Source organism: Demequina gelatinilytica, from assembly GCF_000971115.1.
Classification (GTDB): Bacteria; Actinomycetota; Actinomycetes; order Actinomycetales; family Demequinaceae; genus Demequina; species Demequina gelatinilytica.
Map to the genome: position 1 here is coordinate 1 of NZ_BBLV01000003.1, position 55376 is coordinate 55376.

Consider the following 55376-nt stretch of genomic DNA (forward strand, 5'->3'; position numbering starts at 1 on the left):
CCCCCCACCCCCACCCCCGTGGGGTGCAAGCGTGTACACCGACGAAAGGTGCCCGTTCTCGTGTGAGAACGGGCACCTTCCGTCGGTATTGACTACGAGACGCTGCTCAGGCGCGCTCGGTCTCACCATCCGTGGCGCCCGCGACTGCCGGGACGGCAGCCTCGTCCGCGCCGGAGATCTGCTCGCCGGCAGCTGCCACCGCGGCCTCGGCGGCGTGCGCCCCTCCGGCCATGGGCCGCGACTGCACCAGGAGGGCGGCGGCGAGCGCCGCGAGCAGGACCGCGCCCACCGAGATCCACATCGCGGTCGAGAATCCCTGGACCGTGGCCTCCGCCATCTCGGCGGGGGTGGTCGCGCCGTGGTCGGCGATCCAGTTGCTCGTCGCGGTCGCGGCGACCGTGTTGAGCAGCGCGATGCCGATCGACCCGCCCACCTGCTGCGTGGTGTTGAGCGTCGCGGAGACGACGCCGGCATCGGTGCCCCGCACCCCGCCGGTGGCCGTGGCCATCGACGGCATGAAGGTCATGCCCATGCCGAGGCCCAGGAAGAGCAGGCCGGGGAACACGTGGAGCCAGTACGTCGAGTCGACGTCGATCTGCGTGAGGAACGCCAGCGCCGATGCGGCGATGAGCATGCCCGGGAGCATGAGGCGACGCGGGCCGACGCGGGGAAGGAACCGGGCCGAGATGCCGACCGCGCCGGTCATCATGCCGAGCACCATGGGAAGGAAGGAGACGCCGGTCTTGAGCGGCGAGTAGCCCTGGATCCCCTGCATGTAGTACGTGAGGAACAGGAAGACGCCGAACATGCCGATCTGCGTGAGGCCCACCGCGCTCAGAGCACCGACGCGGTTGCGGTCGCGCAGCAGGTGCAGCGGCAGCAGCGCGTGCGGGGTGCGGCGCTCGACGAGCACGAACACCACGAGCAGCGCCGCGCCCACAGCGAGCATCGACAGCACCAGGGTGGACGTCCAGCCGTGCTGCTCCGCCTCGCTCAGCGCGTAGACGATCGCGAGCACGCCGCCGGTCGCGAGCAGCGCACCGGGGATGTCGAGCCGGGTGCGGATGCCCTCGGTGCCGTGGTTGTGCAGGAAGAGCACCGCGCCGATCACGGCGACCACCGCGATGGGCACGTTGACCATGAGCGTCCAGCGCCAGTCGAGGTACTGCGTGAGCGTGCCGCCCAGGATCAGGCCCAGGGCCGCGCCACCACCGGCGATCGCGCCGTAGACGCCGAGCGCGCGGGCGCGCTCCTTCGGGTCCGTGAACGTCACGTTGAGCATGGACAGGGCCGCCGGCGCGAGGAGAGCGGCGAAGACGCCCTGAAGAGCACGGGCGATGATGAGCATCGCGAAGGTCTGCGAGACCCCGCCGAACGCCGAGGCGACGGCGAAGCCGATGAGGCCGGTGATGAGGACCTGCTTGCGGCCGAAGACGTCGCCGAGGCGACCACCGAGCAGGAGGAGCCCGCCGAACGCGAGCGTGTACGCGGTGATGACCCACTGGCGGTCGGCGTCGGAGATGCCGAGGTCCGCCTGCGCGGTGGGCAGCGCGATGTTGACGATGGTCATGTCGAGCACGACCATCAGCTGAGCAAGGCCGATCGCGGCCAGGCCCCACCAGCGGCGGGGATCGGGGGTGGTGTCCATGGGAGCCTTTCAGGTGAACGCGCAGTGGCGCGCGTCAGATCCGGGGAGGGCGGCATCGCCGGGGAGCCCGTACGGGCGAGGCCGGGGCTCGGGTGGGAGCCGGGACCGTGGGCGGTTCGGAAGCGGGACGATGTGCCCTTGAGGAACTTCCTAGCCGCCCGGTAAGTTACAGACAGGACGCTATGCTGGAACTAGCCGGTCGTCAAGTCGATTCCCGATTTCCCGCGGAATCACGTTGGCACCGGCGTCATGAGAGGAAGCGATGACCGAGACCCCCACCCGACGCCGCGGCGACACCCGCGCGCGCATCCAGGAGGTCGCGCTCGAGCGCTTCACCGAGAACGGCTACGACCAGACCTCGTTGCGCGAGATCGCCGAGGACCTGGGTGTCACCAAGGCCGCGCTCTACTACCACTTCAAGACCAAGGACGACATCCTCGAGTCGCTCCTCGCCCAGGCGTCCCACGCGCTCGACGAGCTGGTCGTGTGGATGCGCGCCGAGCCCTCGACCCGCGAACGTCGCCTCGAGATGATCCGCCGCCTGACCGACATCACGCAGGGCGTGCCCGGCGACGTGATGCGTTGCGTCCAGCAGAACGAGGTCGCGCTCCAGAACCTGGGAGGCACCACCACGCTGGTGCACGATCTGAAGGTGCGCCTGTGGGAGGCCGCGATGCCGGACGGGGCCTCGCTCCAGGACCGCCTTCGCATCCGGATGGCGATCATGACCGTGCTCATCGCCAACAAGCCGGGCAACGACCTGGGCGGCACGGCCGCCGAGCGCACCGCCGCCGCGCTGGAGATCGCCGAGGACCTGGTCCCCTAGGACGCCTCGACCGCGCTCACGCCGGCCAGACGCGTGCGGAACCACGCGACGTCCGCGCCCGCGAGCGCGATCTCGATCACCGCCTCGGCCGTCCGCACCGTGACCACGTTCATGGACGTGCCGATCACCTGCTCCTCGACTGCAGCCGGGACCCGCTCACCCTCGTCGACGGACATCACGGTGATGACGCGGTCGCGACGCCACAGCTCGCCGGGAGCCACGCGCCAGCGCGGCTTCGACTCCCAGAAGGGCTTCAGCCCGTCCGCGTTGCCGGAGACGACCCGCGCATGCGCGGCGATGAGGCCCTTCGCACGCAGCTTCGCGATCCGCTTGGGGCTAGGGCCACCCCTGCCGTCGGGTATCAGGATCTCGAGAAGGACCCCCACGACGAGCTCCCACATCCCGGTCCCCTTCCGCGTGCCGCAGACCCATGGTGACACGGCCGCGGCACGCCGAGCCCTCTGCCGGGGCTCAGCGCGGCGAGCCGGCGCTGACCGCTCCCATGAGCCGCTCCCTGAACCACCGCTCGTCGGCAGGGTCGAGCGCGATCTCGATCACCGCATCGACCGTGCGGACCGTGACGATCCTGAGGGGCGGGCCCGCTCCGAGGACCTCGTCCGCGAACGGGACCCGCAGCCGGTGCGCGCTCGCCGCGGTGCCGAGGACCTGCTCCTCGACGGCGCTCGGCACGCGCCCGGTGACATCCACGGAGCGGACCTCGATCACCTGGTCCCGGCGCCAGAGCCTGGCCTCCTCCGCGCGCCAGCGCGTCTTGGACTCCCAGAAGGGCTTGAGCCCGGGCACCTTGCCGGATGCGACGCGCGTGTGCGCCGAGACGATCCCGCGGGACCTCAGCTTCGCGAGGCGCCTACGCGTCGGCTGGAATCCCCAGAGCTCGAGCAGCTCGAAGATCAGCCAGAACGCCCTGCCGAACAGGTAGCCCTCCACCGCGCCTCCTCAGTTGTCGCCGAGCATAGCGGCGGCGCGCATCCGCGCGCGCTCGCCGGCTTGGAGCGTCTCCAGCCCCGACCCCAGGCTCGGGGCAGTCAGGACTGGCGGCCGATGGCGCCAGCGGGACATGGGTGCTCGATCCGCCGCGGATCCTGCACTCATGTCCCGCCGGGGCGCACCGAGGCGGGACTCCGAGGTCAGCCGGCCATCTCCTCCTGGCGGGTCGCGGCCGCCACGGAGCCCTCCGACGCCACATACCCGGCGATGTGCCTCTCCCCCGGCCCGTCGTACAGGGACAACGGCCGGATGAGCGCGTTGCTCGCCAGCTGCTCCTGGATGTGGGCGGTCCAGCCCGCGATCCGCGACATCACGAAGATCGGGGTGAACAGCTCCGTATCGAAGCCCATGAGGTGGTACGCCGGCCCCGACGGGTAGTCGAGGTTGGGGTAGATCCCCTTGCGCGCGACGAACTCCGCCTCGAGCGTGTCGTAGAGCTCGGCGATGTCGGGGCGGTCGTAGTGCGCGACGAGGGTGTCGAGCGCGGCCTTCATGGTCGGCACCCGCGAGTCGCCGCGCTTGTAGACGCGGTGCCCGAAGCCCATGATCTTGCGCTTGTCCGCGAGCGCCGCGTCCAGCCAGCCGCTCACGTTCGCCGCCGAGCCGATCTCGTCGAACGTCCTCATCACCGCCTCGTTCGCTCCCCCGTGCAGCGGTCCCTTGAGCGCGCCGATCGCGGCGACGATCGCGCTGTAGTAGTCCGAGAGCGTCGAGGTCACCACGCGCGCGGTGAAGGTCGAGGCGTTGAAGCTGTGCTCGGCATAGAGCGTCATGGAGACGTCGAAGGCCTTCCTGACGGTCTCTGGCGGCTCCTCGCCGAAGGTCATCCAGAGGAAGTTCGCCGCGTACCCGAGGTCCTCGCGCGGCGGGACGATGCCGAGCCCGCGGCGATGGCGCTGGATGTACGCCACCACGGCGGGCACCTTCGCGATGAGCACCAGCGCCTTGTCGCGGATCTCCTCCGGATCGGACGACCAGGCCGTCGGGTCCTCCCCGCCGAGCACGCTCACCGCCGTGCGGACCACGTCCATGGGATGCGTCGAGTCGGGGAGCCTCTGGATCACGCCCATGAGCCGGTCGCCGAGCTCGCGGTGCGACCTCTCGCGCTCGATGGACCGCGCGAGCTCCTCCGGGGTCGCGAGGTTCCCGCGCCACAGGAGGTTCACCACCTCCTCGAACGAGCACATCGCCGCGAGCTCCTGGACGGGATAGCCGCGGTACAGGAGCGAGTTGGTCTCCACGTTGACCTTCGACACGGCGGTGGTGTCCGCCACGACGCCGACCAGGCCCTTCCTGATCTCGGTGCTGTCGCTCATGATCACTCCTTTGTGATGGGGGCTGCGATGGTCGAGCGGGTGTCGCGCGGTCAGTCCTTGACCACGGAGAAGGTGAAGATGTCCGAGTCGAACCGGCTGTAGCCCTCGTAGTCGAGGAGGTCGTAGAGCTCGGCCCGATGTTGCATCTCGCCCACGCGGGCCGTGAGGGCACCCGTGTCCTCGAGCGTGTCGAGGGCACGCATGGCGGCACCCATGGCAAGCCGGAGCAGCGACACGGGCCAGATCACCATGTTCACCCCCACGTCGCGCAACGCGTCCACCGTGAAGAGCTCCGACTTGCCGAACTCCGTCATGTTGGCGAGCATCGGCACGTCGACGGCGGCGCGCATGGCCTCGAACTCCGCGAGCGTCGCCATCGCCTCCGGGAAGATCGCATCGGCGCCGGCGTCCACCAGCGCCCGCGCGCGGTCGGCGGCCGCGGAGAGCCCCTCGACGCCCCGGATGTCGGTGCGCGCCATGACCACCAGGTCCGGGTCGCGCCGGCCGTCCACGGCGGCGCGGATCCGTGCGAGCGCCGTGGGCTCGTCGACCACGTCCTTGCCGTCGAGATGGCCGCACCGCTTGGGGTTGACCTGGTCCTCGATGTGGAGCGCCGCGACGCCGGCGTCCTCGAGCTCCTGCACGGTCCGTGCGACGTTCATGGGCTCACCGAAGCCCGTGTCCGCGTCGACCAGCACGGGAAGGTCGGTCATGCGCGCGATCTGACGCGTCCGGGTCGCCACCTCGGTGAGCGTGGTGAGCCCGATGTCGGGCAGCCCCAGGTCCGCCGAGAGCACCGCGCCAGAGACGTAGACGCCCTCGAAGCCGCGCTGCTCGATCAGGCGCGCGGACAGCGGGTTGAAGGCGCCCGGCATGCGGAGCAGCTCGCCGGAGGACAGACGCTCACGGAAGGCCGCGCGCTTGGCCGCGGGAGTGGTGGTCGAGTACAGCATCGCGGCTCCTAGAGCAGCCCGCGCGGTGCAGGCGCCGCCGCGCGCACGGCATCGGGGACGGTGAAGGTCAGCTCGCCGAGCTCCTCGGGCGTGAGCGAGGGCAGGCGCTGGGCGACATCGAGGAAGCGCTCGACCTCCGCGTCCTCGAGGACACCCGCGGCGAGCGTGCGCAGCTTGCGCACGTAGTCGGCACGCGCGAACGGCCGCGCACCCAGGGGGTGGGCGTCGGCGACGGCGATCGAGCCGCGGAACACGCCGCCGTCCGCGAAGGTCACCTCGATCGACCCGCCGAACGCCTTCTCCCCCGGATCGTTCGAGTGGTAGCGCCGGGTCCATTCCGGATCCTCGGTGGTGACGATGCGCCGCCACAGCGCGACGGTGTCCGGCCGGGCCGCGCGCTCGGGCGCGTACGACGACTCGTGATCGAAGCATCCGTCCTGCAGCGCCACGGTGAAGATGTACGGAAGGGAGTGGTCGAGCGTCTCGCGCGAGGCCGTGGGCGAGTACTTCTCCGGGTCGCCCGAGCCGGAGCCGATCACGTGGTGCGTGTGGTGCGAGGTCGCGAGGACGATGCGCTCGACGCGGTCCGGGTCCGCGATCTCGGGGTGCTCGTGATGCAGGCGTCGCGCAAGGTCGATCCACGCCTGCGACTGGTACTCGGCGGAGTGCTCCTTGGTGTACGAGTCGAGGATGGCGCGGCGCGGCTCTCCCGGCTCGGGCAGCGCGACCTGGTACTCGGTGTCGAAGCCCCCCAGGAGCCACGCGATCACCCCGTCCTCGCCCTCGTAGATCGGGGTCGGGGACGTCTGGCCGCGCATCGCGCGGTCCACGGCCTCGACGGCGAGCTTGCCGGCGAGCGCGGGCGCATGCGCCTTCCACGACGAGATCTCGCCCTTGCGGGACTGCCGCGTCGCGGTGGTGGTGTGGAGCGCCTGGCCGACGGCCTGGAAGATCGTCTGGGCGTCCAGCCCGAGCATCGTCCCGATGCCCGCGGCGGCGGAGGGGCCCAGGTGCGCGACATGGTCGATCTTGTGCCGGTGGAGGCTGATGCCCTTGACCAGGTCGATCTGGACCTCGTAGGCCGTGACGAGGCCGCGCAGGAGCTCCGCGCCCGTGACGCCGCGCCCGGAGGCGTGCTGGGCGACAGCGACGAGCGGCGGGATGTTGTCACCGGGGTGCGAGTACTCCTCCGCGAGGAAGGTGTCGTGATAGTCGAGCTCGCGGACCGCGACGCCGTTGGCCCATGCCGCCCACTCCGCACTCACCCTGGTCGCGCGAGGCTCACCGAAGACCGTGGCGCCGCGACCGCCGGACGATGCGCCGTGGGCGAGCGCCTGCGCGCGAGCGGCGGACGGGGCCGGCCTCGAGTACGACGCGATCGCGACCGCGGCGTTGTCGATCACGCGGTTGACGACCATGTCCTCGACATCGGGCGTCACGGGCGCGGGATCCACGGCGACCTCGGCGATCCTCCAGGCGAGCTGCTCCTGGCGAGGCAGCGCCTCGGCGGACGTGTGGGCGCGCACGGCGTAGGTCTTCACGCGGGGATCTCCTCAGGGTCGGCGGCGTTGACGGATCGCAGGATGCTCGCAAGGCTGCGGTGAAGGTGGAGCTCGGTCGCGTGCGCGGCCATGGTGGGCGAGCCGTCGATGATCGCGTCCACGATGAGGAGGTGCTCCTGCGTCGCCTCGCGCAGGCGGGACTCGTCGTCGCTGGACAGGCGCCGCAGCCGCGCGACATGGGCGCGCACGCTGCGCAGGGCGGCAAGGAGGTACGGGTTCGCGGCCGCCTGATCGATCTCCGCGTCCATGCGCGCGGTGAGGGCGTAGAAGCCGTCGCGGGAGGCCTCGGAGGCGAGCCGCTCCCCCGCGTCGCGCAGCTCGTCCCGGAGGCCCTCGAACACCGCCGGGTCCCGCCGCTGCGCCGCGAGGCTCGCGGCCTTCACCTCGAGCGCCTCGCGGATCTCGAACAGGTGGCGGACGTCCTCGAGCGACAGGCCGGCGACCACGAGCCCGCGCCCCCCGCGCGCCGCGACCAGGCCGTCGGCTTGGAGCCGCGAGAGCGCCTCGCGGAGCGGCGTGCGCGATACGCCGAGGCGCTCGGACTGCTCGATCTCGCCGAGCGGCGCCCCGGGCGCGAGGATCCCCTCGAGGATCTCCTCGCGGAGGGCGCTGTAGACCCGCTCGCTCGTGCGCACTCCGCCTCCTTGCGATTCTGCATACAGAACATAGCCCTACAGGGCGAACATAGCACCGCTATCGCATCTGTGTATACAGAGAACGGATCAGCGACCGCTCACCGCTCCGAAACGTCCCGCGACGGGCGCGATCAGCAGCGGCCTCAGAGCCGCTGCCGCGCCCGCGATGACCACGACCGACACGACGAAGAGCACCACGCCCAGCCAGCCCGCGGCGTCGCTGGCCGCATACATGTGGCCCAGGTTGCGCCGCGCCCCCGTCGCGAGGACGAGCGCGACATGCCCGACCACGAAGGCCACGAAGTAGACCATCACAGGGAAGTGGAGCGCCCGCGCGATGCTCTTGGGGTAGATGCGGTCCCATCGCGCGCCGCCGCGCCAGTAGAGGCTCATGCGCACGCCGGTCGCGATCGCGAGCGGCGCCGCGACGAACACCGTGACGAAGTACGTGAGCTGCTGAAGCGAGTTGTAGTACGCCCAGCCGTCCTCCGCGGGCCAGTCGAGCGAGGCGTACTGCAACGTGGTCGACACCGCGTTGGGGACCACGCTCCAGCTGGTCGGCACGATCCGCATCCACTGCCCCGTCGCCAGCAGCAGGACGATGTAGACCGCCCCGTTCGCGACCCACAGGACATCGAGCGCCTGATGGGTCCACGCGCTCAGGCTGATGCGGTTGCGCGGGTCCGCGCGGCGCGCCCAATGGGCCTCGGGCCGCTGCTGGAGGCGCACCTCGACCCCCGTGCGCACGATCAGCACCATGAGGAACACGTTGAAGAAGTGCTGCCACGCGAGCCACGCCGGGATACCCACCGGAGCACCCTCGGGCAGCGCGTACGTGCCCGGATAGTCCTCGAGGAAGCGCTCGACGGGCGCGAGCCCCACCAGCCAGCGCGCGATCAGCACCACCAGCCCGGAGAGCACGAGCAACGCGGCGAGCCCGATCAGCACGCGAGCGCCGCGGCCCATGCGGCGCGGCGTGGGGACCGGCGTCGGCGCGGGCGAGGGCGCCTCGGGCGCGACCTCCGACACGGCATGCGGCACAGCATCGACGGGTGCGGCGGCCGACGCGGGCGCGTACCCGGCGGGAGGCCAAGGCTCGCCTCCCGGCGTCCTCGGCAGGCCTCGACGGAGCGCCACCCCGCCTGGCGCCTCGACGGCCGCCGTACGCGACGCCTCGACCGGCGCCGTGGGCGGCGCGGAAGCAGGCGGGGCCGCGGCCGCCGCCAGCACCTCGGTGGCGGCGTGCACCGCGGCGGGCGCGGCGCCGGCGGGCGGCCACGGCTCACCCCCGGGCACGCGGGGCAGCCCCCGCCGCACGGCGGGCGTCACGAGCCCTTCCTCGCCTCGAGCGCCTCGATCAGCTGGGGCACCACGGAGAAGAGGTCCCCCACCACGCCGAAGTCGGCGATCTCGAACAGCGGCGCCTCGGCGTCGGTGTTGATCACCACGATGGTCTTGGACGTCTGCATGCCGGCGCGGTGCTGGATCGCCCCGGAGATCCCGAGCGCGATGTAGAGGTCGGGCGACACCGAGACCCCGGTCTGCCCCACCTGATGCGAGGACGGCACGAAGCCCTCGTCGACCGCGACGCGCGAGGCGCCCACCGCGGCGCCGAGCGCATCGGCGAGCCGCTCCACCAGCGCGAACTGCTCCGCCGATCCGATCCCGCGCCCACCGGAGACCACCTTCGCGGCGCCGCGGAGATCCGGACGCGAGGAGGACTCGACGATGGGCTCGACCGCCGTCACCGTGGCCGCGGGAAGATCGGACGCCTCCACGGCCAGCGCCTCGACCACGGGGTCCGCGACCGCCTCGGCGCGAGCCTCGACGGCCCCCTGGCGCATCGTCACCACCGGCGAGCCGAACGTGGGTGCCGAGTCGACCAGGAACCCTCCGCCGTACACGCTGTGGTGCGCGACGATGCCCTCGCTGTCGCGGGAGACCCCGACCGCGTCGACCGCCAGGGTCGCGCGCGTCCGTGCCGCGTAGCGCGCGGCGACCTCCCTGCCCTCGACGGAGTGGGAGGCCAGCACGGCCGCGGGGGCGACCAGGGCGGCCGCGGCCGCGAGCGCATCGACCGCGCCGACGACGAACCGGCCCGCGGGCGCGGTCAGCACCCGCGCCGCCCCCAGGGCGCCGGCGGCGGCCGCCTGCCCCTCGGCATCGTCCCCCACCACGAGCGCGACGGGTGACCCGAGCGCGGCGGCGGCGCCGAGCAGCCCGGCCGATGACGCCGCGAGGCCACCGGCGGCGTCGCGATCGAGGAGCACCAGGATGGATGCGGTCATGGCCTGCCCCCTCACGCGAGCCGGTTCTCGACGAGGAAGTCGGCGAGCCGCTCCCCCGCATCCCCGGAGTCGACGATCTTCACCCCGGCCGCACGCGGTGGCCGCTCGCGCGCCGCGATCATGATCGAGCGCGGGACCTCGGGATCCTCGGCGTCCACGCCCAGGTCCGCGAGCGACAGCACCGCGATCTCCTTCTTCTTCGCGGCCATGATCCCCTTGAAGTTGGGCAGGCGCGGATCGGGCAGCGCCTCCGTGATCGAGACGAGGGCCGGCAGCGCCGCGGTCAGGGTCACGGCCGCGCCGTCCGAGGCACGGACGCCCGTCACGGCGCCCTCCCCGATCTCGATCGACGACAGGAAGGTCGCGCTCGGCACCGCAAGCAGCTCGGCCATCGCGGCCGGGACCGCGCCTCCCATCCCGTCGGTCGAGGCGTTGCCCGCGACGATGAGGTCGAAGCCCTGGTGCCGGGCGGCAGCGGCGAGCACCTCCGCCGTGAGCATGACGTCGGCTCCGACGAGCGCCTCGTCGACCACCTGGACGGCGTCGTCCGCTCCCATCGCGAGACCCTTGCGCAGGCTCGACTGCGCGAGCCCGGGGGCCATCGCGAGGAGCACCACCTCGGTCCCCTCGTGCGAGGCCGCGTAGGAGAGCGCCACCTCGAGGGCGCGCTCGTCGATCTCGTCGAGCACCGACGCATCCGCGGACCGGTCCGCGAGCCCGGTCTCGAGCGACAGCGTGCGCTCGCCGTACGTGTCCGGCACCACCTTCATGAGCACGAGGATCTTCACAGGCCTCCCTCTCCCCTTCGTCCGAGCGCCGCATGCGCGGCCTCCGCGAGCGCGGGCACGCCTTCTGCGAGCCCTTCCGCGAAGGCGTCGCCGGGCCGCTGCCCGTCGAGCCATCGCGTGTACATGGCCTCGCAGAAGATCGCGGACTTCCACAATGCGAGGGCCTCGTACCAGCACAGTTCATCAAGGTCGGCGCCCGTGCGCCAGGCATATCCTTCCGCGATCTGCGCGCGCGAGGGGAATCCGGGCTCCGCCGTCACGCGGCCGTGCCCGCCTGAGGCGCGAGGCGAGGCCGCCGGACCTAGGGTGAGGCTATGGTCGGGGCGCTGCTCGTGGGCATCGCGACGCAGTCGTCGCTGCTGCTCGCATGCCTGGTGGTGTACCGCTTCACGTTCTCTGATCGCACGGTCGGGTGGCTCGCCGGGCTCGGCTCCGGCGCGCTCCTGGGCGCCGCGTCCTTCCAGCTGGTCCCTCAGGCCCTCGCCGCGCTCGGGAACCTCGAGATCGGCGCATGGCTGCTGCTGGGCGGGGCCGTGTACGCGCTCGCCGACCGCATCGTCGAGAGCCGCTTCGGCGAGTCAGGCGCCATGGGCATCGTGGTCGGCAACATCATCGACGCCCTCCCCGAGTCGCTGATCTTCGGCATCCAGCTGGCCGCCGGCCTCACCGTGAGCCCCGCGCTCGCGACATCGGTCTGGGTGTCCAACATCCCGCAGGCGCTCGCCCCGGCCGCGGAGATGCGTGCGACCGGCTGGAAGGCATCGCGCCAGGTGGCGCTGTGGGGCTCGGTCGTGGTGGTCGCGGGCGCATGCTCGGCGCTCGGGTTCGGCGTCGCCACCGCGCTCAGCGAGGTGACCGGTGCTCGGCTCGCGGCGTTCACCACGGGCGCGCTCATCACCATGCTCACCACGTCGATGATCCCGTTCGCGTACCGCAAGGGTCGGGTGGCGGCCGGGCTGTGGGCGGTGGTCGGCTTCGGGCTCACGCTCGCCGGGTCCTGACACACGGGCGGCGCGGCCCCGAAGGACCGTGCCGCCCGTCATCACGGACCGGGTCGCGCGCTCAGGACGCGTCGACGAGCCCCTTCGGCTTGAAGTTGCCCTTGCCCGAGACCCCGTTGACCGCCTGGGTGTTCATGGCGAACTGCAGGGTCGCGAACGCGATCGCATCCGCGTTGATGTCGAGGGCCTCCATGCTGATGTTGTCGAGGGTGTCGCACGCCTGGTGGTAGCACGGGTCGTACCACTCGCCGGCGACGCCGCCGTAGAGCGCGGCCTCCTCCGCGGTCTTCACGCCCTCGGCGCCGGTGAACAGGCCGCCGGCCGGGATGCCGACGTCGATGAACCCCGCGTAGTCCGACCGCCCCGAGAAGTCGGTCGCCTGGAACGGCAGCCCGGCATCGGCGTAGAAGTCCTCGAACGTCGCCTCGATGACATCCGAACCGGCAGGTCCCTCCTGGCCGAACGACGAGCCGTCGCCGTCGTAGATCCCGAGCATGTAGTTGGGCGAGGCCACCATGTCGAAGTTGAGGTAGAGCGCGATGTCTCCGATCTCCTCATCGGTGAGCGAGTAGGCGTACTCGTACGAGCCGATCAGCCCGGACTCCTCCGCGCCCCACCAGGCGAACCGCAGCTGGTTCTTGGTCTTGACCTTGGCCAGCCCCTCGGCAACCTCGAGGATCGCCGCCGAGCCTGATCCGTTGTCGTTGATCCCGGGGCCCTCGGGCACGGAGTCGAGGTGGGCGCCCGCCATGACCACGTTGCCGGGGTCGCCCCAACGGGACTCCGCGATCACGTTCGCGGTCTCGCGTGTCTCCGTCAGCGCATCGACCGTCAGCGTGACCTCGGCGCCGCTGTCGACAAGCGCCCTGCCGACGTCGTAGGAGGCCCCGACCACGGGGATGGTCACGCCGAGACCACCCAAGGTGCCCGCGAAGTTGACCTCGCGGCCCGGCTGGCCCTCGTTGTAGATCACCACACCCACGGCGCCCGCGAGCTCGGCGTTGTACGCCTTGAGGAAGAAGCTGCACGAGCCGCGCTGGAGCACCGCGATCGCCCCGTCGGGGAACCCGTTGAAGTCCTCGGCCTCGCATCCCGAGGTCGAGGAGTTCGCCTCGACGCCGGGCGGCACCATGAGGTCGACTCCCACCGGCAGGCCCGTGGCCGTGCCCGACCCCGAGTACTCCATCGTCGCGAATCCGGGCTCGCCGAAGTACTCGTAGTCGACGCCGTCCTGCGCGAGCGTCGCCGGTGACAGCTCCTCGAAGTAGTCGAACGTGAAGGGCTCGATGGAGACGTCGTAGCCTGCGTCCTCCATGACGCCGACAACGTAGGCTGCCGACGCGTCGAATCCGGGCGTGCTCGAGGCGCGGGTGCCGCCGTTGGCGTCCGCGATCTCCTGCAATGCCGCCAGGTGCGCGTACGCGCCCTCGCCCGAGACGCATTCCAGCAGCTTCTTGGTCGTGTTGTTGACGCGGGTGTCGCAGGACTCCGACCCCGCAGACGCGGCAGGCGCGACCATGAGGGTCGCGCCGCATGCCAGGACTCCCATCCCGACCAGTCTCTTCTTCTGCATTTCCTCCCCTTTCGTGTCCTCAGCCGTGCCTGCACCGTAGGCAGGTCACCTGGCACGATGCAGGGCGAACGCCGCAATGCGCACGAATCCTGCAAGGTCGCACCGCGGACGGACGAGGAGAACGGCCCGCCGGGCGCATCGTCCCTGCGCTTGTTAGGTTTCGAAGGGACGATGCGGCGTGGGAGGAGGGCCGATGGCGGGATCGCCCGAGCGCGCGCCGGTGAAGCTCTCGCTGCTCACCATGACCACGATGGTGGTCGGCACGATGGTGGGCGCCGGCGTCTTCACGCTCCCCCAGCGGTTCGCCGCGGCGACGGGCGTGAGCGGCGCCCTCATCGCCTGGGCCGTCGCGGGCTTCGGGACGCTCATGCTCGCGCTCATGTTCCAGGCGCTGGGCAACCGCAAGCCGCATCTGGACGCAGGCATCTACGCCTATGCGAAGGCGGGCTTCGGCGAGTACCTCGGGTTCTTCTCAGCCTTCGGGTACTGGGCGACCACGTGCGTGGGCAACGTGTCCTTCTGGGTGCTCATCATGTCGACCATGGGCGGGATGTTCCCCGCGCTCGGCGAGGGCGACACGGTGCTCGCGGTGGTGCTCTCGAGCGCGGGGCTCTGGGGCTTCTACCTGCTGGTCCGCCAGGGCGTGAAGGAGGCGGCGGCCATCAACCGCATCGTCACGCTCGCCAAGCTGGTACCGATCATCGTGTTCATCGTGATCGTGCTGTTCTACGTGGACCCGCAGGTGTTCATGGACAACATGGCGGGCGCGTCCGGGCTGCCGCTGTTCGACCAGGTCAAGGAGACGATGCTCGTCATGGTCTTCGTCTTCCTGGGAGTCGAGGGGGCGAGCATGTACTCGCGGCACGCCCGGCGGCGCGAGGACGTGGGCCGCGCGACGGTGCTGGGCTACCTCAGCGTCTTCGCGATCTTCGCCTCGGTCACGATGGTCTCCTACGGCGTCATGCCCGCTGCCGAGATGGCCGAGCTGCGCCAGCCGTCGATGGCCGGCGTGCTCGAGTCCGTGGTGGGCGGCTGGGGATCGGTGTTCATCAGCGTCGGGCTCATCGTGTCGATCCTGGGCGCCTACCTCGCGTGGACGCTCATCGCGGCGGAGCTGCTCTTCGTGGCCGCGCAGGACCACGACATGCCGCGCTTCCTCGGCCGCCAGTCCGATCGCGACGTCCCCACGACGGCGCTCATCACCACCTCGGTGCTCACGCAGGCGATGCTGCTGGTGGTGCTGATCTCCGCCGACGCCGTCAACTTCATGGTCGACCTCACGAGCGCGCTGTCGCTGATCCCGTTCCTCTTCGCCGCGGGCTACCTGCTCAAGATCGCGGCGCTCCGCGACGGCTACGCCGGGTCGCGCGAGCGGGGGCGCGAGCTCGCGCTGGGCGTGCTGGCGACCGCGTACGTGGTCTTCCTGCTGTTCGCGGCGGGGCTGACGTTCGTGCTGGTGTCCTCGATCATCTACGCGCCCGCGTCGATCCTGTTCATCATGGTGAGGCGCGAGCAGGGACGGCGCTGGTTCAGCCCACCCGAGACGGTGATCCTCGCGGTGTCGCTCCTCGCGGCCACGGTGGGAGCGGTGGGGCTCGCGACGGGGTGGCTCAGCATCTGATCGACCCGCGCGGGCGGACGCGCGCTCACACCTCCGTGACGCGGTGCGGGCCGGCGAGCGCGTCGATGAGGTTCTGCGGGTGGTCGGTGGGCTGCGCCGCGTGACGTGCGACGGCGGTCGAGGAGAGCGACTCGTTCCCGTGCTCCGCCTCACCGATGGGCCGGATAAGCGGCTTCCACAGCTTGAAGATCCCGGAGCGCGAGCTGCTGATCGGGCCCATCTGGTCGGGCGCGAACGGGACCGGCTCGGCGTCGCCGGCGCGGACCGTGCCGCCCTCGACGAACGCATCGTCCACGAACGCCAGCCCCTGCGCCGCGGCACGATGCGCGATCCACCGCATCGTGATGTCGGACAGCGCGGTGCCGCCCCCGCCACCGCCGCCGACGTTCGAGTGGCATCCGGCGAACCACACCTGCTCGAGGATCTGACCCGGCGCGGGCTCGGGCAGGTTCCACAGCGTCGGCGCGAAGGTGGTGCGCTGCTCGTCGATCGCGACGGCGTGGTGCGCAGCCTTCACCGACCGGGACAGCTGGGTGTCATGGAACGACCACCGGCGGTTGAACCACTCGATCACCGGGAGCGTGGTGCCGGGGATCCCCAGCGAGCCGACGGTGTCGAACACGCCCACGAACTGGATCTGGGCGTCGTCATGCGAGTAGCTGCGTCGGAACAGCTCGGCCTTGCGGGCCCCGGGCGCGGTGGCCTTGGACCGCGATCGGTACAGCGCGTACGCCTCGCCGAGCCTGCCGAGGTGCTCGGGCTTGAGGATCCCGGCGTTGCGCAGGAAGCCCGCGATCGAGCGGGCGGTGTACGCGCCGCGGCTGTACCCGATCAGGTAGATCTGGTCGCCGGGCTCGTACTCCTCGGCGATGCGCAGGTAGCCCTGGCGCACGTTCTCCGACAGGCCCCAGCCGAAGGCTCCGCCCAGCAGCTTGGGCCCCGAGGTGCCGACGCCGGTGACGTAGTGGACGTGCTGCTCCACGCCCTCCGCGTCCTGCGGCGCGACCGCGAGCGCGAGCTTCACCACGTTCGTCGGGTTGCCCTGGTCCGCCTTGCTCCATGTGCCGTCGCAGCACACCACGATGCGCTTCATCGCGCCCCTCCCCCGGTCACGCTCAACCTCTCAATGAAACGCCTGGTCCGGGGCCACGTCAACCGGGGGTGCGGTCAGAGCAGCCCGGGCAGCGCGAGCGTGTGACCGGTGTGCTCGACCTTGGTCGCGAGGTAGCGCGCGTTCGCGTCGCTCAGGTGCACGCCGGTGGCGACGCGCTCCTCGACCGAGACCCCGAGCAGCTCGAGCTGGGCGGCCTTGTCGGGGTTGTTGCTCAGCAGCCGGATCCGGTCCGCGCCGAGCGCGCGCAGCATCTGCGCGGCGGGCGCATAGTCGCGCTCGTCCTCACCGTGGCCCAGCGCGACGTTGGCCTCGTAGGTGTCGAGGCCCGCGTCCTGGAGCGCATAGGCGTCGAGCTTCGCGTACAGGCCGATGCCGCGCCCCTCCTGCCGCAGGTAGAGCAGGAAGCCGCCGGTCGCGGCGATCCGCTCCGCCGCCTCCCGCAGCTGCGGGCCGCAGTCGCAGCGTTCCGAGCCCAGGACGTCGCCCGTGAGGCACTCCGAGTGCGGGCGCACCAGCGGCGGCTCCTCGCCGGCGGCCGCGCGGGCGAGCGCGCCCTCCCAGTCGCCCAGCCCGATCGCGAGATGCTCCTTGCCGTCCACGAGCCCGTCGAAGGTCATCACCCGACCGGTGGTCGCGAAGCCGTCCGCGAAGCGCAGCGGCACGGTGACGGCGGTGCGGACCGCCGCCGCAGGCGGGTCGAGCGGCGCCGCCTGCACGGCATCGTCACGGGTGCGGCGGCTGGGGCAGATCGCGGTCATGGCGGCTCCTCGGGGCGGGCGCCCCTGCGCGGGCGCGATGCGTGCCGCAACAACCATCCGCGCGCCGGGATTCCCGCCGCGACCGCGCCGGTTTGCACCCGCTCGATGTAACCGCTTACATTGGTCGGCATCGTCGCCGCGGAGCACCGCGCGGCAACCGACCCTCCGAGAGGACACCGTGGCCCACACCGTCGCAGCCCAGGACATCGCCACCGCGGACGCCGCCGCCCACGACTGGTGGCGCTCATCCGTGATCTACCAGATCTACCCCCGCTCGTTCGCCGACTCGTCCGGCACCGGGGTAGGCGACCTCCGGGGCATCACCGCGCGCCTCGAGTCGCTCGCGGACCTGGGCGTCGACGCGATCTGGCTGTCGCCCTTCTACCGCTCCCCGCAGAAGGACGCCGGCTACGACGTGTCCGACTTCCGCGACGTGGACCCGCTGTTCGGCACGCTCGACGACTTCGACGCGATGGTGGCGCGCGCCCACGAGCTGGGCCTGCGCGTCATCGCCGACATCGTGCCCAACCACTCGAGCGACCAGCACCCGTGGTTCCAGGCCGCGCTCGCGGCGGGCCCGGGCTCCAAGGAGCGCGAGCGCTACATCTTCCGCGACGGGAAGGGCGAGCACGGCGAGCTCCCGCCGAACAACTGGGAGTCCGTGTTCGGCGGCCCCATGTGGACCCGCGTGACCGAGCCCGACGGCACACCCGGCCAGTGGTACCTGCACATCTTCGACACGTCGCAGCCCGACTTCGACTGGGAGCTCGAGGAGGTCCGCGAGGAGTTCGACGGCGTGCTGCGCTTCTGGCTCGACCGCGGCGTCGACGGCTTCCGCGTGGACGTGGCGCACGGGCTCATCAAGGCCGACGGCCTGCCCGACTTCGTGCAGGACGACGAGGAGGCGTCGATGGGTGGCGGCGCCGCCACGCAGTCGCCGTACTGGGCGCAGGACCGGGTCCACGAGATCTGGCGCCGGTGGCGCAAGGTCACCGACGAGTACGAGGGCCAGCGCATCCTCGCGGCCGAGGCCTGGGTGTACCCGCTCGAGTTCATGGCCAACTGGGTGCGTCCCGACGAGATGCACCAGACCTTCAACTTCGGCTACATGGAGACCCACTGGGACGCCGCGGACCTCCGTGCCGTGATCGACGACTCGATCACGACCTTCGGCGCCGTAGGCGCTCCGAGCACCTGGGTGCTCTCCAACCACGACATGATCCGCCATGCCACGCGCCTCGCGCTGGGCAAGGACACCCCGCAGGGACACGGCGTCGGCCCCGCGAGCCCGGGCCTCCCCGATGTCGAGGAGGGCATCCGCCGCGCCCGCGCCGCCTCGCTGTTCATGCTCTCCCTCCCCGGTGGCGCGTACCTCTACCAGGGCGAGGAGCTCGGGCTTCCCGAGGCGATCGACATCCCGGACGAGGCGCGCCAGGACCCCACGTGGCACCGCACCGAGGGCGAGCGCTACGGTCGCGACGGCTGCCGCGTGCCGCTCCCCTGGGAGGCCGATGCGCCGGCCTACGGCTTCTCCCCCACGGGCGACGCCTGGCTCCCCCAGCCCGCGGTCTACGGCACGCTCGCGCGGGACGCGCAGTCCGGCGTGGAGGGCTCGACGCTCGAGATGTACCGCGCCGCGCTGCGCCTGCGCCGCGAGCACCGCATCGGTGTCGGCTCCGGTGACGTCGCCTGGGAGGACTCGCCCGAGGGCGTGCTCATCCATCGGGTGGGCGACATCCGCGTGATCGCGAACGTCAGCGGCGCGCCTGTCCCGGTGGAAGGCGACGTGCTCGTGACGTCCCACGCGCTCGAGGACGGCGCGCTGCCGGCCGACGCGACGGTCTGGGTGCGCGTGCGCGGGTAGGATTCCCGCAGGTACGGACCGCCGTCCCAGCAAGGGGCGCCGGTCCGCGACGGAAGGAGCCGACGGTGGCGACGATCCAGGGTGTCGCCGAGCGCGCCGGCGTGTCCACCGCGACCGTCTCCCGCGCGCTCGCCGGCAAGTCGACCGTCTCGGAGTCCACGCGCAAGAAGGTCGAGGCCGCCGCCCGCGAGCTCGGCTACGTGGCCTCCGCCACCGCATCGTCCCTCGCCTCGGGCCGCACGCGGAACGTCGGCTTCGTGCTGCCCGTCCTGGGCAGCTGGTACTACGGCAGCGTGCTCAAGGGAGCGAACCGCGCGCTCGCGGACGCGGGCTACGACATCACGCTCTACCACCTCGAGGACACGGACCGTCATCCGGAGCGGCGCAAGCGACTGTTCGCGGAGTTCCTCCAGCGCAAGCGCGTCGACGCCTTCATCGCGGTCTCCGTCGAGCTCACCGGTGACGAGCTCGCCCGCATCCACGACCTCCGCAAGCCGATGGTCGGCGTCGGCGGACCGCTCGCGGGCGTCACCACGCTCAGCCTGGACGACCGCGCGGTCGCGCACCTCGCGACCTCCCACCTCACCTCCCTAGGCCACCGTCGCATCGGCTTCATCGGCGGCGAGGAGCGCACCAACCTCGACTTCGCCCTCCCGCTCCACCGTCGCGAGGGCTACGAGGCGGCGTTGACCGACGCAGGGATCGCGCTCGACGCGCACCTGCGCTCGGTGGGCGACTTCACCATCCAAGGCGGGTACGAGGCCGCCAAGCAGCTGCTGGGGGACCCGCGCGTGCGCCCCTCCGCGCTCTTCGCCGCCTCCGATGAGATGGCCATCGGCGCCATCCTCGCCGCACGCGACCTCGGGCTGCGCGTGCCCGAGGAGCTGTCCGTCATCGGGATCGACGGGCACGAGCTCGGGGAGTTCTTCGAGCTCACCACCGTGGACCAGCACCCCGTCGAGCAGGGCCGCCTGGCCGCCGAGGCGCTGCTCGCGGAGCTCCGGCCCGATGCCGCGACGGCCACGCACGTCGCCGTCTCGCTCCCCTACGAGCTCAAGGTGCGGCGCTCGACCGCCGTGCCGCAGGCAGGCGCGCGTGACTGAGCCCGAGGTGCTCGTCGTGGGACCCACGAGCGAGAACCTCATCGTCGCGCTCGACAGGCTTCCGCGCCCCGAGCCGCACACCGTGTTCGCGCAGGCATCGACCACGGCGCTCGGCGGGACCTCCGCGGGCAAGGCGCTCCACCTGGTCGACCAGGGCGTGGCGGCCCGTCTGCTCACCACGCAGGGGGACGACGCGACGGGAGAGTCGCTCATCGCGGCGCTTCGGACCTCCGGGGTCGAGGTGAGCGCCGTGCGCACCACCGGTCCCAGCGAGCGCCACCTCAACCTCATGTCCGCGCGCGGCGAGCGGGTCTCGATCTACCTGCAGGCCGCCGCCGAGATCGAGGAGGAGGAGCTGCGCCGCGCACGGGCGACCGCGCGTGAGGCCCTGGTCCACGCGCGCGCCGTCTTCCTGGACCTGGCCGAGCTGTCCCGCGCGCTCATCCCCGAGGTGACCGCGCTCGCACGCGAGGTCTGGGTGGATGTCCACGACTACGACGGAGCCGAGGCCTTCCACAGGCCGTTCATCGAGGCCGCGGACGTGATCCTCATGAACGGCGACCGCATGGACAGCCCGTCGGTGTACCTCCGCTCGCTCGTCGAGGACGGCAAGCGCCTCGCGGTGTGCACGCTCGGCGCGCGAGGCGCCATCGCCGTCGGCTCCGACGGATCCTTCGCACGCGTCGAGGCACCCACGGTCGACGTGGTGGACCCCAACGGTGCGGGCGACGCCTTCGCGGCGGGCGTGATGTCCCACGCGCTGCGCGTGGGCGGTGCCGGCTACCTCACGGGCGACGCCCTGTGGGAGGCCCTCGAGGCGGGGTCCGCGCAGGCCGCACGGGCGCTCTCGACGCGCCGGCTGTCGCCCCTGCTGGACTGATCGCGCCGGCGCGACGAGCGTCGACGCCGCCGTTCAGGCCCGACGGCGCCCCAGGACGAGCGCTCCCGCAAGCGCGGCGACGCCGACGGCGAGGCCGATGAGCGCCACCACGCCGAGCCGCGACGCGAGCGCGTCCACGCCCTCCTCGGTGACGATGCGCAGCAGGGCCTCCCCCGCCGCGCCGTCCTGACCGCCGGGCAGCGCTCGCGCGATCCCCTCGACACCGCACCACGTGAGCACCAGCCAGAGCCCGCCCGCGACGGCGCCGACCGCGAGGCCCGCCTTCGCGAGGAACCACCGTGTCCGGTGCGTCGCCACCAGCCCGAGCACGATGCACGCGATGCCGGCCCACAGCCCCCACCGCTGCGCGAGCTCCGCGTAGCCGTAGCCGGTACGCACGCGCTCGAACGCGTCCGCGCCCAGCACGCGCACGGGCACGGGCTCGAGCACCAGGTCGGGCACCCGCGTGCCGACCCCGGGGACGTCGTCGATGCGCGCGTTGACGTACCCCGATGCGTCGATGTCGATGAGCAGGGGCGCGGGCGCACGATCCTCGGCTGTCACCTCCGCCGCGAACTGGGCGTGCGCCGCATCGATCTGGTCCAGCACCGCGTCACGGAAGTCCTCGGACCGCGCCGCGCCCTCGATCGCGTTCCTCACCGCCGTATCGAGGCCCAGGCGCTCGAGGTCCACGCCCGCCTCCGCGATCGCGTCGAGCGCGCCGTCCGCCATGGCGTCGGCCGCGGCGTCGACGATCGCGTCGCTCGCGAGCGCGCGCTCCGCGATGCCATGCACCGCGGTGCCGTCCTCGACCGTCCGCACCAGGACGCCGCCCACGGCCCACGATGCGATGAGCGAGGCACCGAGCAGGATGAGGATCGCCGAGGCGACGGTCCGGAGCGCCCTCACCGCGAGTCCTCGTCCCAGCCGAAGAACAGGCGCTCGGTCACCGCGCGGGCGCGTCGCGAGTTGCGCGAGTAGCGCTCGTCGAGCTCGGAGCCGGTCAGCGACGTGCCGAGGATCTCCGCGAGGAAGCCGAGCTCCTTGAGGTCGGGCGGGAGCACGTCCGTGTCGCGGGCGTTGCCGCGGAGCGCGAGCGCGCCCCGCAGGTCGGTCGCGAGCACCCAGGCGGAGCGCAGCTGCGTCGCGTCGGGGCGCGCGATGAGGTCGAGCCGCGCTGCCGCCTCGAGCGCGTCGAGCGTCACGGTGGTGCGCAGCTCGCGGTGCACATGCCCGTGGCGCAGCTGCGTGAGCTGGACCACCCACTCGACGTCGGACAGCCCGCCGGGGCCCAGCTTGAGATGACGTCGCGGGTCGATGCCGCGCGGCAGCCGCTCGGCCTCCATGCGCGCCTTGAGGAGGCGCATCTGCTTGAGCGCGCTCGACGGCAGCTCCTGCGGGTAGCGCACGCGGTCGATCATGCGCAGGAAGTCCTCCCGCAGCCCCGCATCCCCCGCGCACGGACGCGCGCGCAGGAGCGCCTGCGCCTCCCAGGGGTCCGACCACCGTCCGTAGTACTCGGTGCACGAGCCCAGCGACCGGGCGAGCGGTCCGTTGCGCCCCTCGGGGCGCAGGTCCGCATCGATCGCGAGCGGCGGCTGAGGCCCTACCTTCTGCAGCAGCGTGCGGATCTCCTGCGCGAGCTGCACCGCGATCGCCTGGCCGTCGGGGCCGTCCCCGTCCCACACGAACTGCACGTCCGCGTCGGACGCGTAGCCCATCTCGAGCCCGCCGTAGCGGCCCATCGCGATCACGGCGAAACGGATCGGGAGCTCGTCGAGCCCGCGCGCCTGCGCGACGGTGGCCCGCGCGATGCGCAGCGCCCCCTCGATGAGCATGTCCGCGCTGTGCGACACGGCGAGCGCCGCCGCGGACGAGTTGATCATGCCGAGCACGTCGGCGGCGGCCACGCGGGACAGCTCGCGTCGGCGCAGGCCTCGCAAGGCGGTGATCGCCTGATCGCGGTCGTTGGACCGCCTCAGCACCGCATCGGCCTCGCCCCACAGGCGCGCGTAGTCGCGAGGCACCAGGTCCTCGTCGCGATCGAGCCACGTCACCGCCTCGCCGCCGGACGCGAGCAGCGCGCGCGCCACGTACTGCGAGGTCGACAGGAGCCTTGCCAACCGCTCGGCCGCGGTGCCCGAGTCGCGCAGCAGCTTGAGGTACCACTGGGTGCCCGACAGCTGCTCCGAGAGCTGCCGGAACGCGAGCAGGCCCGCGTCGGGATCGGCGCCCTGCGCGAACCACCCGATGAGCGCGGGCATGAGCTGCCGCTGGATCGCCTTGGTGCGCGACACGCCCTCGGTGAGCGCCTGGATGTGGCGGTACGCCCCCGCCGGGTCGACGAAGCCGATCGCCGCGAGCCGCGCCTTGGCCGCGGCATCGTCGAGCCGCGCCTCGTCGGCGCTGAGCCGCGCGACCACCGGGAGGATGGGCCGGTAGAACATCTCGAGGTGCATGGCACGGACGTCGCGGCGGATGTCCGTCCATACCTCGTCCATGTACTCGACGGTCGCGAAGCCGCTGGCGCGCGCGAGGATCCTGCGGTCGTGCGCGTTGTCGGGCATGAGGTGCGTGCGCGTGAGCTTGCGCAGCTGGAGGCGGTGCTCCCACACCCGCAGCTGGCGGTACGAGCGGTCCATGGCCGCCGCCTGCGGACGTCCCACATAGCCGCCGGCCCGGAGCCGCGCGAGGGCGTCGAGCGTGCCGCGCACCCGGAGCGACTCGTCAGCACGGCCGTGCACCAGCTGGAGCAGCTGGATGGTGAACTCGACGTCGCGCAGTCCGCCAGGCCCCAGCTTGATCTGCCGGTCCGCCTCCGCGGCGGGCACGTGCTGCTCGACACGGCGGCGCATCGCCTGCGCGGCCTCCACGAAGCCCTCGCGCTCGACGGCGCTCCACACCATCGGGTGGAGCCTCTCGACGTACTGCTCCCCCACCTCGGGATCGCCGGCCACGGGCCGTGCCTTGAGCAGCGCCTGGAACTCCCACCCCTGGGCCCAGCGCTCGTAGTACGCGACGTGCGACGCGAGGTTGCGCACCAGCGGACCGTCGCGGCCCTCGGGCCGCAGGTTGGGGTCCACCTCCCACAGCGCGGGCTCGACCCCCATGCCGCCGCACGCCTTCGCGGTCGCGACGGCGAGCCGCGTCGCGACCTGCAGCGAGCGCGCATCCTCGACGCCCTCGGCCGGCTCCGCGACGTAGATGACGTCCACATCGGAGACGTAGTTGAGCTCGCGAGCGCCGCACTTGCCCATCGCGATGACCGCCAGCCGGGTCGCGGCGTGATCGGGCTCGTCGTGACGCGCGATCGCGAGGCCCGCCTCGAGCGCCGCGCCCGCGAGGTCGGCCAGCGCCGCCCCGACCGCGGGCATGATCGTCTGCGGCGTGCGCTCGAACAGGTCCGCCGCCGCGATGCGCATGAGCGCTCGGCGGTACGCGATGCGCATCGCCGCGTGACCCTCCCGGCCCCCGAGGGACGCGACCGGCGCCTCGTCCGTCGGATCCGCGCCCACCGCCTCGAGCAGCGCGGCTCGCGTGTCCACCTCGGTGAAGGGCTGGTCCGCGGGCCAGCGCTCGAAGTCCTCGAGGTGCTCCGGATGACGGATCAGGAAGTCCCCGAGCGCGGTCGAGCCGCCCAGCAGCACGCCCAGCTTCGCGCCCGCAAGGGACGATGCGAGACGCACCAGGGTGTCGAGATGGCCGTGATCGCGCGCCGACTCGGCCAGGCGGAGCAGCTGCAGCAGCCCGGTGTCGGGATCGGCCAGGTAGGATACGGCGGTCGCCGGATCGTCGAGCTCGATCCCGGTGACCTCGAGGATCTCGCGGACGAGCCCCTCGGCGCGTGCGGGGTCGTCGACGCCCGCACGCCGCAGCCGGGTGGTGAAGGAGACCTCGCGTGCGCTCACGGCGCTCCGTTCAGAGCACCGACAGGTAGGTGTCGAGCTCGTACGGGGTGACCTGGGCGCGGTACGACTCCCACTCCGCGCGCTTGTTGCGCAGCACGAAGTCGAACACGCGCTCGCCCAGGGTCTCCGCGACCAGCTCCGACTTCTCCATCTCCGCGATCGCCTCCGCGAGCGACGTGGGCAGCGGCTCGTAGCCGAGCGCGCGGCGCTCCGCGTTCGACAGCTCCCACACGTCGTCCTCCGCACCGTCCGGCAGCTCCAGGCCCTCCTCGATGCCCTTGAGGCCCGCGGCGAGCAGCACCGAGAACGCGAGGTACGGGTTCGCGGCGGAGTCCATCGCACGGTACTCGACACGGGCCGACTGGCTCTTGCCGGGCTTGTGCACGGGCACGCGGACCAGCGCCGAGCGGTTGTTCGATCCCCAGCACACGTACGACGGCGCCTCGGCTCCGCCCCACAGACGCTTGTACGAGTTGACGTACTGGTTGGTGATCGCGGTGATCTCGGGGGCGTGCTTGAGCAGACCCGCCATGAACTGGCGCGCGGTGAGCGACAGCCCCAGCTCGGCTCCCGCCTCGTGGAACGCGTTGCGGTCGCCCTCGAACAGGCTCATGTGGGTGTGCATGCCCGAGCCCGGCGCCTCGAACAGCGGCTTGGGCATGAAGGAGGCGAACACGCCCTGCTCGAGCGCGACCTCCTTGATGACCGTGCGGAACGTCATGATGTTGTCGGCCGTGGTGAGGGCGTCCGCATAGCGCAGGTCGATCTCGTTCTGGCCAGGGCCGGCCTCGTGGTGGCTGAACTCGACGGAGATGCCCATGTTCTCGAGCATCGTGATCGCCTCGCGGCGGAAGTTGTGAGCCGTGCCCCGCGGCACGTTGTCGAAGTACCCGGCGCGGTCCACGGGGACCGGCTGCTGCCCGCTCTCGAACTGCTTGAACAGGTAGAACTCGATCTCGGGGTGCGTGTAGAAGCTGAAGCCCTGATCCGAGGCCTTGTCGAGCGTGCGCTTGAGCACCTGGCGCGGATCGGACAGCGCGGGCTCGCCGTCGGGCGTGTAGATGTCGCAGAACATGCGCGCCGCGCCCTGGCGCTCGCCGCGCCACGGCAGGATCTGGAAGCTCGCCGGGTCCGGCTTTGCGATCATGTCCGCCTCGTACACGCGCGTGAGCCCCTCGACGGCCGAGCCGTCGAAGCCGATGCCCTCAGCGAAGGCGTTCTCGAGCTCCGCCGGCGCGATCGCGACCGACTTGAGGATCCCCAGGACATCCGTGAACCACAGACGGATGAACCGGATGTCGCGCTCCTCGACGCTGCGGAGCACATATTCCTGCTGCTTGTCCATGCCGCCTATCCTGCACCATCCATGTGTCCATCGTGTGTCCCGGCAAGGCTCGCGGCCCGCCCTACGCTTGACCCATGTCCGACCTCCGCATCGCGCTCGCCCAGATCAACACCTGCGTCGGCGACATCGCTGGTAACGCTTCCCTTGTGCTCGACCGGTGCCGCGCCGCGCACGCGCTCGGCGCGCATGTGGTGGCGTTCCCCGAGATGACCACCACCGGCTACCCGATCGAGGACCTCGCGCTGCGCGAGAGCTTCCAGCGCGCGGCGGCACGCGCGGTCGACGACATCGCCGCGGCGCTCGCATCCGAGGGCATGGGCGAGCTCATGGTGATCCTGGGCACGCTGGGCGTGTCCCAGGGCGGGCGCCCGTTCAACCAGGCGGTGGTGATCACCGGGGGTGGCATCGCTGCCCGGTACAACAAGCACCACCTGCCCAACTACGGCGTGTTCGACGAGCGCCGGATCTTCGCCGCGGGCGAGGATCCGTGCGTGGTGACCGCCGCATCGTCCCCCGTGGGGATCGCGATCTGCGAGGACATCTGGCAGGACGGCGGGACCGTCGCGCAGCTCACGGGTCGGGACCTGCGGCTGCTGGTGGTGCTCAACGGCTCGCCGTTCGAGGAGGGCAAGGGGCACACGCGGGTCGAGCTGGCGGCCCGCCGGGCCCGCGAGGTGGGCGCGCCCGTCGCGTACGTCAACCTGTGGGGCGGCCAGGACGACCTGGTGTTCGACGGCCACTCGTTCATCGTCTCCCCCACCGGCGACGTGGTCGCCTCGGCACCCGGCTTCGCCGACGCGATGATCCTGTGGGACGTCCCTGCGGCCGGGGAACCGGCGGCCGTCTCGGGGCTCGCCCCCCGCGAGGACCTCGACGAGCAGACCTACTGGGCCTGCGTCACGGGCCTGCGCGACTACGTGGTGAAGAACGGCTTCCGCAGCGTGGTCCTCGGGATGTCCGGCGGCATCGACTCGGCGCTCACCGCCGCGATCGCGGCCGATGCGATCGGCGGGGAGAACGTGGTGGGCGTGTCGATGCCGTCCGAGCACTCCTCCGACCACTCGAAGGACGATGCGGCGGACCTGGCCAAGCGCATCGGCGCCGACTACCGGGTCGAGCCGATCGCGAACCTGGTCGCCGCGTTCCAGGACCAGCTCGCGCTCACCGGCGTCGCGGAGGAGAACCTCCAGGCACGCCTGCGCGGGGTGATCCTCATGGGGCTGTCGAACCGCGAGGGCCACCTGGTGATCGCGCCCGGCAACAAGTCCGAGCTCGCCACCGGCTACGCGACCATCTACGACGCGGGCTCGATCGGCGGCTTCGCGCCGCTCAAGGACCTCGACAAGACCCGGGTGTGGCAGCTCGCGCGGTGGCGCAACGCGTATGCCGCGGCCCGGGGCGAGGTCGCGCCGATCCCCGAGAGCTCGATCACCAAGCCGCCGTCCGCCGAGCTCCGTCCTGGCCAGGTGGACCAGGACTCGCTGCCGCCGTACGAGGTGCTCGACGAGGTGCTCGACGCCTACGTCGAGCACGCGGAGGGGCGCGAGGAGCTGCTCGCGCGCGGCTTCGATCCCGCCGTGGTGGACCGCGTGCTGTCGCTGGTGGACCGTGCCGAGTGGAAGCGGCGCCAGTACCCGCCGGGCCCCAAGGTCACGGCGCTCGCGTTCGGCAGGGACCGGCGGCTCCCCATCACCAGCCGCTGGCGCGAGGTGTAGCCCCACGGAATGGGTAGGTCTTGGTCGGTATCCACAGGTTCTCGCATCGCAGTGGTAGCGGATTGTCGTAGGGACGATTACGGGCGACCATCGACCACCTGCGCCGGGGGACGCCGCGGGTTCCGCATCGTGAGAGGCTGAAGCCATGAGCCGCAAGAAGGTCCGGATCCACCACTTCAAGGAGATGAAGCAGCGAGGCGAGAAGATCGCCATGCTCACCGCCTACGACTTCCCCACCGCCCGGGCGTTCGACGCCGGCGGCGCGGACATCCTCCTGGTCGGGGACTCCCTGGGGGACAACATGCTCGGCATGGAGTCGACCGTTCCCCTCACGCTCGACGAGATGATCCCGTTCGCCCGCGCCGTGGTGCGCGGCGCCGAACACGCGTTCGTGGTCGCGGACCTCCCGTTCGGCGCCTACGAGGTCTCCCCCGAGCAGGCCGTCGAGTCCTCGATCCGCATGGTGAAGCTCTCGGGCGCGCATGCGATCAAGTTCGAGGGCGGACGCCGCATCGCGCGCCAGGTCAAGGCCGTCACCGATGCGGGCATCCCCTTCTGCGGCCACCTGGGCTTCACCCCGCAGTCGGAGACCGCGCTGGGCGGCCGCCGCATCCAGGGCCGCGGCGAGCACGGCATCGAGGAGATCGTCGCCGACGCCCTCGCGCTGCAGGAGGCCGGCGCCTTCGCGGTGGTCCTCGAGATGGTCATCGCGCCCGCAGCCAAGGCGGTCACCGAGGCGCTCGACATCCCGACCATCGGCATCGGGGCGGGCCCTGACACCGACGGTCAGGTGCTGGTGTGGCTCGACATGGCGGGCGTGGGCGACTGGCACCCGCGCTTCTCCAAGCAGTTCGGGGCCGTGGGCCAGGCGATGACCGATGCGGCCGCCGCCTACGTCGGCGAGGTCAAGGACGTCACCTTCCCCGCGGCCGAGCACACGTTCGAGAGCTGACCATGGGCGCCATCCTCGTCACCGGCTCGGAGGGCAAGCTGGGGCGGCACGTGGTCGCCCGCCTGCGCGAGGATGGCCGGAGCGTGCACCGGGTGGACGTCAAGCCGCTCGCCCCTGCGCACGACTACACCCGCATCGACCTCACCGATGCGGGCCAGACCATGGACGTGATGTTCGGCGTGCAGGATCGGTTCGACGGCGTGGACGCGGTGGTGCACCTGGCCGCGGTGCCGGCCCCCGGCCAGATGACCGACGTCGCGACCTTCCACCACAACATGGCGGCCACGTTCAACGTGTTCCAGGGCGCGCGGCGCGCAGGCGTCGACGACATCGTGTACGCGTCCTCCGAGACCGTGCTCGGGCTGCCCTTCGAGACGCCTCCGCCGTACATCCCCGTCGACGAGGAGTACGACGCCCGGCCGGAGTCCCACTACTCGCTGGTGAAGCACCTCGAGGAGCAGATGGCGATCCAGCTGTGCCGCTGGGACCCCGCGCTCAAGATCATCGCGCTGCGCTTCTCCAACGTCATGGACGTCGAGGACTACGCGGCGTTCCCCGCGTTCGACGCGGACCCGAAGGCAAGGCGCTGGAACCTCTGGGGCTACATCGACGGCCGGGACGGCGCTCAGGCGGTGTCACGCGCGCTGGACCACCGGGCGCGCGGCTTCGACCGCTTCATCGTCGCGAATGCGGACACCGTGATGTCACGGCCATCCGCCGAGCTGGCGGCGGCGGAGTTCCCCGCGGTCCCCGTGACCAAGGAGCTCGCCGAGCACGAGACGCTGCTGTCGATCGACAAGGCGCGCCGCGTGCTCGGCTACGAGCCGCAGCACTCGTGGCGCCACCACGCCTGACTGGACCTCGATACCAGCGGGCAGCGGGAACCCGGCTCGGCGCGGCCGGTCACCCGTCCTTGCCGCGCCAGACGTCATCGTCGTCGTCCCAGGACTCGTTGCGATGCTTCGCGATCTCGAGCGCCCCCGCGGCCTCCTCGGCCGTCGGGTACGGGCCCATGAGGTGCTCCCATGAGCTCTGCTGCCCCTTCTCCACCTTGCCCGTCCGGGTGTTGAACCAGTACTGCACGGGGTCGCCCGCTCCGTTCGACATCGACATCGCCTCCATGAATAGACTGCCAGGCATGAGCCCTGTACGCGAGAAGGTCACCAAGGGCGTCGTCTCCCCTTGGCGCGAGGTTCCCCAGTCCATCGCCCGCCCGGAGTACGTCGGCAAGAAGAGGGCGGCGATGTGGCAGGGCGGAGACGTCCACAGCGCCGAGACCATCGAGAGGATCCGCATCAGCGCGAGGATCGCCGCCCAGGCGCTCGCCGAGGTCGGGCGCCACGTCGCGCCCGGCGTCACCACCGAGGAGCTCGACCGCATCGGGCATGAGTTCGTGCTCGACCACGGCGCCTACCCGTCGACCCTCGGGTATCCCGGCGCCGCGGGACGTCCCCCGTTCCCCAAGGCGCTGTGCACCTCCGTGAACGAGGTCATCTGCCACGGCATCCCCGACTCGACCGTGATCGAGGAGGGTGACATCGTCAAGGTCGACATCACGGCCTTCAAGGATGGCGTGCACGGCGACAACTGCGGCTCGTTCATCGCGGGCGAGGGATCGCAGGAGGCCCGGAAGCTGGTCGAGGTCACGCATGAGGCGATGATGCGCGGCATCAAGGCCGCGCAGCCGGGCCGCCAGGTCAACATCATCGGCCGCGTCATCGAGAAGTACGCCGCACGGTTCGGCTACGAGTCCGTGCGCAGCTACACCGGCCACGGCGTGGGGCCCGCGTTCCACACCGGGCTGATCATCCCCCACTACGACGCCGCCCCCCACCACGACGACGTCATCGAGGTGGGCATGACGTTCACCGTCGAGCCGATGCTGTGCATGGGCTCCGAGGAGAGCCACGAATGGGACGACGGCTGGACCGTGGTCACCGACGACGGCTCGTGGGTCGCGCAGTTCGAGCACACCATCGTCATCACGGAGACCGGACCGGAGGTTCTGACGCTGCCATGAGCAAGAACATCGCGATCGGGGTGGACATCGGCGGCACAGGGATCAAGGCCGCCCCCGTCAACCTCAAGAACGGCAAGTTCACCGACGAGCGCTACCGGATCCCGACCCCCCAGCCCTCGACGCCCGACGCGATCGCGCGCACGGTCGCCAGGGTGATCGCGAAGTTCAACCCGTCGAAGAAGGTCCCCATCGGGGTGGCCTTCCCGGGCGTGGTCCAGCACGGCATCGTCAAGACCGCCGCCAACGTCGACGACTCGTGGATCGGCACGGACCTTCGCGCGATCATCCGCGACTACGCGGGGCACGACGTCCACGTCCTGAACGATGCGGACGCCGCCGGCTACGGCGAGTACAAGTTCGGAGCGGCGCACGGGCGCAACGGCTCGATCCTCATGACCACGCTGGGCACGGGGATCGGCACCGCGATGATCGTCGACGGCACGCTGGTGCCCAACCTCGAGCTGGGCCACATCATGATCGACGGGCACGATGCGGAGGACCGCGCGGCCGAGTCCGCGCGCGACCGCTACGGCTACGACTGGGACCAGTGGATCGAGCAGCTCCAGAAGTACTACTCGGAGCTCGAACGGCTGCTGTGGCCCGACCTCATCATCGTGGGCGGCGGCGTGTCGAAGTCGCACCACATGTTCCTGCCCAAGCTGCGGCTGCGCGCGCCGATCATCCCGGCGGACCTGCTCAACGGCGCCGGGATCGTCGGAGCGGCCGCCGCCGCGGCCGCCGAGGCCAAGCGGGAGCACGAGGAGGCCAAGGCCGCCGAGAAGGCGGAGAAGAGGGCCGAGAAGCGCTCCGCCAAGGAGGCGTCCGCCTCCGCGTGACGATGCGCGGGAGGCTCTAGGCTCCCGGCATGACCTTCCACGAGTCGCCCCTGCTCACGCATCCGCTGGTGCGCCTCGAGCCTCTGGCGCCCTCCCACGCGGATGATCTCGCGCGGGCCGTGGCCCCCGGGGAGCTGTGGCGCACCTGGTACACGCGGATCCCGTCGCCGGAGGACATGGCGAGCGAGATCGAGACGCGGCTCGCCTCGCATGCCGCGGGACGCATCGCGGCGTGGGCGGTGGTCGATGCGGCACGCGACGCCGCGGTGGGCATGACCGCCTACCTCAACCTCGACCCCGCCAACGGTCGCCTCGAGATCGGCAGCACGTGGCTCGGGCGCGAGGCGCAGGGCACCGGGATCAACCCCGCGATGAAGCTCCTGCTGCTCTCTCGCGCCTTCGACGAGCTGGGCTGCATGGCGGTCGAGCTGCGCACCCACTGGCACAACCATCAGTCACGCGCCGCGATCGCGCGGCTGGGCGCGCATCAGGACGGCGTGCTCCGCCAGCATCAGCGCTGGCACGACGGCACGCTCCGGGACACGGTGGTGTTCTCGATCCTCGACCGCGAATGGCCCGCGGTGCGCGCCGGCCTCGAGGCACGGATCGCTCCGCGCCTCGAGAGCCGTTCACCGGGACGATGACGGCGCCGGCTCAGCCTGCGTCGCCCGCGAGCAGCCGGTAGAGGTCGCGGCGGGCCGCCGCGAGGATCTCGACCGCTCGCTCCGCGAGCTCACCGTCGCCCTGGCGCGCGACGTGGATGGCGGCATCGCGCAGGCCCGCCATCTCCTGGCGCAGGGCGATGTCCCGCTTCTCGCGGTCGTCGACGTCGAACAGCGCGTCGAGCTCGGCCGCGTGCTCGGCGGTCCAGGCGTCGCCCGCCTCGGTGAGCGCGGCCGTCTTGCGGCCCTCGACCACCTCGATCGTGACGAGGCCCTCGTCCTCGAGCGCCTGGAGCGTCGGGTAGATCGAGCCCGGGCTGGGCACCCAGGCGCCACCGCTGCGCTCCTCGACGGCGCGGATCAGGTCGTAGCCGTGACGCGGCTGCTCGGCGAGAAGCAGCAGGATCGCGGCGCGGATGTCGCCGCGTGAGCGGCCTCCGTGCCTCCCCCTGCCGCGACCGCCGTGGCCGCCGCCTCGTCCCGGACCGCCATGACCGCGACCGCGCGGGCCGGGGCCGTCGACCCCCGGCGCCTCGGCGCCGTCGCCAGGCCCGAATCCGCCCCGGCGGCGCATCGGCCGCTCCGCGGACGTGTCGCTGTTGACGGCCCATCCCGGGCCGTAGCCGCGCATCCCGCGCGGCGAATGGTGCTGATGCGTGCTCCTCATGAGCCGCTCCCTTCGTTGCTTCCTATCGTTGCGCTATCACGATATATCGCGTTATGCGATGACGCAACCCGGTCCCCGGCGCCCACGCGGAGGCGGGATGCGCGCTTCTCCCTGGTCGCCCGCGGCGCGCTCGGATACGGTCGGCGCATGAGGATGGGTCCGCTCGCGATCGCCGCGACGCTCGTGCTCGCGGCGTGCGCGGATCCTTCCTCGACCGCATCGGACCCGGACACCGGTGCCGTGGTGGAGCCGACGGTCCGCGCGTGCCCCGTGGCCGCAGGCGATCCGGTCCCCGACGGGTGCATCCCGTACGACCCCGAGGCCCTCATGGCGAGCAACGAGCGCTACAAGGACCGCATGCCCGTCTCCGAGGAGGCCTTCGCGTCGTTCGAGCGCGAGCGCGAGCAGATCACCCGGGCGATCGAGTCGCTGCGCGCCGACGGCGCCCTCACGCCGGAGGCCGTCAAGGCGGTGCTCGTCGACGCCGGGATGAGCGAGGAGGGCATCGGCCACGCCGCCTCGTACGAGGACGCCGAGGGCCTCCACTTCAGCGGCGCCGGCCCCGCAGGCGGATGCGTCGAGGGCCTCGTCACCGCGAGCGATCTGGAGCTGGACCTACTCGGCCCGGTGATGGACGGCGGGTGCTACGCGCTCTCGGGCCACTGACCGCGGCGCCTCAGCCCTCGCAGACGGTACCGTCCCCGTCGCCGTCCCGGTACCACCCGTACTCCTCGTCCACGCCCTCGCGGTACGGGCCGAATCCCGCCGCGATCGCCTTCGCGCAGGAGGAGAACCGCGGATCGGTGGACGCGGCGACGCTCGGCGACGGTGACGGCGAGGCGCTCCCACCTGACCCCGCATCGTCCCCGGGACCGTCGCCGACCCCCTCGGCGAGGACCGGCTGGTCCCCAGGGCCGGGAAGCAGCCGGTCGGGGCAGCCCTCGAGCACGTCGACGATCGCGTCGCGCTCGTCCGCGGTGACCCACAGCCCGTACTTGGTCTTGACCGCCACCTGCCGCGCGACGTACTCGCATCGGTAGGACCTGTTCGGCGGCAGCCATTCGGCGGCATCGTCGTCGCCCTTGGCCCGGTTCTCCCCCGCATCGACGGGCTCGAGGTTGAGGGGGTCGTTGGCCAGCGCGACGCGCTTGGCGGGCTCCCACTCCCCCGCACCCGTCTGCCACGCCGCGGACAGCGCGACCATGTGGTCGATGTCGATCTCGCTCGCGCCACCACGCTCGAAGTGGATGACGGTCCCCGTGTAGGGATCGTCGAGATCGCCCTCGAGGACGATGCACGCGCCGTCGAGCGCGACGGCCGTGAGACGCAGCTGGAGCATGTCGTTGCGCGTGTCGCAGCCGTTGTGATCCACATCCGCCCACGCGGGACCGAACTCCTCGCGGGAGTAGCCGTCCGTCGACGCCGGCGCCTCAACGGCGAGGGCGAGCGCCGCCTCGAGGGCCGACCCCGTGGGGGTGGGCGTCGCGCTGACGGACGATGCGGGGCTCGCCTCGGAGACGTCGGGCGACGGCGACGCCGCCGCCGTCGCGGTGGGGACCCCTCGCAGGTCGGACGTCTCGCCCGCACCCGCGCACGCCGCGAGAAGGACCGCGATCGAGGCGAGGATCGCGATCCGGGAACTGCGGAGGATCATGGACGCAGCATCACCTTGATGGCGGTGCGCTCGTCCATGGCGCGATACGCCTCGGCGGCCCGCTCGAGCGGGAGCTCGAGGTCGAACACGAGGCCCGGACGGATCCGCCCGTCCAGCACCTCGGGCAGCAGCTCGTCGATGTAGCCGCGCACCGGCGCGACGCCGCCACGGACACCCACATTGCTGTCGAACATGGTGCGCACGGGAAGCTCGGGGCCCCCGTTCGGGACGCCGACGAAGCCGACCTGGCCGCTGGGACGCGCGGAACGCAGCGCCTGGTCCATCGACTCCTTGGTGCCCACGCACTCCAGCACCACGTCGGGGCCGATCCCGTCGCACAGCTCCTTGAGACGCGCGATGCCCTCGTCGCCGCGCTCGGGCACGATGTCCGTGGCGCCGAGCTCGCGCGCAAGAGCCTGCCGGTCCGCGTGACGCGACATCGCGATGATGCGCGACGCCCCGAGGCGCTTCGCCGCGATGACCGCGCACAGCCCCACCGCGCCGTCGCCCACGACCGCGACGGTCGAGCCCTCGGTCACGCCGCCCGACACGGCCGCGTGGTGGCCCGTACCCATGACGTCCGACAGCGTCAGGAGACCCGGGATCATCGCATCGTCCGGCATGCCGCCGGGCACCACCGCGAGCGTCCCGTCCGCGAGCGGGACCCGCACCTTCTCGCCCTGACCGCCGTCGGCGAAGCCGAGGCCCTCGGCCTCGCTGCCCCACCATCCGCCGTGCTGGCAGTGCACCGTCATGCCGTTGCGGCAGTTCACGCACGTGTTGTCGCACTGGTAGAACGGCGCGATCACGAAGTCGCCGGGGCGCACCTGCGCGACCTGGTCCCCCACCTCCTCGACCACGCCGACGAACTCGTGGCCGATGCGCCTGGGCGCCTTCACGGCCGTGACGCCGCGGTACGGCCACAGGTCCGAGCCGCACACGCACGCCGCGACCACGCGCACGATCGCGTCGAGGCCGGTGCTGAGCACCGGCGCGGGAACGTCCTCGACCCTGATGTCCCGTTCGCCGTGGATGAGCGTCGCTCGCATGTCGTCTCCTTGCCGTCCGGCCGTCACATGGTCCCGCCGGCGAGGCGCGTCAGCCCCTCGCGCAAGGCGTCGACCGCCGGGCCGCCCCATGCGGCCCTCCACTCCTGCTCGCGTGCGCGCATGGCCTCCGTGGCGCGCGCGCAGAACTCGGCGCCGGTCGCGGTGAGCCCGACGAGCGAGGCCCGGCCGTCGCGCGGGTCCGGACGCACCTCGACGATCCCGGCGGTCTCGAGGTCGCGCACCAGCGCGGCGACCGCCTGCCGCGTGTGGCCGATGCGCGGGGCGAGGTCCGCGACCCGGCTCCCCCCGGCCTCGAGCGCCGCGATGACCGGGACGTGGGCCGCCCTCACGCCCGAGGTGCCCGAGGGGTCGACGCGAGCGAGCGCATCGTCCGTCACGGCCCGCGAGGCGTCGACGAGCAGCCTGCCGATGTCCTCCCGAGCCGCGGTCGCGAAGGCGGCCAGCTCGACCTCGTACGTCACCTTGTCTCCCGCAAGCCGGAATAGGCAATCCCCCTGCCTTGTTAGGCAGGACGCTTGCTCATCTATCGATCGGAGTTCCGATGTCCACCCTATCCGCGCCCCTCGTCGCCGGTGACACGCTGCCCCGGCTCGCGCTCGTGTCCGCCGCAGGCGCCCCCGTCGCGCTCGAGACGCTCGCCGCATCGTCCCCCCGGACGGTGCTCTACTTCATGCGCACGTCGACCTGCCCCGTGTGCCATCAGCACCTGCGGGCGATCGGTCGCATGGGGCTGCCCGCGGTGGTGATCGTGCCCGGCGGCGCGGCGGAGGCCGCCGCGGTGGCGCGCCGTCACCCGGCTCTCGCGGCGACCGTGGTCGCCTCCGAGGACGCGCACGCTGCCGTGGGCCTCTTCGTGCGTCACGGTCTCCAGCAGTCGGGCACCTACGTGGTGGAGGGAGCCCGCATCATCGCCGCGCGGCATGCCACCGTGCCGCTCGGCTCGTTCGACGCGGCGGAGGTGACCGCGGCCCTCGCGTGAGCGGCGCGGGCGCGTCAGACCGGCGGGCGCGTCAGGACGGTGACGGGGTCCTCGGCCTGAGCCACGTCGTCGGAAGGCGCGCCCGTGCGCACGAGCGCCGGGTCGACGATGGTGAGCGTGAAGACCCCGGGTCCCGAGACGAACAGCACCACCAGGAGGAACCAGCCGCCCTCCACCAGCAGCCGCGACTCGGTGAGCGCCTGGAGCGCGAGCGCCGCGGTCAGCAGCGCCCAGCCCAGGGGGATGTACGTGTCCCCTCGGCTCGCGCGCTCGACCAGTCGCCACGCGCTCCCGAACGAGAGCACGACCATCACGATGAGCAGCACCAGCCCGATGAGGCCCAGCTGCAACCACGCGTCGAGGAACGCGTTGTGCGCGTGCGCCGCGACCACGCCGGCGTTGTCGACGATGGTCCTGTAGGGGTCCTCCCAGATGGGCCAGTAGCCCACATAGCCCCAGCCCTCGGGGCGATCCCACGCGAACTGGACCACCTGGTCCCAGATCGCGGTGCGGTTGGTCGCATCCGGGCCACGGTCGAACATCGCGAAGATCTCCTCGCGGAACTTCAGCGTGAGCACCGCGACCACCGCCGTCACAGCCAGCACCGCGAAGGACAGCCGGCGCTTGTTCGCGGCACGTGACCGTCGGATCATGATCGCCGCCACCGTGAGACCCGTGAGGTAGACCGCGGCCACCGCGACCGTCGCGGAGGACGTCAGCAGGTGCACGGCGACGGCGAGCGCGAGCGTCAGCGCGCCGTCGAGCACGCGGATGCGACGCTCGAGCAGGAGGATGACGGCGACGACCGCGGTGAAGAGCGCGATCGCGGCGAACGGGTTGCGGTTGCCGACGAAGCCCTGGATCGGGCCTCCCGCGAAGAGGTTGTTCCGCGACCAGGTGATGGGCTCGCCACCGCCGTCGACCTTCGCGATGCTCGACAGATCGGTCGCGAGCGGCGTGAGGTCGTGGCGGACCACGAGCGCGACGAACAGCTCGAACAGCAACCCGCCCAGGAGGCTCACCTGGAGCCCCCGGTAGAGGAACGCCATGAACTGGCCTCGCGACGTGCCGCGTGCGATCAGCACCGCGACGAACGTGGTGGCGGCGAGCACCGCGACCGCGAGCACCGAGACGGCGGGAGTGGCCGACCACAGGATGCTCAGCGCCGCGAGCGCGACGAAGGTGCCGATGAGGGGCGGCACCCTCATCTGCCCGAGGAAGCGCCGGAAGCTCACCGCGACGGCGGCCACCGTCAGCACGCACAGCGTGCCGTAGAGCGGCACCCCGAGGAGGTAGCGGAAGCCCTGTCCCGAGAACAGCAGCACCACGGTCCACACCGTCACCCATGCGCGTGCACGCTGCGAGCGCGAGCGCACCCACCACGAAGCGGCAGACCTGGGCTTGCGCATGCACTCTCCTGTTCCGGTGGGGCGGGGCTCCGGTCACGGCGGCATGCATCTGCCGCCCTCGTGGTCGGCTCTGGGCTGAGCGAGACCGGCGCGCCATCCTAACGCGGGGCGATACTGACAGGGTGACCCCCACCACGCATCCCGTCGAGCGCATGCGGGCCCACATGGGTGCGGCGCTCTTCGCCAAGGTGGGCGGGGACCAGGGGCCCGCGATCCGCGCGCGTGTCCACGAGACTCCCGGGCCGCGGTGGTTCGCACCCGGCAGCGCGATCCGCATCGTCCACGGGGACGCGTCGATGTACGTCGGCGGCGTCCGCGCCCTGCTGCTCCAGTCCCTCCATCCTCTCGCGATGGCGGGGGTCGCGGGGCACTCGGGCTACCGGTCCGACCCCTGGGGCCGCCTGTCGCGCACCGCGACGTTCCTGGCCTTCACCACGTTCGGGACGGTGGACGACGCCGAGGAGACGGTCGCCCGGATCCGCGCCGTGCACGAGCGGGTGCGCGGCCGCCTCCCCGACGGACGCGAGTACCGCGCCTCGGATCCCCACCTGCTGCGCTGGGTGCATGTCGCGGAGGCGGACTCGTTCCTCGCGGCCCACACGCGCTACGGGGCGAGGCCGCTCTCCCCGGCACAGCGCGACGAGTACGTGGCCCAGGTCGCGCAGGTGGGCGGGCGGCTCGGCGCGACGGACCTGCCGTTCTCGGTCGCAGGGCTGAAGGCCGCTCTCGACGAGTTCCGCCCCGAGCTCGAGGCGACACGCGAGGCCCAGGACGCGGCGGACTTCCTGCTGCGCGAGCCTCCGGTGAGCCGCGCCCTGCGGGCTCCCTACGCGACGCTCGCCATGGGCGCGGTGGCGCTGCTGCCGGGCTGGGCGAGCCGGATGCTCGGCAGGGATCGCTGGTCGACGCGCACCTTCGGCCCGGCTGGCGGCGCGCTCGCGACCCGCGCGATCCGCTGGGCGGCGAGGGCGACGCGCCCCACCAGCAACGTCGACTAGCCACGCTGCACGCGCCCTGTCCCCCGCCCCGCCCATCCCGCCCACCCAGCCCACGCCGCTCCTCCCGCTCCTCCCGCCCCGCCCCGCCCGCTCCTCCCGCCCCGCTCCTCCCGCCCCGCCCCGCCCACCCCGCCCCGCCAATGTGTGCGAATCGTGTCGCCTGGCGGCATCTATCGACGCCTATCGGTGCTGATCGTGCGATTCGCGGCTCCGCAGAACCGCCGACACGATGTCGCGGCACCATGCGGGGCGACCCATGACGTCCTCGTAGCTGAGACGGATGGTTTGGATCCCGAGCGTCGCGAGATCCGCCTCGCGGCGGTTGTCGCGCACGCGTTGCTCGCCCGGCAGGTGGAACTCGTCGCCGTCGAGCTCGACGTTGGTGCGCGTCGCGGGGTCGTACATGTCAAGGAAGCGCGTCTCGCCGCGCGCGACCACCTGATGCTGCCGCACGAACCGCGAGAACTCCCGGTGGGCGAACACCCGCGTGAGGCTCTCGTGCTCGAGGAAGCTGTGGGCACCCGACTCGAACGCCTCGAGCACGCGGTGCAGGCCCGCGCGGTCACGGACACGGGGCGTCCTGCGCATCGCCGCGCGGACGTCGTCGGGGGTGCAGACCCTCCGCTGCAGCGCCCGGAGGACGGTGCCGACGCGGTCCGTACCCTTGCCCCTGCGCCACTCGTGGATCACCGACCACGCGGGTCGCGCGATGTCGATCCCCCGCCACCGAGCGGCCGGCGGGAGGCGCGGCTGGCGCTCGACGCGTAGCCACGGCACCGCGGGTGCGCGCAGCGCGGCGGACGTGGTCACGTCGATGACGTCCGGGGCGCGTCTCTCCGCGCCAGCGAGCAGCAGCGCTGCCTTGCCGGTCACCACCCCGTGGGTGACGGACACGCCGGCGTGGGACCGGACCAGCCATGACCGGGCATGCGGACCTGACGCGTAGCGGCCCGGGAGCACGAGCGCGATCTCGCCCGAGGCGATCGCCATCCGTACCGCGTGCGGCGAGGTCGACCGCACGAGCTCGGCACGGCTGAAGCTCAGGCCGCCGTCGTGGACCTCGGGGGGCATTCGGGGCTTGTCGCGGGTCGCGGGCATGAGCCCACCTCAGTCCGGAGATCCCTGCCTTGCCCCCCACCACCGCGTGGCGGTGGACAGCGCACGCTCGCCGATTGGCTGGGGACACCGCGCGTGACACGCACGCCGCACCATTCGCGCCGGATCCCGGCTGTCGCCGCGCCCACAGCGCACGATCCGCACCCGTTGCTGCGGGGGGCGAGGCTGCGGGGGGCGAGGCTGCGGAGGGGGCGAGGCTGCGGGGGCGAGGGGCCGGGCGCATACGCCGCTGCGTCAGGGCGCTCCGCCCACCTCCGTGCCGGGCTCGTAGGCGCCCGTCGCGATGTCCTCCCAGAACTGATCCGCCTTGTCCGCATCGAGCAGCACCGTCGAGCCCACCCCGGCCACCGAGTAGCCCATCGAGGTGATGGGCGGCGTGCCGGTGACGGCGTCGCCGCCGCGACCCGAGTTGAAGGCGAGAGCCACCTGGACCAGGTCGAACGGTCCGGCGGCCTCGTCGACCCGGAACGCGTCGAGGCCGGCGCCGACGGTGGGCACCAGCTGGAACGGGTTGAGCACCGTTCCCGGGCTCAGGACCTTGTCGGCGACCTTCGCGACCACCTGCTGCTGACGCTCGGCGCGACCGATGTCGCCCAGCGGGTCGCTGTAGCGCATCCGCGCGAAGGCCAGCGCGGTATCGCCGTCGGCGACATGGCAGCCCGCCTTCCACTTGAGGCGGCTGAGCTTGTCGTCGACCGTCCTGTCGTAGCAGAGCTCGACGCCGCCGACCGCGTCGACGATGTCCGCCACGCCCGTGAACCCCACCTCGAGGTAGCGGTCCACCGTGAGCCCCGTGAGCTCCTCGACGGTCTCGACGAGCAGCTGCGGCCCGCCCCACGCGAACGACGCGTTGATCTTGTTCTTCCCGTTGCCCGGGATCTCGACGTACGAGTCGCGCGGGATGCTGATGAGCGCGGTGGGCCCCGACTCCGGCTTGTGCAGCAGCATGATCGTGTCGGTCCGCGCTCCCTCGGTGCCGTCCTCGTCCCACCCCTCGCGCGAGTCCGAGCCGACGATGAGGGTGGTGAGCCCCGGCGTCCCCGGCGCCCCGGAGAGCGCGTCGACGTGGTTGATGTGGGACGAGACCCACGCGTAGAAGATCACCAGCAGCGCGACGAGGATCAGGAGCAGCGCCAGGAGGATGCGGCGTACGGGGTGGCGCTTGCGGCGTCGCTTGGCCGGGGCCGGGGTCGGGGCGGGCGGCGGCGCCTGCCGTGGCGGGGCGGTCCGCGTGCTCGAGGACGATGCGGGGCGCGCCTGGGCAGGCGCGGCCGGGGCGCCGGTGCGCGAGCCCTGCGCCGCCGCGGCGTGGCTCCGGCCCGGCGGGGTGTCGTACTGCTGACCGTCGGAGGGGCGCACGCTCTGCCGTCGCACGGGCACCGCGGGCCGTGCGGTGCCGGGGCGCTCCTGGCCGCTGCGCGGCTGGATCGAGGGCGGCACGCGCCGGGGGCTCGCGCCGCCGGGGGCGCCGTCGCGGTCGTCTGTCACGTTGCGTAGGTTAACCCTTCGGCGCCCGCGAACCCGCGTGGCGGGACCGGACCACGGCGCATCAGCGACGCTCGCGCCGGCGGAAGATCACCGCCGTGCCGGCGAGCGTCGCGCCCAGGATCCCCTCGGCGAGCGCGCGGACGGAGAGGCTGAACCCGGGGTGGTCATGCACAGGGATCGCCTCCGCGGCGCTCCCGCATCCGGACGGCGAGGGCCGGTGGGAGGCCTCGGCGGGCGCCGCGGCCAGGGAGACGCCCGCGATCAGACCCGCGACGGCGAGCACCCGCACCGCCCGGGCGCGGAGCGACCGGGGTCGCACCATGGCGCTCCTTCCTCTCCAGGTCAGGGACGGCGCGACGCCCGCCGCGGGTGCGGCGGGCGTCGGCGACGGTTCAGATGAGGGCGGCCGGGACGAGCAGCGAGACCGAGAACATCGCCCAGTCGTTGAGGATGTGCGCGCCCGTCGAGACCCAGAGGTTGCGCGTCACCACGTAGGCCAGCGTCAGGAACAGGCGGGCGACCGCGATGAAGACGAGGCACTGAAGGACGTTCCAGCCGTAGGTCGGGAGGTGGAGCAGGCCGAACACCACGGCGGTGCCGATCCACGCGACCGCGAGCGCCGCGCCGCGCGACCACCGGAGGCGACGGACCAGCAGGGACATCAGCGCAAGGAGCGGCAGGATGGTGATGAGCTCCTCGCCCAGCAGCTGGGGGATGGTCGCGGCGAGGAAGTTGAGCCGCTCGGGGCCCGTCGCCTCGGACAGCAGATCGGCGGCGGGGTTGGGGTTGGCGCCGATGAGACCGCCGAGCGCGGTCGCGGCGGCGAAGCTGACCGTGAGGTTGAGCGCCGCGAACCCGACCATCTGGAGGACCTGGCGGACGCGCACCTTGCGGAACAGCCGGGTCCAGCCCCGAGGCGCCGCCCAGGCGAGGGCGAGCAGCGGGATCAGCGGGAACAGGATCGAGTGGATCCACCGCTGGGCGGGACCGTCGCCGGGGATCGACAGCTGCGCGAACGCGACCGCGCAGGCCGCGACCACCACGAGCCACCGGCCGCCGCTGATCGCGGACGGGCCTGCGTAGAGGGGCAGATCGGGCGTGGCGGGCGCGGCGGGGCCGGCGTCCTGGACCGGTGCGGTGGGGACTGCGGTGCTCATCTCATCTCCTTGTGTGTCGATGACTCAAGCCTCCCGAGAACGGGCCCGCCGCACATCGTCCGGCCGTGGACACCTGCGCCTGCTACGACCGCAGTACACACGCCTAGAGTGAGAGCGTGATCGACCTGCGCCACGCGCCCACGCTGGGGCTCAGCCTGGGCGGCGGCGGGACGCTCGGCGGCGCCCACATCGGGGTCCTCCAGGTGCTCCATGAGCGCGGGATCACCCCCAGCATCGTGGTCGGCACCTCCGCCGGCGCGCTCGTCGGTGCCGCATACGCGCACGGCATCGATCCCTACCGCCTCGAGGAGCTGCTGCTCGACCTGCGGTGGCGCGACGTCGCCTCGGTGCCGCGGCGCCCGGGCCCGGGCCTGCTGGACTCGGCGGCGCTGCGCGCATCCGTCACGGAGCTCGTGGGCGGCGACGTGATGATCGAGGACCTGCCGGTGCGCTTCGCCGCGGTCGCGACGGACATCGTCGCGCGCGAGGAGAGGATCATCGATCGCGGATCGCTCGTGGACGCGCTGCGCGCGACCATCTCGGTCCCGGGGATCTTCCGACCCGTGACGCTCGACGGTCGGCGGCTGGCGGACGGCGGGCTCAAGTCGAACCTCCCGATCGACGCGGCGCTGCGCCTGGGCGCGTCCCCGGTGATCGCGGTGCGCGTCGCGCCCGAGTGGGACGTCCCCGGCTACGCGAGCTCGACGACGCTCAGGGCGCTCGAGATCCGGCCGGACGTGCTGGTCATCAAGCCCGCGCTCCGCGGGCGCACATGGTGGCAGACCAAGGATCTCGGCGCGGTGGTCGCCGCCGGGCGCGCGGCCGCCGAGGCGGCGCTTCCCGGCTGACCGCATCGTCCCACGGGAACCCTGGCCGCCCCGCGCACGTCAGGACTGTGGAGGGGCGCAGCGCGCCCGCACGGCGATGGCAGGAGCACGATGACGGAGTCGACCGCGATGGAGGCCATCGCGCGGCTGGGCGAGGACGCCGTGGGCGCGATGTCCCCCGGGCAGGTGCGTGAGGTCCGCAAGGAGATCCAGCAGTTCCTCCTCCAGTACGAGTTCGGGCTGCGCGAGATCGAGACCAAGCTGTCGATCCTGCGCGACGAGTTCCTCGAGCTGCGCGACTACAACCCGATCGAGCACATCTCGAGCCGCGTGAAGTCCCCGGAGAGCCTGCTCGAGAAGGTCGCCCGCAAGGGCGTCCCGCGCGATCTCGCGAGCATCCGCGAGCACGTCACCGACATCGCCGGCGTCCGCGTGACGTGCAGCTTCGTGTCCGACGTCTACCGCCTGTTCGAGCTCCTCACGCGACAGGACGATGTCAGCGTCCGCACGGTCAAGGACTACATCGCCGAGCCGAAGCCGAACGGCTACCAGAGCCTCCACGCCGTGGTCGACATCCCCGTCTACCTGTCCTCGGGCCCGGTGTCGGTGCCGGTCGAGGTCCAGTTCCGTACCGTCGCGATGGACTTCTGGGCGAGCCTCGAGCACAAGATCCACTACAAGTACGACGGCGGCGTGCCCGATTCGCTCACCGAGGAGCTGCGCGAGGCGGCCGCGACCGCCACGGAGCTCGACGCCCGCATGGCGCGCCTGCACCAGCAGATCCACGGCCCGCGGGTGTGACCCCGGCGCGCGGAGCGCGTCAGGAGTTCAGGCCGTCGCGCCACGACAGCCACTCGTCGAGGCCCGGGATGGCGTAGTCGGGCCCGCCGGCGCCCAACGTGAAGAGCGTGACGCCATGCTCATGCAGCGCGGTCGCGTCGGCGATCGTGCGCTTGCCGACCTCGGTCGAGATCTCGATGCCGCTCACATCGCGTCCGACCGCCTCGCCGTGCTGCGCGAGGATCCCGAGCTTGCGCTCGAGCGTCGGCAGGTCGGAGAAGCTGTGCCAGATGTCGGCGTGCTTGGCGACCAGGCGGAGCGTCTTGCGCTCTCCCCCGCCGCCGATGAGCACGGGGATCCTGCGTGTGGGCGCAGGGTTGAGGCGGGACCACCTGTCCTCGATCGCCGGCAGGGCCTCGCCGAGCGCGTCGATACGCGAGCCCGCGGTGCCGAACGGGTAGCCGTACTCGTCGTAGTCGCGCTCGAACCAGCCGGACCCGGTGCCGAAGATGAACCGCCCGGTGCCGCCCTTCGCGCTGATGTGGTCGATGGTCCGGGCCATGTCCGCCTGCAGGTGGGCGTTGCGGTAGCTGTTGCAGTTGACCAGGGCGCCGATCTCGACCCGGGACGTCTGCTCGGCGAGCGCCGCGAGCATGGTCCAGGACTCGAAGTGGAGGCCGTCGGGATCGCCGTACAGCGGGAAGAAGTGGTCCCAGTTGAACAGGATGTCCACGCCGGCATCCTCGAGCTCGGCGGCGACGTCACGGATGCGCTCGTAGGTCGCGTGCTGCGGCTGGAGCTGGACGGCGATGCGGACGGGGCGGTCGACGGTCATGGTGCCTCCTCGGGGCGCGGGTCTCCCTGCCGAGGCTAGCGAGGCGCGGCGGACGATGCCGGGGACGCACGAGGCCCCCGGTCCGTGGCGAGCTGGTGGGCTCGGCACGGCGCGGGGGCCCCGTGGAGGCGGCGCGGGCTACTCCGCGACGGTGACCTCGCGGACCACCGTGACGTCGTCGTTGGCGATCGACGCGAAGTGCGAGGTGTCCGAGGTGGACACGGTGAAGTACTCGCCCGTGAGCACGCCGGTGGTGTCGGACGCCGCCTCGATGTTGGGGAGGTCGGCCTCCTGCATGGTGGTGGCGTCGTAGATCGCGACCGTGGTCTCGACCACGCCGTCGCCGTCCACGTCGCACGTGAACTCCCAGCCGGCGATGACGCCCTCGCCGGCGACCTTGCCGCCCGCCCACGAGCCGCCGAAGGCCTCGCATCCCGTGAGCGTGTTGATGTTCTCCGCGATGGCGGAGACGTCCGGGCCGGCCTCGGCCATGGCGGTCGCGGTCGCGGTCGCGTCGGCATCCGAGTCGGAGCTGCAGGCCGCGAGCATGAGTCCGGCCGTCGCGGCGACGAGCGCCACCTTCACACCGTGGTTGATGCGCATGTTATTCCTTTGTGTAGGGGGGACTATCAAGAGAACCGAAACATCGTAGTCCTCGCCCCACCCTGGGGTGACCGGGACCTCGGTCCGCCCCCTGCTCAGGAACCGAGCTCGCGCACCACCTCTCCCATCCCGCCGAGCGCTGCGAGGTGGTCGGGATCGTTCGTCGCGATGATCACCTCGTCGCCCTTGATGATGGCCGCCGTCGCATCGGCCGCCTCGACGTTCGCGAGGTCGTTCTCGAGCGCGTCGCCCGAGGAGTAGACGGACAGCGTCGTCTCCACCACGCCGTCCCCGTCCACATCGCACGTGTACGCCCAGCCCGCGAGGACGCCTTCCCCCGCGACCCGGCCGCCTGCCCAGGCCTCGCACCCCGTGGCGGTGCGAGCCTCGTCGACGATGCCCGACACGTCGGGCACGGACTCCTCCGCCGCCATCGTCGCGCCGGGGCTCGCCCCGTCGCTCGCGTCCGGGTCCGGGTCCGAGCTGCACGCGGCCAGCGCGAGCCCGGCCCACGCGGCGACGAGCGCCGTCGGGATCCCTCGAGTGATACGCATGTCGACACCTCCCCATCCGGCTCCCCCGCGAGAGCCGCACCCTCCATTGGACGCCTGCCCGCGCCGATACGCGAGCGGGAGGGCTACGGCGGGCGCTCAGGTGGGCGACGGCGGCATGGCGGGCTCCGCGTCGGGACCCGCCTCACGATGCACGGGCGCGGTCCGCACCGCGCCGACGCCCGCGACCGTCACCATGACGATGCCGAGCGCGACCGTCCACGTGAGCGCCTGGTCCAGCACCACGAGACCCGTGAGCGCCGCCACCGCCGGAGCGAGTGCCATGAGCACGGCGAACGTCTCGGCGCGGAGCCGACGCAAAGCGGTCAGCTCGATGCCGTACGGGATGGCCGAGGACAGCACCGCCACCGCGAAGCCGAGCGCGAGCACCGACGGCGTGACCAGCACGCTGCCGACCGTCGCGAGCGCGACGGGCACCGTGAGCAGCGCACCGAGCGACGTGGCGATCGCGATGCCCGAGAGCCCGGGCAGGGCCGCTCCGGCGGATCGTGCCATGAGGATGTAGACCGCCCACAGCGCGCCCGCACCCGCCGCGAAGGCCACGCCCACCAGGTCCAGGCCGTGCGCGGTCCCTCCCAGGAGCGCGACGCCCACCCCGGCGGTCACCGCCCAGACGAGCCCGCGCAGCGTGCGGCTCTCGACCACGCTGAGCGTCAGCGGACCGAGCACCTCGATGGTGACCGCGATGCCCAGCGGGATCCGCTCGAGCGACAGGTAGAACAGCACGTTCATCAGCCCGAGCGCGAGCCCGTAGCCCAGCATGATCCGCCAGTGCCGCACATCGACGCCCCGCAAGGATCGGGCGGCGATCGCGAGCAGCACCAGCGCCGAGAAGAGCAGGCGGAGCGCGACCATGCCCACCGGCCCCACGCGCGGGAACAGCAGCACGGCGATCGAGGCGCCGACCTCCTGGCAGGCCAGGCCCAGCAGCACGAGCAGCGGCGCGGCGGCCGCACCGGGGCGTGACGTCATGGGTCAAGCATGCCGCCACCCGGGCGGGGCGCCGTGCATGCGTGACGCCCCTGGTCCGCGACGGTCGCTAGCGTGAGGACATGACCTCCGCCACGCATGAGCCGGGCTGGGTCGCTCACGCGATCTGGTGGCACGCCTATCCGCTCGGATTCACGGGAGCGGAGGGTCTCGCGCAGGCGCCCGATGCGCCGGCCCGTCATCGCCTCCCCCACCTGGCCGCGTGGCTCGACCACCTGGTCGGGCTCGGCGCATCGGGACTGCTGCTCGGCCCGGTGTTCGACTCGGAGAGCCACGGCTACGACACGGTCGACCACCTCCGCATCGACCCTCGCCTGGGCGACGAGGCCGACCTCGCCGCGCTCATCGCCGAGGCGCATGAGCGCGGCGTTCGCGTGATGCTCGACGGGGTCTTCAACCACGTGGGCCGCTCGCATCCCGCCTTCGCGGCGGTGCTCGCCGAGGGCCCGAGCGCACCCACCGCCGGCTGGTTCCGCCTGCGGTGGCCAGGCGGCGCCGAGGCCTGGACCCCGGGCATCGAGCCCGACTACGACGACTTCGAGGGCCACCGCCACCTGGTCGCGCTCGACCACTCCTCTCCCGCCGTGGTGGACCACGTGGTCCAGGTCATGACGTACTGGCTCGACCGCGGCGTCGATGCGTGGCGGCTCGACGCGGCCTACGCCGTGCCCGCATCGTTCTGGGCCGAGGTCTCGCGTCGCGTGCGCGCGACCCACCCCGACGCCTACCTCATGGGCGAGGTGATCCACGGCGACTATGCGGGCTTCGTCGCGGACGGCGGGCTCGACGCCGTCACGCAGTACGAGCTGTGGAAGGCGGTGTGGTCGAGCCTCAACGACCGCAACCTCCACGAGCTCGCGCACGCGCTCGGCCGCCATGATGCGATGCTCGCGTCGTTCGTCCCGTTCACCTTCGTGGGCAACCACGACGTCACGCGGATCGCCTCGCGGCTCACGGACCGCCGCCACCTCGCCCATGCGACCGTGCTGCTCGCGACGCTCCCGGGGACCCCGGCGGTCTACTCCGGCGACGAGCTGGGCCTCACCGGCGTCAAGGAGGACCGCGCGGGCGGGGACGACGCCGTGCGGCCGGTGTTCCCCGACCAGCCGGGGCCGCTCGACCCGGATGCCGCGGCGATCCTCGCGCTGCACCGCCAGCTCCTGGGCCTGCGGCGCCGCCACGCATGGCTCCACCGCGCCCGGGTCGAGGTGACCCACGTGGCCAACGAGACGATCGTCTACGTCTGCACGGACGGCGACCGGCGGCTCGCGGTCGCGCTGTCCACCTCCGACGGCGACGTCGGGTGCCCGCTCCCCTCGGGTTCGCGCGAGGTCCTCGCGGGCCACGGCACCCTGGTCGACCACGCCACCACGGTCCTGCTCCCCTCCCACGGGTGGTGCGTGATCGGGGCCTGAGCGCCCAGCCGCGAAGCGGGCGGCGCGTCGCGCCGCCCGCCCCAGGTCCTCATCAGGCCGCCGGCCCCGCGATGAGCGTCACCGTCGCGCTCTGGCTCGTGCCGCTCGCATCGGTCCAGGTCAGCGAGATCGAGTCGCCGGGATCGTGGGCCGCGATGGCGTCGGACAGGGCGGTCCCGCTCGTGACGGCGCTGCCGTCGACCGCGGTGACCGTGTCGCCCGCGACCAGGCCGGCGTCGGCCGCGGGGGTGGCGGGGTACACGTAGCCGATCTCGACGCCGGAGGTCGAGGCTCCCGTGCTCGTCCCCGGGACGAGGCTCAGCCCGCTCTCGCGTGCGAGCCCGACACCCAGGAAGGCCGGGTAGCCGAGCACCACGCCGTCGGACTCGTCGCCGGCCTGGATCTGCGCGACGATCGCGAGCGCGTCCTCGATGGGGACCGCGTACGCGATGGTGGTCGCGAGGCCGCTGGAGGCGGCGGTGGTCATGCCGACAACCTCTCCCTCGTCGTCGAGCAGCGCCCCGCCCGAGTCGCCGGACACGACGTCCGCGGAGAACTCGATCATGCCCGTGAGAGTCTCACCGGCGACCGTGTACTCGGAGGAGGTGGTGACCGAGGAGTCGACCGCGGTGAGGTCGCCGTCCGCTGCCATGAGGATGCCGCCGCCGGACGCGTTGCCCACCGCGGTGACGGCGTCGCCGACCTCGACGCCGTCATCGTCGAGCGTGACGGTGGTGAGCCCGGAGGCGCCCTCGAGCTGGAGGAGCGCGACGTCGTCCTCGGCGTCGGTGCCCAGCACCGTCGCCGTGTAGCTCTCGCCCGTCGAGGGGTCCGTGACGGTGATCGCGGTCGAGTCCTCGACCACGTGGTTGTTGGTCAGCACCAGCCCGTCGCTCGTGAGGATCATGCCGGTGCCGGCGGCCTCCGCGCTCGCGTAGCCGAGCTCGGTGTCGATGAGCACCACGCCCGTGGACTCCGAGGACGATGCGGCGGCCGCCTCCTCCTGCGTGGAGGACGAGGCCTCGCCCGGCCAGGTCGCGGTGCCCCCGCCGAGCGACGAGCCGCCCCAGGATCCGTACGGGTCGCTCGGCATGGTCCGGCCCGGCACCGTGCCCTCGCCCGTCGACGGGACGCCGCCGAGGGCGCTCGAGGCGCCCGAGCCCTCCGCGGTGCCGCTCTGGAGCGCCACCGCATCGGCGGTGTCCGTGTCGGCGCTGGTGAGGTGGGCAGCCGCGACCACGCCCCCGAGCACGAGCACCGAGGCGCCCGCGGCGAAGGCGGTGCGTCGCAGCCGGGAGCGGCGGTAGGGCCGCACCTCGGGCTCCGCCAGGGTGATCTCGGACTCGGTCGGGGGCAGCAGCGCATCGGTCATCGTCGTCTCCTCGCTCGGTTCTCTCACCTTCACCTCACTCCCCGGATCAGGGAGCGGACCGGGAGGAATCCGAGAGTTTGCCGAGAGTGCGCGCCCGGCGAGCCTAGGAGGCGACGGCCTCGGCGCGCCGCGAGCGGACGCCGCTGATCGCGAGGAGCAGCGCTCCGAGCGCGGTCCACCCGAGCAGGACCAGCACCGGGCCGAGCGTCGCGGCACCGTCGAAGAACGCGACGTTGCGCAGCAGCGTGCCCGTCGCGCCAGGAGGCAGCAGCTGACCGAGCGCGCCCCACGGCTGGGGGAGCATCTCGGGAGCGGAGGTGACACCCGAGAGCGGGTTGCCGAGGAGCACGACGAGGACAGCGCCCAGCACGATCCCCGGCCGGCCGAGCAGGCTCTCGAGGCCGAGCACCGTCATCCCCGTCGCGAGGATGCCGAGCATCGCTGCGGCCGCCGTCGACCAGAAGTCGCCCGCGAAGGTCCCGAACCAGAGCTGCAGGATCGACACCATGGCGAGGCCCGCGACCACGGCGAACAGCCCCATCACGGCCAGGCGGCGGCCGGTACCGCGGATGAGCTGCGTGGTCGCCACCCCGGCGATGAAGCCGCCGAGCGCGATGGGCAGCGCACCGGCGGACAGGCCGATCCCCCGCGGATCCTCGTCCGTCGTGGGGACCACGTCCTCCACCGTCACGGTCGCGCCCTGCTGGGAGGCGATCCCCTGCCCCACCTGGGCGAGGGCTGCCGAGACGGTCGGGCTCGCCGCGCTCGCGACGTCGAGGGTGAGGCCGTCCGCGCCCACGATGAAGGCGCCGTACACCTCACGGTCGCGGATGAGCGCCTCGGCGGCGTCGGCCGACTCGACCACCGTGACGTCGAACGCACCGGGCTGGGCGGACTCGAGCGCACCCGCCAGCTGCTCCGTCGCCCCGGTCGGGCCGGCGACCGCGATCGGGAGGTCGCGCGGCGCGGAGTTGACGGCGGGCAGGCCGAAGGCGATGAGCATCGTGCTGATGAGCAGCGCGAGGCCGAGCGCCAGGCCCACGACGGGCCTCCAGCTCTCGCGCGGGTTGTCGGTTGCGGACATGAAGGCACCTCTCGGAAGCGGGACAAGATACGATACGTACCGTATCTTAGCGCGACGATAGGGTGTCAACCGATCCGCGACGGTCCATGAACGAGGAGGCACCATGCCCGAGGCCCCCGCGCGCAGGCGGCGCGCAGGCGAGCTCCTCGACGCGATCCGCGAGGCGACGCTCGAGGAGCTGCACGAGCGCGGCTACCAGGGGGTGACCTTCGAGGGCGTCGCGCGCCGCGCGGGCACCAGCAAGCCCGTGCTCTACCGGCGCTTCTCCAACCGCGCCGACATGGTGGTCGACGCGATCGTCAGCACCCGCTTCTCCGTGCCCCCGGCGCCGCTCGACGGACCGCTGCGCGAGGACCTGATCCGGCTCATGCGCGGCGTGATGGAACGGATGGGACGTCAGGGCGTCACCACGTTCCGCGGCGTCATCGGCGAGGTCGACGATGCGACGGTGACCCGGGTATCCACCCTGGTCCTTTCCCAGTTCGAGGCCTGGCTCGACGGCATCCTCGTGAGGGCACGGGCCGCGGGCGAGCTGGGCCCGGCCGCGGTGCCGCCCCGCGTCACGGCCGCGATCCTCGCGCTGCTGCGCCACGAGATGCTGTTCGTCTACGGCTCCGGCATGGAGCCTGATCTCGAGGGGATCGTCGACGACGTGGTGCTGCCGCTGCTGCGCGCCACGACCCTCCCGGATCAGGCGCCCGCGAGCCCCGCCTGATACGCGGCCACCACGAGCTGCGCGCGATCGCGCGCCCCGATCTTGGTCATGGCGCGGTTGACATGCGTCTTCGCCGTGAGCGGGCTGACCCACAGCTGCTTCGCGATCTGGTCGTTGGTGAGCCCCTGCGCGACCAGGAGCACCACCTCGCGCTCACGCTCCGTCAGGTGACGGAAGACGTCGCCCTCGACGGACGGCTGCGGGCGGTCCTCGGCCACGTGGGCGATGACGGCGCGCGTCGCGGCTGCGGACAGGAGCTCGTCGCCGGCCGCGACCGTGCGGATCGCGCCGAGCAGCTCGGCCGGACGGACGCTCTTGCCCAGGAACCCGCTCGCACCACCGCGGAGCGCGCGCAGCACGTACTGGTCCTCCTCGAACGTGGTGAGGACCACGATGCGCACGTCCCCGAGCGTCGGGTCCGCCGCGATCGCCTCCGTGGCCTCGAGCCCGTCGGTCCCAGACATGCGGATGTCCATGAGGACCACATCCGGCCTCTCGCGACGGATGACCTCGAGCGCCTCGGCACCGTCGGAGGCCTCGCCGACCACCTCGATGTCCTCGGCTGTCCCGATGATCGCGACGAACCCGCCTCGGATCAGCTCCTGATCGTCCACGACGACCACGCGCACCGTCATGATGAGGTCCCCTTCCGTACCGGCAGCGTGGCATGCACCACGAACTCGTCCCCTTGCCGCCCCGCCGCGAGCCCGCCACCCGCCGCGTCGACGCGCTCCGCCATCCCTACCAGGCCCAACCCTGAGCCCTGCCCCCCGGGCCGCGCGTCGTCGACCGCGTTCCTCACGTCGATCGCCAACGCACCGTCGCGCAGGGCCACCTTGACGCGCGCCTCGCCCGTGCCGTAGCGGCGCGCGTTGGCCAGCGCCTCCTGGACGATGCGGTAGGCGGCGTGATCCGTGGCGGCCGGCAGGACGTCGGGCACGTCCGCGGCCGAGAACGCGACCTCGAGGCCCGCGTCGGCGGCCTGCGCGACCAGGTCTGCGAGCGACGCGACGCCGGCGGTCGGCCGGACGTCCTCCTCGTCCTGACGCAGCACGCGCAGCATGACGGGAAGCTCCTCGAGCACCCGCGCACCCGCCTCCTGCACGCGCACGAGCGCCTCCGATGCGCGGGCCGGGTCCGTGTCGATCAGCGCCTCCGCGACGCCGGCCTGGACGTTCATCACCGCGACGTGGTGCCCCACCGCATCGTGCAGCTCGCGCGCAATCCTCAGCCGCTCCTCGGCGACGCGGCCACGTGCGACGGCCTCGCGCGTCTCCTCGGCCTGGCGCGCCCGCTCGCGCTCGTGTGCCACCGAGCGACGGTAGAGGTTGGTCGCCACGCCCACGGCGGCGACCAGGGCCATCCAGATCTCCGCCGAGACGACCACGGGATCCGTGACGGCGCGCTCGGACCCGACCGCGAGCACACCCGCGACCCCCACCACTCCCGCGGCGCCGACCGCGAGGCCCACCGGGATCCGCGCGACCCGCGACACCACGGTGTAGAGCGCCGCCACGAGCGGGATGAGCGCGGAGGCGACCTCGCCGGTGAGGATGGTCGGGACGGCGAACAGGAGCGCGCACGCGAGCAGGACGGCGACCGAGGCCGCGCGGCGCCACACCAGCGCGAGGCACGCCACGAGTCCCGCGAGCGTCGACAGGGTCGCCAGCTCGGCCACCCCGCCATCGCCGACCGCGAGCACCGCGATCGCCACGGCGACCACCGCGGCGCCGAGCGCATCGCGGCCCAGCGAGGCGGCCGGCAGAGGCACGCGGCTCACCAGGGACGTCATGACCGCCAACCTAGCGCGCATCGCTCGCGGCGCCGCTCAGCCCGCGCGCATCACGGATGCCCGGGTCGAACCGATGGCGTCACCGTGCGCCGGTCGCGACCTCGCAGATGGTCGAGAAGAACCAGTCCTCGTCGAAGAAGTCGTCGAACGACGCGTCGACGTAGCGCGTGGTCACGCCGTCCTGGGTGACATGGCCGGTGAACGTCGTGTCGCCGCCGTACGGCGTCACCATCCGCCCGACGACCATGTAGACGATGGCACCGTTCGCCCCCTGGATCTTCCAGTGGACGCCGTCCGCCACGTACGACAAGGTCGCGTCGTCACCCGGCACCGCGAAGTCTTCCGTCCACCTCACATCGGTCCGGATGCTCACCGTCGCGGGTCCATCGTCGGTCAGCGCGTACTCGTCGATGTCGTGGGTGCGGAACCGTCGGAAGTCGTTGAGGTTGTCCTGGTCGTAGTAGCGGATCTGGTGACGCTGCTCGGTCCGCCGGTTGTAGACGGGGACGTCGCACCCGGGCTCATCGTCGAGGGTCCAGTCGTAGTGGAGGCGCCGCTCTCCCGCGCAGACGGTGCCGTGCGGCGTGAGGTGGCATGACCATGGGGCGAACGAGCCGCTCAACGCGGGGACGAGGACCGACTCGTCGACGACATCGGGGCGGGCCACGGCGGGACTGGCGAGCGCGAGTGAGAGGAGTGCGGCGGCGAGGCCGACCGCGGCTGTCTTGGGCATGATGAGCTCCTTCCATGCGGCGCAGCGTGGGGATTCACGGTGCGCGCACGGTCCGGGCTACCGGGGCGAGGTATGCGAGCGGTATGCGGTCAGCACTGCGAGCGGCACGAGCACGACGAGCGACACCCACGAGAGCATCGCGAACCCCGATGCCGCCAGGAGGGGCCCCGCGAGGAAGGCCGTGGCGGCGCCGGTGAGGTTCGACGAGGCGTCGAGCGCTCCCTGCGCGGAGGCGCGGGACTCGGACGCGATCGACGAGCTGAACAGCGCGGAACCCGCGACGTTGACGAACGACCACCCCACCCCGAGCAGGATGAGCGACACCGTGGTCCAGCGCATGCTCGTCGAGAGGGTCGCCCCGAGCAGCAGCGACACGGCCAGGATCGCGATGCCGATCCCGATGGTGAGCCGATGCCCGCGGAGGTCCACGAGCGCGCCCACCACGGGCGCGAGCGCGTACATGCCCGCGACGTGGAGGCTGATGGTGATGCCGACGACGGTGAGCGATCCACCGTGATGCACGATGTGCACGGGCGTCATCGTCATCACGGCGACCATCACCGCCTGCGACGTCAGCACCGCGATCACCGCGTAGCGCGCGGCGGCGCTCGACCGCACGGCCTCCCCGAGACGCGCGAGCCGCTCACGGACGGACGATGCGCGCGTCGGGTCGGCATCGGCGTGGAGGCGGGTGGGGCTCGCCAGCAGCGGGTCGGGCCGCAACCAGACGAACACGATCGCCCC

56 protein-coding genes (1 of these 56 running past the window's edge) are annotated in these 55376 nt (G+C 72.2%); 19 read left to right on the forward strand and 37 right to left on the reverse strand.

What is annotated here, in order from left to right; all coding sequences use genetic code 11:
• Positions 1-106 precede the first annotated feature (106 nt).
• Positions 107-1648: an MFS transporter gene (locus tag AOM00_RS02545; protein ID WP_082096453.1), complete on the reverse strand. Its 1542-nt coding sequence runs from the start codon at positions 1646-1648 to the stop codon at positions 107-109.
• A gap of 262 nt (positions 1649-1910) precedes the next feature.
• On the opposite strand from AOM00_RS02545, the gene AOM00_RS02550 reads away from it, so the two are divergent.
• Positions 1911-2474, forward strand: a complete 564-nt coding sequence (locus AOM00_RS02550) for a TetR/AcrR family transcriptional regulator (protein WP_062516315.1) — start codon at positions 1911-1913, stop codon at positions 2472-2474.
• On the opposite strand, the gene AOM00_RS02555 is transcribed toward AOM00_RS02550, so the two are convergent.
• From AOM00_RS02555 to AOM00_RS02600, 10 genes are all read right to left on the reverse strand, one after another.
• Entirely contained in the window at positions 2471-2875 is a 405-nt protein-coding gene (locus AOM00_RS02555; protein ID WP_062516316.1) for a hypothetical protein, read from the reverse strand. The genes AOM00_RS02550 and AOM00_RS02555 overlap by 4 nt on opposite strands.
• Before the next feature lie 70 nt (positions 2876-2945).
• Positions 2946-3422 (reverse strand): hypothetical protein, encoded by a 477-nt coding sequence (locus AOM00_RS02560; protein WP_062516317.1) that lies wholly within the window; start codon positions 3420-3422, stop codon positions 2946-2948.
• 200 nt (positions 3423-3622) lie between these two features.
• Complete coding sequence (locus AOM00_RS02565; RefSeq protein ID WP_062516318.1) at positions 3623-4798, reverse strand: bifunctional 2-methylcitrate synthase/citrate synthase; 1176 nt, start codon at positions 4796-4798, stop codon at positions 3623-3625.
• A gap of 50 nt (positions 4799-4848) precedes the next feature.
• Positions 4849-5751: a methylisocitrate lyase gene (gene prpB, locus AOM00_RS02570; protein ID WP_062516319.1), complete on the reverse strand. Its 903-nt coding sequence runs from the start codon at positions 5749-5751 to the stop codon at positions 4849-4851.
• 8 nt (positions 5752-5759) lie between these two features.
• On the reverse strand, positions 5760-7292 hold the full coding sequence (locus AOM00_RS02575; protein WP_062516320.1) for an MmgE/PrpD family protein: 1533 nt from the start codon (positions 7290-7292) through the stop codon (positions 5760-5762).
• Positions 7289-7948 carry a GntR family transcriptional regulator gene (locus tag AOM00_RS02580; RefSeq protein WP_062516321.1) on the reverse strand — a complete coding sequence of 220 codons (660 nt, stop codon included), beginning with the start codon at positions 7946-7948 and terminating at the stop codon, positions 7289-7291. Before AOM00_RS02580 ends, AOM00_RS02575 begins: the two co-directional genes overlap by 4 nt.
• 87 nt (positions 7949-8035) lie before the next feature.
• Entirely contained in the window at positions 8036-9277 is a 1242-nt protein-coding gene (locus AOM00_RS02585) for a cytochrome b/b6 domain-containing protein (protein WP_062516322.1), read from the reverse strand.
• Positions 9274-10236 (reverse strand): electron transfer flavoprotein subunit alpha/FixB family protein, encoded by a 963-nt coding sequence (locus AOM00_RS02590; RefSeq protein ID WP_062516323.1) that lies wholly within the window; start codon positions 10234-10236, stop codon positions 9274-9276. Before AOM00_RS02590 ends, AOM00_RS02585 begins: the two co-directional genes overlap by 4 nt.
• 11 nt (positions 10237-10247) lie before the next feature.
• Entirely contained in the window at positions 10248-11024 is a 777-nt protein-coding gene (locus AOM00_RS02595) for an electron transfer flavoprotein subunit beta/FixA family protein (RefSeq protein ID WP_062516324.1), read from the reverse strand.
• Positions 11021-11284 (reverse strand): hypothetical protein, encoded by a 264-nt coding sequence (locus AOM00_RS02600; protein WP_062516325.1) that lies wholly within the window; start codon positions 11282-11284, stop codon positions 11021-11023. The genes AOM00_RS02595 and AOM00_RS02600 overlap by 4 nt, the downstream gene beginning before the upstream one ends.
• Positions 11285-11338: 54 nt before the next feature.
• On the opposite strand from AOM00_RS02600, the gene AOM00_RS02605 reads away from it, so the two are divergent.
• The gene (locus tag AOM00_RS02605; RefSeq protein ID WP_062516326.1) at positions 11339-12025 is read left to right on the forward strand and encodes a ZIP family metal transporter; all 687 of its coding nucleotides are present in this window, start codon (positions 11339-11341) and stop codon (positions 12023-12025) included.
• A 61-nt stretch (positions 12026-12086) separates the two neighbouring features.
• On the opposite strand, the gene AOM00_RS02610 is transcribed toward AOM00_RS02605, so the two are convergent.
• On the reverse strand, positions 12087-13598 hold the full coding sequence (locus AOM00_RS02610; protein WP_082096454.1) for a M28 family metallopeptidase: 1512 nt from the start codon (positions 13596-13598) through the stop codon (positions 12087-12089).
• Positions 13599-13791: 193 nt separating this feature from the next.
• Between AOM00_RS02610 and AOM00_RS02615 the strand changes: the two genes are divergently transcribed.
• Complete coding sequence (locus tag AOM00_RS02615) at positions 13792-15219, forward strand: basic amino acid/polyamine antiporter (protein ID WP_062516328.1); 1428 nt, start codon at positions 13792-13794, stop codon at positions 15217-15219.
• Between the two features lie 25 nt (positions 15220-15244).
• Here the strand turns inward: AOM00_RS02615 and AOM00_RS02620 are convergent, their stop codons facing one another.
• Together AOM00_RS02620 and AOM00_RS02625 are read right to left on the reverse strand one after the other, a co-directional pair.
• Complete coding sequence (locus AOM00_RS02620; RefSeq protein ID WP_062516329.1) at positions 15245-16312, reverse strand: T6SS phospholipase effector Tle1-like catalytic domain-containing protein; 1068 nt, start codon at positions 16310-16312, stop codon at positions 15245-15247.
• A gap of 74 nt (positions 16313-16386) precedes the next feature.
• Positions 16387-17091 (reverse strand): GTP cyclohydrolase II, encoded by a 705-nt coding sequence (locus tag AOM00_RS02625; protein ID WP_082096455.1) that lies wholly within the window; start codon positions 17089-17091, stop codon positions 16387-16389.
• Between the two features lie 178 nt (positions 17092-17269).
• On the opposite strand from AOM00_RS02625, the gene AOM00_RS02630 reads away from it, so the two are divergent.
• The 3 genes from AOM00_RS02630 (at position 17270) to AOM00_RS02640 (ending at position 20938) form a co-directional block, all read left to right on the forward strand.
• Positions 17270-18955, forward strand: coding sequence for a glycoside hydrolase family 13 protein (locus AOM00_RS02630; RefSeq protein WP_062516330.1), 1686 nt, complete (start codon positions 17270-17272; stop codon positions 18953-18955).
• Between the two features lie 65 nt (positions 18956-19020).
• Positions 19021-20058 carry a LacI family DNA-binding transcriptional regulator gene (locus AOM00_RS02635; protein WP_062516331.1) on the forward strand — a complete coding sequence of 346 codons (1038 nt, stop codon included), beginning with the start codon at positions 19021-19023 and terminating at the stop codon, positions 20056-20058.
• Positions 20051-20938: a carbohydrate kinase family protein gene (locus AOM00_RS02640; RefSeq protein WP_228373383.1), complete on the forward strand. Its 888-nt coding sequence runs from the start codon at positions 20051-20053 to the stop codon at positions 20936-20938. Before AOM00_RS02635 ends, AOM00_RS02640 begins: the two co-directional genes overlap by 8 nt.
• Positions 20939-20971: 33 nt before the next feature.
• On the opposite strand, the gene AOM00_RS02645 is transcribed toward AOM00_RS02640, so the two are convergent.
• Genes AOM00_RS02645 through glnA form a run of 3 tightly spaced genes read right to left on the reverse strand, consistent with a single transcriptional unit; the run spans position 20972 to position 26191 of the window.
• A complete protein-coding gene (locus AOM00_RS02645) occupies positions 20972-21847 on the reverse strand; it encodes a hypothetical protein (RefSeq protein ID WP_062516332.1) in 876 nt (291 codons plus the stop codon).
• Positions 21844-24846 (reverse strand): bifunctional [glutamine synthetase] adenylyltransferase/[glutamine synthetase]-adenylyl-L-tyrosine phosphorylase, encoded by a 3003-nt coding sequence (locus AOM00_RS02650; protein ID WP_062516333.1) that lies wholly within the window; start codon positions 24844-24846, stop codon positions 21844-21846. Before AOM00_RS02650 ends, AOM00_RS02645 begins: the two co-directional genes overlap by 4 nt.
• A 10-nt stretch (positions 24847-24856) precedes the next feature.
• Entirely contained in the window at positions 24857-26191 is a 1335-nt protein-coding gene (gene glnA, locus AOM00_RS02655) for a type I glutamate--ammonia ligase (protein WP_062516334.1), read from the reverse strand.
• Between the two features lie 74 nt (positions 26192-26265).
• Between glnA and AOM00_RS02660 the strand changes: the two genes are divergently transcribed.
• The 3 genes from AOM00_RS02660 (at position 26266) to AOM00_RS02670 (ending at position 29712) form a co-directional block, all read left to right on the forward strand.
• On the forward strand, positions 26266-27906 hold the full coding sequence (locus AOM00_RS02660) for an NAD+ synthase (RefSeq protein ID WP_062516335.1): 1641 nt from the start codon (positions 26266-26268) through the stop codon (positions 27904-27906).
• A 145-nt stretch (positions 27907-28051) separates the two neighbouring features.
• Positions 28052-28858 (forward strand): 3-methyl-2-oxobutanoate hydroxymethyltransferase, encoded by an 807-nt coding sequence (gene panB, locus AOM00_RS02665; RefSeq protein ID WP_062516336.1) that lies wholly within the window; start codon positions 28052-28054, stop codon positions 28856-28858.
• A gap of 2 nt (positions 28859-28860) precedes the next feature.
• On the forward strand, positions 28861-29712 hold the full coding sequence (locus AOM00_RS02670) for an NAD-dependent epimerase/dehydratase family protein (RefSeq protein ID WP_062516337.1): 852 nt from the start codon (positions 28861-28863) through the stop codon (positions 29710-29712).
• A gap of 49 nt (positions 29713-29761) precedes the next feature.
• On the opposite strand, the gene AOM00_RS02675 is transcribed toward AOM00_RS02670, so the two are convergent.
• Positions 29762-29965, reverse strand: a complete 204-nt coding sequence (locus AOM00_RS02675) for an SPOR domain-containing protein (RefSeq protein WP_174442328.1) — start codon at positions 29963-29965, stop codon at positions 29762-29764.
• A gap of 31 nt (positions 29966-29996) precedes the next feature.
• On the opposite strand from AOM00_RS02675, the gene map reads away from it, so the two are divergent.
• Genes map through AOM00_RS02690 form a run of 3 tightly spaced genes read left to right on the forward strand, consistent with a single transcriptional unit; the run spans position 29997 to position 32358 of the window.
• On the forward strand, positions 29997-30878 hold the full coding sequence (map, locus tag AOM00_RS02680; RefSeq protein WP_062516339.1) for a type I methionyl aminopeptidase: 882 nt from the start codon (positions 29997-29999) through the stop codon (positions 30876-30878).
• Positions 30875-31714 carry a polyphosphate--glucose phosphotransferase gene (ppgK, locus tag AOM00_RS02685; protein ID WP_062516340.1) on the forward strand — a complete coding sequence of 280 codons (840 nt, stop codon included), beginning with the start codon at positions 30875-30877 and terminating at the stop codon, positions 31712-31714. Before map ends, ppgK begins: the two co-directional genes overlap by 4 nt.
• Positions 31715-31743: 29 nt before the next feature.
• Entirely contained in the window at positions 31744-32358 is a 615-nt protein-coding gene (locus AOM00_RS02690) for a GNAT family N-acetyltransferase (RefSeq protein ID WP_062516341.1), read from the forward strand.
• 10 nt (positions 32359-32368) lie between these two features.
• On the opposite strand, the gene AOM00_RS02695 is transcribed toward AOM00_RS02690, so the two are convergent.
• On the reverse strand, positions 32369-33043 hold the full coding sequence (locus AOM00_RS02695) for a PadR family transcriptional regulator (RefSeq protein ID WP_082096458.1): 675 nt from the start codon (positions 33041-33043) through the stop codon (positions 32369-32371).
• A 147-nt stretch (positions 33044-33190) separates the two neighbouring features.
• On the opposite strand from AOM00_RS02695, the gene AOM00_RS02700 reads away from it, so the two are divergent.
• The gene (locus tag AOM00_RS02700) at positions 33191-33709 is read left to right on the forward strand and encodes a hypothetical protein (protein ID WP_156158998.1); all 519 of its coding nucleotides are present in this window, start codon (positions 33191-33193) and stop codon (positions 33707-33709) included.
• A gap of 10 nt (positions 33710-33719) precedes the next feature.
• Here the strand turns inward: AOM00_RS02700 and AOM00_RS02705 are convergent, their stop codons facing one another.
• The 3 genes from AOM00_RS02705 to AOM00_RS02715 are packed head-to-tail and all read right to left on the reverse strand — an operon-like array spanning position 33720 to position 36228.
• Positions 33720-34697, reverse strand: a complete 978-nt coding sequence (locus AOM00_RS02705; protein ID WP_082096461.1) for a GmrSD restriction endonuclease domain-containing protein — start codon at positions 34695-34697, stop codon at positions 33720-33722.
• A complete protein-coding gene (locus AOM00_RS02710; RefSeq protein ID WP_062516344.1) occupies positions 34694-35746 on the reverse strand; it encodes a zinc-dependent alcohol dehydrogenase family protein in 1053 nt (350 codons plus the stop codon). The genes AOM00_RS02705 and AOM00_RS02710 overlap by 4 nt, the downstream gene beginning before the upstream one ends.
• A 23-nt stretch (positions 35747-35769) precedes the next feature.
• The gene (locus AOM00_RS02715; protein ID WP_062516345.1) at positions 35770-36228 is read right to left on the reverse strand and encodes a MarR family winged helix-turn-helix transcriptional regulator; all 459 of its coding nucleotides are present in this window, start codon (positions 36226-36228) and stop codon (positions 35770-35772) included.
• A gap of 80 nt (positions 36229-36308) precedes the next feature.
• On the opposite strand from AOM00_RS02715, the gene AOM00_RS02720 reads away from it, so the two are divergent.
• Entirely contained in the window at positions 36309-36746 is a 438-nt protein-coding gene (locus AOM00_RS02720; protein ID WP_062516346.1) for a thioredoxin domain-containing protein, read from the forward strand.
• 14 nt (positions 36747-36760) lie between these two features.
• Here the strand turns inward: AOM00_RS02720 and AOM00_RS02725 are convergent, their stop codons facing one another.
• Positions 36761-38155: an O-antigen ligase family protein gene (locus AOM00_RS02725; RefSeq protein WP_062516347.1), complete on the reverse strand. Its 1395-nt coding sequence runs from the start codon at positions 38153-38155 to the stop codon at positions 36761-36763.
• A gap of 122 nt (positions 38156-38277) precedes the next feature.
• On the opposite strand from AOM00_RS02725, the gene AOM00_RS02730 reads away from it, so the two are divergent.
• On the forward strand, positions 38278-39153 hold the full coding sequence (locus AOM00_RS02730) for an oxygenase MpaB family protein (protein WP_228373384.1): 876 nt from the start codon (positions 38278-38280) through the stop codon (positions 39151-39153).
• A 180-nt stretch (positions 39154-39333) separates the two neighbouring features.
• On the opposite strand, the gene AOM00_RS02735 is transcribed toward AOM00_RS02730, so the two are convergent.
• The 4 genes from AOM00_RS02735 to AOM00_RS02750 all read right to left on the reverse strand — a co-directional run bounded on the left by AOM00_RS02735 (position 39334) and on the right by AOM00_RS02750 (position 42914).
• Positions 39334-40251: an endonuclease domain-containing protein gene (locus AOM00_RS02735; protein ID WP_156159000.1), complete on the reverse strand. Its 918-nt coding sequence runs from the start codon at positions 40249-40251 to the stop codon at positions 39334-39336.
• Between the two features lie 252 nt (positions 40252-40503).
• Positions 40504-41757 carry an LCP family protein gene (locus AOM00_RS02740; RefSeq protein WP_228373385.1) on the reverse strand — a complete coding sequence of 418 codons (1254 nt, stop codon included), beginning with the start codon at positions 41755-41757 and terminating at the stop codon, positions 40504-40506.
• A 61-nt stretch (positions 41758-41818) separates the two neighbouring features.
• On the reverse strand, positions 41819-42079 hold the full coding sequence (locus AOM00_RS02745) for a hypothetical protein (protein WP_062516350.1): 261 nt from the start codon (positions 42077-42079) through the stop codon (positions 41819-41821).
• A gap of 70 nt (positions 42080-42149) precedes the next feature.
• Positions 42150-42914 (reverse strand): CPBP family intramembrane glutamic endopeptidase, encoded by a 765-nt coding sequence (locus AOM00_RS02750; protein WP_062516351.1) that lies wholly within the window; start codon positions 42912-42914, stop codon positions 42150-42152.
• Between the two features lie 116 nt (positions 42915-43030).
• On the opposite strand from AOM00_RS02750, the gene AOM00_RS02755 reads away from it, so the two are divergent.
• Both AOM00_RS02755 and AOM00_RS02760 read left to right on the forward strand, forming a co-directional pair.
• Positions 43031-43762, forward strand: a complete 732-nt coding sequence (locus AOM00_RS02755; RefSeq protein ID WP_062516352.1) for a patatin-like phospholipase family protein — start codon at positions 43031-43033, stop codon at positions 43760-43762.
• A gap of 150 nt (positions 43763-43912) precedes the next feature.
• Entirely contained in the window at positions 43913-44542 is a 630-nt protein-coding gene (locus tag AOM00_RS02760) for a GTP pyrophosphokinase (RefSeq protein WP_228373395.1), read from the forward strand.
• A 19-nt stretch (positions 44543-44561) separates the two neighbouring features.
• On the opposite strand, the gene AOM00_RS02765 is transcribed toward AOM00_RS02760, so the two are convergent.
• From AOM00_RS02765 to AOM00_RS02780, 4 genes are all read right to left on the reverse strand, one after another.
• The gene (locus tag AOM00_RS02765) at positions 44562-45356 is read right to left on the reverse strand and encodes an LLM class F420-dependent oxidoreductase (protein WP_062516353.1); all 795 of its coding nucleotides are present in this window, start codon (positions 45354-45356) and stop codon (positions 44562-44564) included.
• A gap of 138 nt (positions 45357-45494) precedes the next feature.
• Positions 45495-45959 carry a hypothetical protein gene (locus AOM00_RS02770; protein ID WP_062516354.1) on the reverse strand — a complete coding sequence of 155 codons (465 nt, stop codon included), beginning with the start codon at positions 45957-45959 and terminating at the stop codon, positions 45495-45497.
• Positions 45960-46054: 95 nt separating this feature from the next.
• On the reverse strand, positions 46055-46513 hold the full coding sequence (locus AOM00_RS02775) for a hypothetical protein (RefSeq protein WP_062516355.1): 459 nt from the start codon (positions 46511-46513) through the stop codon (positions 46055-46057).
• Between the two features lie 96 nt (positions 46514-46609).
• A complete protein-coding gene (locus tag AOM00_RS02780; RefSeq protein WP_082096472.1) occupies positions 46610-47503 on the reverse strand; it encodes an EamA family transporter in 894 nt (297 codons plus the stop codon).
• A gap of 80 nt (positions 47504-47583) precedes the next feature.
• Here AOM00_RS02780 and AOM00_RS02785 point away from each other — a divergent pair, with 80 nt between their 5' ends.
• Complete coding sequence (locus AOM00_RS02785) at positions 47584-48936, forward strand: alpha-amylase family glycosyl hydrolase (protein WP_062516356.1); 1353 nt, start codon at positions 47584-47586, stop codon at positions 48934-48936.
• Positions 48937-48988: 52 nt separating this feature from the next.
• Here AOM00_RS02785 and AOM00_RS02790 read toward each other — a convergent pair whose 3' ends face one another.
• Positions 48989-50308, reverse strand: coding sequence for a S1C family serine protease (locus AOM00_RS02790; protein ID WP_062516357.1), 1320 nt, complete (start codon positions 50306-50308; stop codon positions 48989-48991).
• Positions 50309-50411: 103 nt separating this feature from the next.
• Entirely contained in the window at positions 50412-51392 is a 981-nt protein-coding gene (locus AOM00_RS02795) for an ABC transporter permease (protein WP_062516358.1), read from the reverse strand.
• Between the two features lie 103 nt (positions 51393-51495).
• Between AOM00_RS02795 and AOM00_RS02800 the strand changes: the two genes are divergently transcribed.
• On the forward strand, positions 51496-52107 hold the full coding sequence (locus AOM00_RS02800; RefSeq protein WP_062516359.1) for a TetR/AcrR family transcriptional regulator: 612 nt from the start codon (positions 51496-51498) through the stop codon (positions 52105-52107).
• Here the strand turns inward: AOM00_RS02800 and AOM00_RS02805 are convergent.
• From AOM00_RS02805 to AOM00_RS02820, 4 genes are all read right to left on the reverse strand, one after another.
• Positions 52083-52742, reverse strand: a complete 660-nt coding sequence (locus tag AOM00_RS02805; RefSeq protein ID WP_062516360.1) for a response regulator transcription factor — start codon at positions 52740-52742, stop codon at positions 52083-52085. The two genes, AOM00_RS02800 and AOM00_RS02805, sit on opposite strands and share 25 nt — an antisense overlap.
• Positions 52739-53899, reverse strand: coding sequence for a sensor histidine kinase (locus AOM00_RS02810; RefSeq protein WP_062516361.1), 1161 nt, complete (start codon positions 53897-53899; stop codon positions 52739-52741). The genes AOM00_RS02805 and AOM00_RS02810 overlap by 4 nt, the downstream gene beginning before the upstream one ends.
• A 79-nt stretch (positions 53900-53978) precedes the next feature.
• Positions 53979-54632: a hypothetical protein gene (locus tag AOM00_RS02815; RefSeq protein WP_062516362.1), complete on the reverse strand. Its 654-nt coding sequence runs from the start codon at positions 54630-54632 to the stop codon at positions 53979-53981.
• A gap of 57 nt (positions 54633-54689) precedes the next feature.
• Positions 54690-55376, reverse strand: the 3' portion of a protein-coding gene (locus AOM00_RS02820) for an MFS transporter (protein ID WP_228373386.1). Its footprint extends 576 nt past the window's final position; 687 of the gene's 1263 nt are visible here — the last part of the coding sequence; the start codon falls outside the window, past its right edge; the stop codon is at positions 54690-54692.

Coding starts and splice junctions, on each gene's coding strand:
- AOM00_RS02810 (WP_062516361.1), bottom strand. CDS start 53,899: ATGACGTCCCTGGTGAGCCGCGTGCCTCTGCCGGCCGCCTCGCTGGGC.
- AOM00_RS02670 (WP_062516337.1), top strand. CDS start 28,861: ATGGGCGCCATCCTCGTCACCGGCTCGGAGGGCAAGCTGGGGCGGCAC.
- AOM00_RS02775 (WP_062516355.1), bottom strand. CDS start 46,513: ATGCGTATCACTCGAGGGATCCCGACGGCGCTCGTCGCCGCGTGGGCC.
- AOM00_RS02745 (WP_062516350.1), bottom strand. CDS start 42,079: ATGGTGCGACCCCGGTCGCTCCGCGCCCGGGCGGTGCGGGTGCTCGCC.
- AOM00_RS02625 (WP_082096455.1), bottom strand. CDS start 17,091: ATGACCGCGATCTGCCCCAGCCGCCGCACCCGTGACGATGCCGTGCAG.
- glnA (WP_062516334.1), bottom strand. CDS start 26,191: ATGGACAAGCAGCAGGAATATGTGCTCCGCAGCGTCGAGGAGCGCGAC.
- AOM00_RS02565 (WP_062516318.1), bottom strand. CDS start 4,798: ATGAGCGACAGCACCGAGATCAGGAAGGGCCTGGTCGGCGTCGTGGCG.
- ppgK (WP_062516340.1), top strand. CDS start 30,875: ATGAGCAAGAACATCGCGATCGGGGTGGACATCGGCGGCACAGGGATC.
- AOM00_RS02720 (WP_062516346.1), top strand. CDS start 36,309: ATGTCCACCCTATCCGCGCCCCTCGTCGCCGGTGACACGCTGCCCCGG.
- AOM00_RS02605 (WP_062516326.1), top strand. CDS start 11,339: ATGGTCGGGGCGCTGCTCGTGGGCATCGCGACGCAGTCGTCGCTGCTG.
- map (WP_062516339.1), top strand. CDS start 29,997: ATGAGCCCTGTACGCGAGAAGGTCACCAAGGGCGTCGTCTCCCCTTGG.
- AOM00_RS02545 (WP_082096453.1), bottom strand. CDS start 1,648: ATGGACACCACCCCCGATCCCCGCCGCTGGTGGGGCCTGGCCGCGATC.
- AOM00_RS02725 (WP_062516347.1), bottom strand. CDS start 38,155: ATGCGCAAGCCCAGGTCTGCCGCTTCGTGGTGGGTGCGCTCGCGCTCG.
- AOM00_RS02795 (WP_062516358.1), bottom strand. CDS start 51,392: ATGTCCGCAACCGACAACCCGCGCGAGAGCTGGAGGCCCGTCGTGGGC.
- AOM00_RS02815 (WP_062516362.1), bottom strand. CDS start 54,632: ATGCCCAAGACAGCCGCGGTCGGCCTCGCCGCCGCACTCCTCTCACTC.
- AOM00_RS02790 (WP_062516357.1), bottom strand. CDS start 50,308: ATGACCGATGCGCTGCTGCCCCCGACCGAGTCCGAGATCACCCTGGCG.
- AOM00_RS02590 (WP_062516323.1), bottom strand. CDS start 10,236: ATGACCGCATCCATCCTGGTGCTCCTCGATCGCGACGCCGCCGGTGGC.
- AOM00_RS02800 (WP_062516359.1), top strand. CDS start 51,496: ATGCCCGAGGCCCCCGCGCGCAGGCGGCGCGCAGGCGAGCTCCTCGAC.
- AOM00_RS02785 (WP_062516356.1), top strand. CDS start 47,584: ATGACCTCCGCCACGCATGAGCCGGGCTGGGTCGCTCACGCGATCTGG.
- AOM00_RS02750 (WP_062516351.1), bottom strand. CDS start 42,914: ATGAGCACCGCAGTCCCCACCGCACCGGTCCAGGACGCCGGCCCCGCC.
- AOM00_RS02805 (WP_062516360.1), bottom strand. CDS start 52,742: ATGACGGTGCGCGTGGTCGTCGTGGACGATCAGGAGCTGATCCGAGGC.
- AOM00_RS02760 (WP_228373395.1), top strand. CDS start 43,913: ATGTCCCCCGGGCAGGTGCGTGAGGTCCGCAAGGAGATCCAGCAGTTC.
- AOM00_RS02555 (WP_062516316.1), bottom strand. CDS start 2,875: ATGTGGGAGCTCGTCGTGGGGGTCCTTCTCGAGATCCTGATACCCGAC.
- AOM00_RS02735 (WP_156159000.1), bottom strand. CDS start 40,251: ATGCCCGCGACCCGCGACAAGCCCCGAATGCCCCCCGAGGTCCACGAC.
- AOM00_RS02550 (WP_062516315.1), top strand. CDS start 1,911: ATGACCGAGACCCCCACCCGACGCCGCGGCGACACCCGCGCGCGCATC.
- AOM00_RS02765 (WP_062516353.1), bottom strand. CDS start 45,356: ATGACCGTCGACCGCCCCGTCCGCATCGCCGTCCAGCTCCAGCCGCAG.
- AOM00_RS02620 (WP_062516329.1), bottom strand. CDS start 16,312: ATGAAGCGCATCGTGGTGTGCTGCGACGGCACATGGAGCAAGGCGGAC.
- AOM00_RS02710 (WP_062516344.1), bottom strand. CDS start 35,746: ATGCGAGCGACGCTCATCCACGGCGAACGGGACATCAGGGTCGAGGAC.
- AOM00_RS02695 (WP_082096458.1), bottom strand. CDS start 33,043: ATGAGGAGCACGCATCAGCACCATTCGCCGCGCGGGATGCGCGGCTAC.
- AOM00_RS02615 (WP_062516328.1), top strand. CDS start 13,792: ATGGCGGGATCGCCCGAGCGCGCGCCGGTGAAGCTCTCGCTGCTCACC.
- AOM00_RS02660 (WP_062516335.1), top strand. CDS start 26,266: ATGTCCGACCTCCGCATCGCGCTCGCCCAGATCAACACCTGCGTCGGC.
- AOM00_RS02690 (WP_062516341.1), top strand. CDS start 31,744: ATGACCTTCCACGAGTCGCCCCTGCTCACGCATCCGCTGGTGCGCCTC.
- AOM00_RS02770 (WP_062516354.1), bottom strand. CDS start 45,959: ATGCGCATCAACCACGGTGTGAAGGTGGCGCTCGTCGCCGCGACGGCC.
- AOM00_RS02705 (WP_082096461.1), bottom strand. CDS start 34,697: ATGATCCTCCGCAGTTCCCGGATCGCGATCCTCGCCTCGATCGCGGTC.
- prpB (WP_062516319.1), bottom strand. CDS start 5,751: ATGCTGTACTCGACCACCACTCCCGCGGCCAAGCGCGCGGCCTTCCGT.
- AOM00_RS02675 (WP_174442328.1), bottom strand. CDS start 29,965: ATGTCGAACGGAGCGGGCGACCCCGTGCAGTACTGGTTCAACACCCGG.
- AOM00_RS02700 (WP_156158998.1), top strand. CDS start 33,191: ATGAGGATGGGTCCGCTCGCGATCGCCGCGACGCTCGTGCTCGCGGCG.
- AOM00_RS02610 (WP_082096454.1), bottom strand. CDS start 13,598: ATGCAGAAGAAGAGACTGGTCGGGATGGGAGTCCTGGCATGCGGCGCG.
- AOM00_RS02780 (WP_082096472.1), bottom strand. CDS start 47,503: ATGACGTCACGCCCCGGTGCGGCCGCCGCGCCGCTGCTCGTGCTGCTG.
- panB (WP_062516336.1), top strand. CDS start 28,052: ATGAGCCGCAAGAAGGTCCGGATCCACCACTTCAAGGAGATGAAGCAG.